The 57671-nt window shown below is 28.6% G+C and carries 55 protein-coding genes and 1 other RNA gene (1 of these 56 only partly in view); 53 read left to right on the top strand and 3 right to left on the bottom strand.

The annotated features are described in order from the left end of the window. The 32 genes from DW911_RS01895 to nth form a co-directional block, all read left to right on the top strand. Positions 1–813, top strand: partial view of a glycosyltransferase family 4 protein gene (locus tag DW911_RS01895; protein ID WP_118431480.1) — the 3' portion only. It extends 348 nt beyond the left edge of the window; the window shows 813 of its 1161 coding nt (coding positions 349–1161); the start codon falls outside the window, past its left edge; the stop codon is at positions 811–813. 753 nt (positions 814–1566) lie between these two features. Next, the gene (locus DW911_RS01890; protein ID WP_158568156.1) at positions 1567–2601 is read left to right on the top strand and encodes a glycosyltransferase; all 1035 of its coding nucleotides are present in this window, start codon (positions 1567–1569) and stop codon (positions 2599–2601) included. Then, complete coding sequence (locus tag DW911_RS01885) at positions 2594–3748, top strand: glycosyltransferase (protein WP_158568155.1); 1155 nt, start codon at positions 2594–2596, stop codon at positions 3746–3748. The genes DW911_RS01890 and DW911_RS01885 overlap by 8 nt, the downstream gene beginning before the upstream one ends. Then, positions 3745–5004 carry a hypothetical protein gene (locus DW911_RS01880; protein ID WP_118431474.1) on the top strand — a complete coding sequence of 420 codons (1260 nt, stop codon included), beginning with the start codon at positions 3745–3747 and terminating at the stop codon, positions 5002–5004. The genes DW911_RS01885 and DW911_RS01880 overlap by 4 nt, the downstream gene beginning before the upstream one ends. Before the next feature lie 302 nt (positions 5005–5306). After that, positions 5307–6737 carry an oligosaccharide flippase family protein gene (locus DW911_RS01875; RefSeq protein ID WP_118431472.1) on the top strand — a complete coding sequence of 477 codons (1431 nt, stop codon included), beginning with the start codon at positions 5307–5309 and terminating at the stop codon, positions 6735–6737. Positions 6738–6754: 17 nt separating this feature from the next. After that, positions 6755–7495, top strand: coding sequence for a glycosyltransferase family 2 protein (locus tag DW911_RS01870; protein ID WP_118431470.1), 741 nt, complete (start codon positions 6755–6757; stop codon positions 7493–7495). A gap of 7 nt (positions 7496–7502) precedes the next feature. Continuing rightward, positions 7503–8741 carry a nucleotide sugar dehydrogenase gene (locus tag DW911_RS01865; RefSeq protein ID WP_118431468.1) on the top strand — a complete coding sequence of 413 codons (1239 nt, stop codon included), beginning with the start codon at positions 7503–7505 and terminating at the stop codon, positions 8739–8741. Beyond that, positions 8728–9729 carry an acyltransferase family protein gene (locus DW911_RS01860; protein ID WP_118431466.1) on the top strand — a complete coding sequence of 334 codons (1002 nt, stop codon included), beginning with the start codon at positions 8728–8730 and terminating at the stop codon, positions 9727–9729. The genes DW911_RS01865 and DW911_RS01860 overlap by 14 nt, the downstream gene beginning before the upstream one ends. Before the next feature lie 808 nt (positions 9730–10537). Beyond that, positions 10538–11131 carry a hypothetical protein gene (locus DW911_RS01855; protein WP_199589031.1) on the top strand — a complete coding sequence of 198 codons (594 nt, stop codon included), beginning with the start codon at positions 10538–10540 and terminating at the stop codon, positions 11129–11131. 72 nt (positions 11132–11203) lie between these two features. Then, on the top strand, positions 11204–12988 hold the full coding sequence (locus tag DW911_RS01850) for a hypothetical protein (RefSeq protein WP_118431462.1): 1785 nt from the start codon (positions 11204–11206) through the stop codon (positions 12986–12988). Next, positions 12972–13544, top strand: a complete 573-nt coding sequence (locus DW911_RS01845; RefSeq protein ID WP_118431460.1) for a hypothetical protein — start codon at positions 12972–12974, stop codon at positions 13542–13544. Before DW911_RS01850 ends, DW911_RS01845 begins: the two co-directional genes overlap by 17 nt. Beyond that, complete coding sequence (locus tag DW911_RS01840; protein ID WP_118607386.1) at positions 13534–13998, top strand: hypothetical protein; 465 nt, start codon at positions 13534–13536, stop codon at positions 13996–13998. The genes DW911_RS01845 and DW911_RS01840 overlap by 11 nt, the downstream gene beginning before the upstream one ends. Positions 13999–14198: 200 nt before the next feature. Continuing rightward, on the top strand, positions 14199–16070 hold the full coding sequence (locus tag DW911_RS01835) for a deoxyguanosinetriphosphate triphosphohydrolase family protein (RefSeq protein ID WP_158568153.1): 1872 nt from the start codon (positions 14199–14201) through the stop codon (positions 16068–16070). A gap of 22 nt (positions 16071–16092) precedes the next feature. After that, entirely contained in the window at positions 16093–16704 is a 612-nt protein-coding gene (locus DW911_RS01830; RefSeq protein ID WP_118431454.1) for a hypothetical protein, read from the top strand. Further along, positions 16689–17582, top strand: a complete 894-nt coding sequence (locus DW911_RS01825; RefSeq protein WP_118607385.1) for an AAA family ATPase — start codon at positions 16689–16691, stop codon at positions 17580–17582. Before DW911_RS01830 ends, DW911_RS01825 begins: the two co-directional genes overlap by 16 nt. A gap of 445 nt (positions 17583–18027) precedes the next feature. Continuing rightward, positions 18028–19500, top strand: a complete 1473-nt coding sequence (locus DW911_RS01815; RefSeq protein ID WP_118607384.1) for an LCP family protein — start codon at positions 18028–18030, stop codon at positions 19498–19500. A gap of 13 nt (positions 19501–19513) precedes the next feature. Beyond that, positions 19514–20176 (top strand): acyltransferase, encoded by a 663-nt coding sequence (locus tag DW911_RS01810; protein WP_118433588.1) that lies wholly within the window; start codon positions 19514–19516, stop codon positions 20174–20176. Positions 20177–20332: 156 nt separating this feature from the next. Continuing rightward, positions 20333–20611 carry a type II toxin-antitoxin system RelE/ParE family toxin gene (locus DW911_RS01805; RefSeq protein WP_199669444.1) on the top strand — a complete coding sequence of 93 codons (279 nt, stop codon included), beginning with the start codon at positions 20333–20335 and terminating at the stop codon, positions 20609–20611. Positions 20612–20684: 73 nt separating this feature from the next. Further along, complete coding sequence (locus DW911_RS01800; protein ID WP_118607383.1) at positions 20685–21791, top strand: HigA family addiction module antitoxin; 1107 nt, start codon at positions 20685–20687, stop codon at positions 21789–21791. Positions 21792–21905: 114 nt separating this feature from the next. Further along, on the top strand, positions 21906–22808 hold the full coding sequence (locus tag DW911_RS01795) for a LysR family transcriptional regulator (protein WP_158568222.1): 903 nt from the start codon (positions 21906–21908) through the stop codon (positions 22806–22808). Between the two features lie 101 nt (positions 22809–22909). After that, positions 22910–24127: an iron-containing alcohol dehydrogenase gene (locus DW911_RS01790; RefSeq protein ID WP_118607382.1), complete on the top strand. Its 1218-nt coding sequence runs from the start codon at positions 22910–22912 to the stop codon at positions 24125–24127. Positions 24128–24233: 106 nt separating this feature from the next. Then, positions 24234–24404, top strand: a complete 171-nt coding sequence (locus tag DW911_RS10940) for a hypothetical protein (RefSeq protein WP_199589170.1) — start codon at positions 24234–24236, stop codon at positions 24402–24404. 136 nt (positions 24405–24540) lie between these two features. After that, positions 24541–25539: a D-alanyl-D-alanine carboxypeptidase family protein gene (locus DW911_RS01785; protein ID WP_118433574.1), complete on the top strand. Its 999-nt coding sequence runs from the start codon at positions 24541–24543 to the stop codon at positions 25537–25539. Beyond that, entirely contained in the window at positions 25532–26101 is a 570-nt protein-coding gene (locus tag DW911_RS01780; protein WP_118607381.1) for a hypothetical protein, read from the top strand. Before DW911_RS01785 ends, DW911_RS01780 begins: the two co-directional genes overlap by 8 nt. Next, on the top strand, positions 26094–26609 hold the full coding sequence (locus tag DW911_RS01775) for a spore maturation protein B (RefSeq protein WP_118433570.1): 516 nt from the start codon (positions 26094–26096) through the stop codon (positions 26607–26609). Before DW911_RS01780 ends, DW911_RS01775 begins: the two co-directional genes overlap by 8 nt. 46 nt (positions 26610–26655) lie before the next feature. Continuing rightward, positions 26656–28086: a pyruvate kinase gene (gene pyk, locus DW911_RS01770; RefSeq protein ID WP_118433568.1), complete on the top strand. Its 1431-nt coding sequence runs from the start codon at positions 26656–26658 to the stop codon at positions 28084–28086. Between the two features lie 80 nt (positions 28087–28166). Then, positions 28167–29639: a stage IV sporulation protein A gene (gene spoIVA, locus DW911_RS01765; RefSeq protein ID WP_118433566.1), complete on the top strand. Its 1473-nt coding sequence runs from the start codon at positions 28167–28169 to the stop codon at positions 29637–29639. A gap of 76 nt (positions 29640–29715) precedes the next feature. Next, positions 29716–29988 carry an HU family DNA-binding protein gene (locus DW911_RS01760; protein ID WP_118433564.1) on the top strand — a complete coding sequence of 91 codons (273 nt, stop codon included), beginning with the start codon at positions 29716–29718 and terminating at the stop codon, positions 29986–29988. A 59-nt stretch (positions 29989–30047) separates the two neighbouring features. After that, positions 30048–30761, top strand: coding sequence for a zinc metallopeptidase (locus DW911_RS01755; RefSeq protein ID WP_118433562.1), 714 nt, complete (start codon positions 30048–30050; stop codon positions 30759–30761). 108 nt (positions 30762–30869) lie between these two features. Continuing rightward, positions 30870–31349, top strand: a complete 480-nt coding sequence (locus DW911_RS01750) for a PepSY domain-containing protein (protein ID WP_118433560.1) — start codon at positions 30870–30872, stop codon at positions 31347–31349. A gap of 8 nt (positions 31350–31357) precedes the next feature. Then, a complete protein-coding gene (locus DW911_RS01745) occupies positions 31358–31942 on the top strand; it encodes a DnaD domain-containing protein (protein ID WP_118433558.1) in 585 nt (194 codons plus the stop codon). Continuing rightward, positions 31935–32588, top strand: coding sequence for an endonuclease III (nth, locus tag DW911_RS01740; RefSeq protein WP_118433556.1), 654 nt, complete (start codon positions 31935–31937; stop codon positions 32586–32588). The genes DW911_RS01745 and nth overlap by 8 nt, the downstream gene beginning before the upstream one ends. A 53-nt stretch (positions 32589–32641) precedes the next feature. Here nth and DW911_RS01735 read toward each other — a convergent pair whose 3' ends face one another. Both DW911_RS01735 and recU read right to left on the bottom strand, forming a co-directional pair. Further along, complete coding sequence (locus tag DW911_RS01735; protein ID WP_118433554.1) at positions 32642–35320, bottom strand: transglycosylase domain-containing protein; 2679 nt, start codon at positions 35318–35320, stop codon at positions 32642–32644. Then, a complete protein-coding gene (gene recU / locus DW911_RS01730; protein ID WP_118433552.1) occupies positions 35321–35908 on the bottom strand; it encodes a Holliday junction resolvase RecU in 588 nt (195 codons plus the stop codon). It lies immediately after the preceding gene. A gap of 148 nt (positions 35909–36056) precedes the next feature. Here recU and gpsB point away from each other — a divergent pair, with 148 nt between their 5' ends. The 20 genes from gpsB (at position 36057) to miaA (ending at position 55767) form a co-directional block, all read left to right on the top strand. Then, entirely contained in the window at positions 36057–36389 is a 333-nt protein-coding gene (gene gpsB, locus DW911_RS01725; protein ID WP_118433550.1) for a cell division regulator GpsB, read from the top strand. Positions 36390–36395: 6 nt separating this feature from the next. Beyond that, an RNA gene (rnpB, locus tag DW911_RS01720) (RNase P RNA component class B) lies at positions 36396–36720 on the top strand. Positions 36721–36805: 85 nt separating this feature from the next. Further along, the gene (locus DW911_RS01715; RefSeq protein ID WP_118433548.1) at positions 36806–37348 is read left to right on the top strand and encodes a TetR/AcrR family transcriptional regulator C-terminal domain-containing protein; all 543 of its coding nucleotides are present in this window, start codon (positions 36806–36808) and stop codon (positions 37346–37348) included. Positions 37349–37467: 119 nt separating this feature from the next. Beyond that, complete coding sequence (locus DW911_RS01710; RefSeq protein ID WP_233541871.1) at positions 37468–38799, top strand: MATE family efflux transporter; 1332 nt, start codon at positions 37468–37470, stop codon at positions 38797–38799. A 108-nt stretch (positions 38800–38907) separates the two neighbouring features. After that, positions 38908–40053 carry a lactaldehyde reductase gene (gene fucO / locus DW911_RS01705; RefSeq protein WP_118433544.1) on the top strand — a complete coding sequence of 382 codons (1146 nt, stop codon included), beginning with the start codon at positions 38908–38910 and terminating at the stop codon, positions 40051–40053. Between the two features lie 183 nt (positions 40054–40236). Next, the gene (locus tag DW911_RS01700) at positions 40237–41214 is read left to right on the top strand and encodes a helix-turn-helix domain-containing protein (protein ID WP_118433542.1); all 978 of its coding nucleotides are present in this window, start codon (positions 40237–40239) and stop codon (positions 41212–41214) included. Then, positions 41214–41807: a CDP-diacylglycerol--glycerol-3-phosphate 3-phosphatidyltransferase gene (gene pgsA / locus DW911_RS01695; RefSeq protein ID WP_118433540.1), complete on the top strand. Its 594-nt coding sequence runs from the start codon at positions 41214–41216 to the stop codon at positions 41805–41807. Before DW911_RS01700 ends, pgsA begins: the two co-directional genes overlap by 1 nt. After that, positions 41807–42262, top strand: coding sequence for a CinA family protein (locus DW911_RS01690; RefSeq protein ID WP_118433538.1), 456 nt, complete (start codon positions 41807–41809; stop codon positions 42260–42262). The genes pgsA and DW911_RS01690 overlap by 1 nt, the downstream gene beginning before the upstream one ends. A gap of 42 nt (positions 42263–42304) precedes the next feature. After that, a complete protein-coding gene (gene recA / locus DW911_RS01685) occupies positions 42305–43327 on the top strand; it encodes a recombinase RecA (RefSeq protein ID WP_118433536.1) in 1023 nt (340 codons plus the stop codon). A gap of 141 nt (positions 43328–43468) precedes the next feature. Next, positions 43469–45025 carry a ribonuclease Y gene (rny, locus tag DW911_RS01680; protein WP_118433534.1) on the top strand — a complete coding sequence of 519 codons (1557 nt, stop codon included), beginning with the start codon at positions 43469–43471 and terminating at the stop codon, positions 45023–45025. A 42-nt stretch (positions 45026–45067) separates the two neighbouring features. Further along, on the top strand, positions 45068–45856 hold the full coding sequence (locus DW911_RS01675; protein ID WP_118433532.1) for a TIGR00282 family metallophosphoesterase: 789 nt from the start codon (positions 45068–45070) through the stop codon (positions 45854–45856). A gap of 59 nt (positions 45857–45915) precedes the next feature. Then, entirely contained in the window at positions 45916–46176 is a 261-nt protein-coding gene (locus DW911_RS01670; protein WP_118433530.1) for a stage V sporulation protein S, read from the top strand. 64 nt (positions 46177–46240) lie between these two features. Continuing rightward, positions 46241–46486 carry a hypothetical protein gene (locus tag DW911_RS01665; RefSeq protein ID WP_118433528.1) on the top strand — a complete coding sequence of 82 codons (246 nt, stop codon included), beginning with the start codon at positions 46241–46243 and terminating at the stop codon, positions 46484–46486. Between the two features lie 84 nt (positions 46487–46570). Further along, on the top strand, positions 46571–48019 hold the full coding sequence (miaB, locus tag DW911_RS01660) for a tRNA (N6-isopentenyl adenosine(37)-C2)-methylthiotransferase MiaB (protein ID WP_118607380.1): 1449 nt from the start codon (positions 46571–46573) through the stop codon (positions 48017–48019). Continuing rightward, on the top strand, positions 47997–48335 hold the full coding sequence (locus DW911_RS01655; protein ID WP_118433524.1) for a YlbF family regulator: 339 nt from the start codon (positions 47997–47999) through the stop codon (positions 48333–48335). Before miaB ends, DW911_RS01655 begins: the two co-directional genes overlap by 23 nt. Before the next feature lie 72 nt (positions 48336–48407). Then, the gene (locus tag DW911_RS01650) at positions 48408–49919 is read left to right on the top strand and encodes an IMP dehydrogenase (protein WP_118433522.1); all 1512 of its coding nucleotides are present in this window, start codon (positions 48408–48410) and stop codon (positions 49917–49919) included. Between the two features lie 56 nt (positions 49920–49975). Further along, positions 49976–50464, top strand: a complete 489-nt coding sequence (cotE, locus tag DW911_RS01645) for an outer spore coat protein CotE (protein ID WP_118433520.1) — start codon at positions 49976–49978, stop codon at positions 50462–50464. 56 nt (positions 50465–50520) lie between these two features. Beyond that, positions 50521–53034: a DNA mismatch repair protein MutS gene (gene mutS, locus DW911_RS01640; RefSeq protein WP_118433518.1), complete on the top strand. Its 2514-nt coding sequence runs from the start codon at positions 50521–50523 to the stop codon at positions 53032–53034. A gap of 4 nt (positions 53035–53038) precedes the next feature. Next, a complete protein-coding gene (gene mutL, locus DW911_RS01635) occupies positions 53039–54847 on the top strand; it encodes a DNA mismatch repair endonuclease MutL (protein WP_118433516.1) in 1809 nt (602 codons plus the stop codon). After that, positions 54847–55767, top strand: coding sequence for a tRNA (adenosine(37)-N6)-dimethylallyltransferase MiaA (gene miaA / locus DW911_RS01630; RefSeq protein WP_118607379.1), 921 nt, complete (start codon positions 54847–54849; stop codon positions 55765–55767). Before mutL ends, miaA begins: the two co-directional genes overlap by 1 nt. Before the next feature lie 4 nt (positions 55768–55771). Here miaA and DW911_RS01625 read toward each other — a convergent pair whose 3' ends face one another. Next, positions 55772–57034, bottom strand: coding sequence for a replication-associated recombination protein A (locus DW911_RS01625; protein ID WP_118607378.1), 1263 nt, complete (start codon positions 57032–57034; stop codon positions 55772–55774). Between the two features lie 78 nt (positions 57035–57112). Between DW911_RS01625 and dtd the strand changes: the two genes are divergently transcribed. Continuing rightward, positions 57113–57562: a D-aminoacyl-tRNA deacylase gene (gene dtd, locus DW911_RS01620; protein WP_118433510.1), complete on the top strand. Its 450-nt coding sequence runs from the start codon at positions 57113–57115 to the stop codon at positions 57560–57562. The last annotated feature ends 109 nt before the right edge of the window (positions 57563–57671 follow it).

The raw sequence follows: 57671 nt of genomic DNA, 5'->3' as shown, positions 1-57671 counted from the left end.
TATCATATAAAAAAAGTTATTTATACTGCTCATGGGTTTCACTTTTTTAAAGGTGCTCCTTTATTTAACAGAACAATACTTAAATGGGCTGAGCAAATTATGGCTCATTGGACAGATGCAATTATTACAATGAATCAGGAAGATTATGAGTCTGCCCAAAAATTCACATTAAAAAAAGGGGGAAAAATATACAAAGTACATGGTGTAGGTATAACATTATCAGATTTTCAAAATACTGGGAATAGAAAAGAAAAAAGAGTAGAACTCAATTTAAATGATGATGATATTGCTCTTATATCTGCAGGAGATTTAGTACCAAGAAAAAATTATACAGTTGCAATTGAAGCAATTGCACAATTAAATACGAAAAATATACATTATTTTATATGTGGTAGAGGACCTGAGTTAGAAAATTTAAAAGAACTTTCAATACAGCTAGGTATTGAAAATCAAATACATTTTCTTGGATTTAGAACTGATATCAAGGAGTTATTATTTGCTTCTGATATTTTTTTATTTTCTACTTTTCAAGAAGGATTGCCTCGTTCAATGATGGAAGCAATGGCATGTGGATTGCCATGCATAGCTTCAAATATTAGAGGAAACAATGATTTGATAATTCCATATGAAAATGGAATATTGTGTGATCCAAATAGTCCAAATGAATTTGCTGATGCTATTAATACTTTAATATATAATTCAAAATTAAGAGAAAAAATGTCACATCAAAATTTGCTTTTAATTAAAGATTATGATGTGGATAGAGTTAAAGAAGAAATAAGAGCGATTTATTCAGAGGTTATTGGAAAATAGTATGAGAAAGAAAAGATTATACAATTGCTTCAGAGTAATAAATATTCTTGAGCAGAAAGTGCTGTATGTCAAATAATTGATTTTGTGAAACTATTTTCAAATGAGCATGAAATGATTTATGTTTCGCCGTGTGCGCTAATTAAAAATGTATTAGAAAAGAAGAAAATTGTTATTTAGATTTAAATTTGTTTATAGAACGAAATGTTGCTACTAAATAATTCAAGTTAGATTTAATTATGTAAAAATTTAATAACTGGAATATGTTATCTGACTAGGAAAGATTACATGAAATTTAATAATACAATCAATATAAAAAAGAAATGTTTTAAAAAAGTTATAAAAATTATTAATTATTATAATTATATCTCATTTTATAGAATCATTTGATTTGTTCATTGATATAGAGAATAGTGGGGATATTTAGTTATATTATTTTAAAACATAATTAATATATGAAGAATTAAGTGAAAATAGTGTAAATGTATCTTTATCAAGATAATTCAAAAGTGATTATTTTTTATTAATCAGATAATTTATAATAAAGTATTGTGTGGGAATACAAATTAATAATTAAAATAAAAGACCTCTTCTAAAATAAGTTAGAATTCTTGCTAATTAAAGAATACATGATGCTTTCAAAACAATTGAAAACCAAAACTATTCTCTAAACAATAATTATGAGAAATGAGGTTTTTTAGTGTAAATAATTAGGATTTAGTAAACGAAAAAAATTATAGGATGGTGTTTTTTTATATGAAAAAAATATTGCATGTTTTACAAAGCAATACATTTTCCGGTGCTGAAAATGTTGTTGTTTATATCATCAATTCTTTAGAAAATGAATATAATTTTGTATATTCATCTGCAAATGGTCAAATTAGAGATGTTTTAGAAGAAAATAAAATACAATATAAATTAATGAATAATTTAACATACCGGGAACTAAAAACAGTCATAGAAAAAGTAAAACCTGATATTATTCATTCACATGACGTTAGAGCTGCTTTACTTTGCTCTATTTTAAAGGGAAAAAGGAAATTAATTGCACATATTCATGTTAATAATAATAATATGAAAAAAATAAATATCAAAACTATTGGATTGCTGTTAGCATCAGTGAAAATTGATTATTTTTTTTGGGTATCTAAATCATGCTATGATGGATTTGTATTTAAAAAATTCATATCAAAAAAGAGTGAGATTTTAGAAAATATTTTATCAAAAAAAAGTATTGAGGAAAAATGTTCTAAAGATAACAATGATTATTCATATGATGTGGTTTATGTTGGGAGACTGACTTATCAAAAAAATCCGGAAAGATTAATTAAAATATGTCAACACATATTAGAAAAAAATTCATCATTAAAAATTGGAATAGTTGGAACAGGAGATTTAGAAGATGTAGTAAAAAGCAAGATTAATCTGATGAATTCAAATAATATAAAATATTTAGGATTTCAAAGCAATCCATTAAAAATAATAAAAGATGCTAAAGTTATGATTATGACTTCACGGTTTGAAGGAACACCTATGGTAGCTTTGGAATCATTAGCATTAGGAACGCCAATAGTTTCTACTCCAGTAGATGGGATGAAACATCTTATTAAAAATGATTTTAATGGGTATTTGTGTTTTGATGATGAAGAACTTACTAAAAGTATTCTAGATATTATCGATGATAACCAACTGTATCAACAAATGAGTCAAAATTGTAAAAAACGATTCGATGATCTTTGTGATGAAAATAAGTATTTGAATAGAATAAGAAAGGAATATGACAATGGCTAAAATAGGATTGTTAATAACGAAACTCAATGGTGGAGGTGCAGAAAGAACAGCTGCTAATTTATCATGTTTATTTGATGAATATGGTGAAGAGGTGTATTTAATTACTTTTGATGGTTCAGATATTACATATCCTTACAAAGGAAATTTAATAGATTTATCATTAGGAATTAATAAAAATATATTTGATGCAATAAAGAAAAATATAAAAAGAATTATAAGTGTAAAGAAAATAAAAAAGAAATACAATTTAGATGTTTGTATTTCTTTTTTAGATACACCAAACTTAGTAAATGTTTTAAGCGGAGGCAAATGTAAAAAAATTGTTTCAATTAGAAATTATTTATCTCTAGAAAAGCCATCTTTTATTAGGAAAAAATTAATTAAGTTTGCATCTATCAAAGCGGATAAAACAGTATGTATATCGAAAAATGTGGAATATGATATGAGAGATTTTTTTAAGATCAAAGAGGAAAAACTATGTACAATATATAACCCAGTTGATATTGAAAAATTATTAGCAATGGAAGAAGATTATATTTTTGATGAAGACTTTCATCATTATTTTAATATAGTTACAATGGGTAGACTCACATATCAAAAAGGACAATGGAATTTGATTTATGCTATGAAAGATATTATTGAGCGACACCATAATGTACGATTATATATACTTGGTGATGGAGAATTAAAGAATGAATTAAAAGAATTAGTAGCAAAATTAAAATTAGATGATCATGTTTTCTTTTTAGGATTTATTTCAAATGCTCACAAATTTTTAAGAGAATGTGATTTATTTGTTCTGACTTCTTTGTTTGAAGGATTAGGTAATGTAATTTTAGAAGCAATGGCATTAGGGTTACCTGTTATTTCTAGTGATTGTAAAAGTGGACCACGTGAAATAATTGCACCAAATTCCAATATTACATCAGTTTGTGAAAGTATGGAAATAGGGGAATACGGAATACTAGTTAATCAGTTTTCTAAGGATAAAAGTAATGTTGATAATAATTTATTTTATTTGAAAGAAGCAATCGAGATGATTTATTTGGATCAAAATTTAAAGGTGAAGTACATAAAAAAATCAAGAATGAGAGCAAATGATTTTTCAAAAGAAAAAGTTTATAATGAATGGATGACATTAATATGATTATTTTATTTCTAATATTTTTTTTATTGATTGTTTCATTTGAGATAGTCAACATAATTAATTCAAATGAGATAAAATGTATAAATTTGATTAGGATAATTTATGCATTTTGTTATGGATTTATACCTTTGATAGTTTATATAAATAAATCAGACATATACAAAATAGATAGTAATTCATTTTTATTTTTTCTATTTTCAATCATTGGATATTTATTTTTAAATATTGGTTATTTATTTAAATCTTCAAAAAAAATTAAAATAAAAAAAGGACATTCTATTTTTTTGACGGCTAATGTTTGTTTGATAATCGTAGTTATTATGATATTAATTTGGACAAAACCATATGGAGGAGTAATAAAAGCTTTAGACTATGCAAATATTATAAGAATGGGTATAAGCAAAATAAATAACCCATACAGCTTTTTGTTAAGATTTTTTTCATTATCATTATTTTGTTCATATTTGTATTTTATAGAATTGTTAAAAAAAGAAAAAAAGTATAAATATATAAAATTAATGTTATTCTTTTTTTCAATTATGATTTCAATTTACACTATGCTAATAAATGACAGTAGAATTATGATTGGATTTTATTTGATGACACTAATGCTTATTAGTATCTTTGATAAGAAAAAAGAAGGAGTGCCATTAAAAATAATAGTGCGTAGAGTTGCTATATACTCTTTTTTCATTTTGGTAATAGTAATAAATGCGGATTATCTCTATAAAATTGTTAAGGGAGTTGCTTTTGAAGTAGAGAGTACGTCATTTATTGAAAAAGTTAGTAGCGAATTTTCATTTATAATTGAGGCAAGTAAAAATAGTATGAATTATGTATTTGCTTCAAATAAACTTCGTATAATTGATGATGTATTTTCAATTCCGTTTGCTGTTTTACCATCTAGCATCATAAAAAATCCTTTTGTATCTGTATGGAATTTTAATAGTAGTATTGCAGGAGGATATGGGCAATCTCCTACCGATATAATTTCTACTTCATTATATGAATTGTCTTTTGTTGGACCGGTTATAGTTCCTTTTTTTTATGGGATGTTTATAAAAATAATTGATAATATAAGTAGAAGTAAAAATGAAATTAATTATCAAGATGTAATATTTATTATTTTAATGATATTTGCAGCAAAATTCATAATTTACTTTGAATATTACAATGCTATTGCCAATTTATTTTTCTTGTTTATTGGACATATAATATTTAAATTGATAAATAGTAAAAAAATAAAAATTTATTAGAAACTTTAATTTACCATGTCTTATTTATAAAATACTAAAGAATTTATATATTTAAATTTTTCTTTTCTAAGCACCTTAAGATTTAAAATTTTGAAAATTAAATAATATTCTTTACTTATTTAATATGGTCAATTAAGTTAATAATTTTAAAATAAAATTATTTTGTGAAATGTAAATATTATAGTTTGTAAATCAAAAATAACCACTTTTTTAAAAAGTCTAACTTTATTCGTTTATGTAATGTTAAAATTGTAATTATCAATTTTTATATTCTATAATATTTAAGAAAGGAAATATCAATTATGAACAATAGAATATCAAATGCAACTAGATGGTCTTTTTTGACACAACTATTTTCTAAAATAGTAGCTCCTATTACAAATATGATTCTCGCGAGAATTTTGGCACCTGAAGTATTTGGAATTATTGCAACTATAACAATGATAACATCTTTTGCTGATCTTCTAACTGAGTCAGGATTTCAACAGTACCTTATTCAAAAAGAGTTTTCAGATAAAAATGCTATAAAAAATTGTGCTAATATTGCTTTTTTTATAAATTTTTGTATATCAAGTTTTTTGCTTCTTTTAATTTTTATAAATCGAGTTCATTTGGCAAAAATATTTGGTGATGTCACAATATATAACGCGCTATTTGTAGCAAGTTTACAACTTCCTATTACTAGCATTTCTTCAGTGCAAATGACACTCTTTAAAAGAAATCTCAATTTTAAACCGATATTTTATAGTCAAACAATAAGCTCTTTAGTACCTCTTATTATTACTGTTCCTTTGGCGTTGTTGGGTTTGGGGTACTGGTCAGTTATAATAGGAAATCTTTTTGGTACAGTCTTACGAGCTGTAATATTATCAGTATTATCATCTTATAAGTTGAAGTTTTATTTTAATTTAAATGAGTTTAAGGATATGATTCAATTTAGTTTTTTTGCTCTTTTAGAATCATTATCTTCTTGGCTTGTTAATTGGGCAGACACATTTTTTATTGGAATTTTATTTACGCCCTATTATTTAGGGCTTTATAAGAATTCAATTTCGATGGTAAATTCATTAATTGCTATTATTACTTCGGCATTTTTACCAGTTTTATACTCTGTATTATCGAGATATCAAAATGATAACTGTAAATATAATGCTTTTCTTATGGATTTTCATAGATTTATTTCATATATGGTATTGCCAATTGGTACAGGAGTTTTAATATTTGATAAATATTGTACCCTGCTTCTATTTGGGTCAAAATGGATAGAAGCATCTTTTATTGTGGGATACTGGGCTTTCTCAACAATAATTAGGACTCTATTTTTTAGTATATTTACAGAAGCATTTAGATCAATTGGTAAGCCTGTTATTTGTTTGCTTTTACAACTTTTAGATTTCTGTATAATGGTATTTATATTTTTAATATTTAGCAATATTGATTTTCATAGTTTTGTTATTTTGAGATGTGTTAGTAGATTAATTGTTATTGGCCCATCGATTATTTTGTTGAACAGATATTATCATATAAGACCTATGCATATAGTTATGAACATTATTGTTCCAATAATTGGGTGTGTTGTTATGGTATTCATTAAAGAAACTTTTGTATTATTACACGTGAGTTTTTTTAATAATATATTTGGAATATTTATATGTGCTTTTGTATATACGATTTTTATTTTTATATTTGCAAGAAAGGATGTATTTAAATTAATTCACGAATTTGTATTATAATTTAATGAGGTATTTTTATGGAAAAAGTAAGTATTGTAATGTTGACCTATAATGCTCCACGTTATATCAAGCATACATTGAATACACTAGCGAAAACAAATGGAAATTATGAGCTAATTGTATTTGATAATGATTCGAAAGAAAAAACAAAAAAGTTATTGAATAAATATAAAAAAATAGGAAAAATTGATAAATTAGTTTTTTCTAATAAAAATTTATTATTTGCAGGTGGGAATAATGAAGCAGTTAAATATGCATCTGAAGACAGTAAATACATATTACTGTTAAATTCAGATGTTGAGATAAGAAATAGAAGTTGGTTAGAGAAAATGATGAATATACATAAATTAGGAGTCACTGCATGTCAAGTTTGTTCATATGATGACAATAGACCAGATGGGTGGTGCTTATTAGTTGATAAAGATTTATATTTGAGATATCAATTAAATTCAAAAAAATTTACTTGGTTTTATTCTATTTCGGATTTTTGCTCAAGATTACAGAATGATGGATACTCTATACAAACAATAGAATATTATAATAACTTTATCTATCATTTTGGAGGGAGTTCGGAAATTAATCCAAAATATATTAGTAATTGTCCATTTAATATAAACAATCTATTTAAACATAAATGTGAAATTGTTAATAAAATTAATGTTTATGAAAATGATAAAATAGCAAGAAATTACTTTTTTTATTTATATAATTTTTTTGAAAAAATAAAAAAGAAATTAAAAAGAATATTAAGGAGTTAAATCGAAAATGAAATTAGCAGTCGCAGGAACAGGATATGTAGGATTAAGCATTGCTACATTATTAGCACAGCATCACGAAGTGATGGCTGTGGATATCATAGAAGATAAAGTAAATAAGATTAATAATAGAATTAGTCCTATTAAAGATGAATATATCGAAAAATATTTAAAAGAAAAAGAATTAAATCTGACAGCAACATTAGATGCTAATGCCGCTTATAAAGATGCAGAGTTCATAGTCATTGCTGCACCAACTAATTATGATTCAAAGAAAAATTTCTTTGATACAAGTGCAGTAGAAAGTGTTATTAAACAAGTTATGGAAATTAACCCCAATGCTATTATGGTGATTAAAAGTACAATTCCTGTGGGATACACACAAAGTATTAGAGAAAAAACAGGAAGTAAAAATATTATTTTTTCTCCTGAATTTTTAAGAGAATCTAAAGCACTATATGATAACCTTTATCCATCAAGAATTATTGTTGGTACAGATATGAATGATGATAGATTAGTAGAAGCTGCTCATACATTTGCTTCTCTATTACAAGAAGGGGCTATTAAAGAGGATATAGATACTTTATTTATGGGATTTACTGAAGCTGAAGCAGTAAAATTATTTGCTAATACATATTTAGCTTTAAGAGTATCTTATTTTAATGAACTTGATACATATGCTGAATTAAAGGGTTTAGACACACAACAAATTATTAATGGTGTATGTTTAGATCCAAGAATTGGATCTCATTACAATAACCCATCGTTTGGTTATGGTGGTTATTGTTTACCAAAAGATACGAAACAATTACTAGCTAACTATGAAGATGTACCACAAAACTTAATCGAAGCTATTGTTGAAAGTAATAGAACTAGAAAAGACTTTATTGCTGATCAAGTATTAGAAAAAGCTAATTATTATAGTTATGATGATAACAATACTTATGATGAATCAAAGGAAAATGAAGTAATTATTGGTATATACAGATTAACAATGAAATCTAATAGTGATAACTTTAGACAATCTTCTATTCAAGGTGTCATGAAAAGAATTAAAGCTAAAGGTGCTAAAGTGATTGTTTATGAACCAACATTAGAAGATGGAACAACATTCTTTGGTAGTGAAGTTGTTAATGATTTAAATAAATTTAAATCATTAAGTCAAGCAATCATAGCTAATCGCTATGATACTTGTTTAGATGATGTAGAAGAGAAAGTATATACAAGAGATTTATATGGAAGAGATTAAAAAATTAAATAGCACGACTAGAATTGAGGAAATAGATTTATTAAAGGCTTTTGGTATTATATTAATGATAATGGGGCATATTGGATTTGGTAATATTTTTGATGTATGGATACATTCATTTCATATGCCTATGTTTTTTATTATTTCGGGTTTTCTTTGGAAAAGAAAACATACAAGTTTTAAATTGTTTTTTGAAAAAAAATTTTTTTCTTTGTTAATTCCATATTTTATTTTTTCGGTATTTCATTTGATGGTGTGGATAATAATTCAATTTTTAACCATTAAATATATAGATTTTACTTCTGTAGTTAGTGCTGTATATCATATTTTTTTATTTAATACAGAAGGAATGCCTATATGTGGAGCATTATGGTTTTTAACAGCATTATTTTTTGTAAATATATTTTATTTCTCTATTGATAAAATAAAGAACAAACATTTAAAATATATAGTAATAATTTTACTGTCCTTAGCAGGTTGTATTATTCCTAGGTATTTTAGATTACCTTTAGGTATAGATATTTCCCTAATGGGTGTGGGGTTATTTCAAATTGGAACAATATTAAAAAAGAATGTTGAAGTTTTTAAAATAGAAACTAATATATATACAGTCTTTTTATGTGTTTTATTAGGCAGTGTAATTTGTTTTTATAATTCTTCAATCAATATTCGAAATGGAGTATATGGAAATATTATATTATATTACATATGTGCATCCTTAATGACGATTGGATGGTATGCGTTTTTTAGATTATTTTTTAGATGGAATACGTTAAGAAGAATTATGACATATATTGGTAAAAACTCTATCGTTTATTTATGTTTAAATCAGTTATTATTACTTCCATTTAACAAAATATGCTTACTTGTATCACATAATTACATTTTGGTAATTGTTAAAATTATAATTCTATTTTTGACTTTAGTCATTTTACGTATTTTTTCTTTTTTAATAAATAAGAATTTCAAATGGATACTAGGAAAATAAATTTGTATATTTTTCCAAGGTTTAAAGAATATAATTAACATTTTTTAAAGAATAAATGCAGATATTGAATTAAAGTACTTTCAAAAAAGATAAAAGACAATTTTTGATGGTATATAAAGTAGGGAAAACTATATTTTTATATAAAAGCTGCTTTTCATTTAAAGTTAAATATTTTGTAAACATGATGTCTATCTACATCTAAATTTTATAATGAAAAAAGTCTATATTATTGGTTAATCTAATCGGAATAGTTGGTCAATTGTTTTGAGATTGAAGATAAGATTAATTGTTTTCTATGTCATAATGATAAAATACGGTTTAAATTTAAGATGTTATGCTTTAATAGTAGATTATTGTTTAAATTATTTCGTAATTTGTATGGTATTTGTGAATAAAATAATGTCATTCATGACAATAAGTAGAAAAAAAGCTAACACTAGATGTATAATTATAGTGTTAGCTTTTAATTTTTTACTACATGAAAGCGCTTAATTTTAAAAATTAACAACATGATTATTTTAATTTTTTATGAGGGGGTATTCATATCATTGTTTTATCTACGAGAGAATGGGCACTCATAACATGGATATTTATTTTGTTTATATATGTTCTATATAATAAATCAACTAGAGAATCATTTTTTGTATTAATAAAGTTGTTTTTCACAAGTAAAATTAGAATACTTTGGTTTACAAGTCTTATGTATGTTTTTTTCATTACTTTTTTGTTTTATCAGTTACCTTGTTGGGATAGTTCATACATAAAAGATATTGTTGAATGGTTTCTTTTTACAGGTTTAATATGCTGCATGAATTCAGTAGCAGGCGATACAGATGAGACATATATTAAGAAAATTTTAAAGGATAACTTCAAATTAATTGTTATTATTGAGTTTCTTATGAGCACATTTACATTTAATATATGTATTGAATTAATAAGTATTCCAATTGTCATAATTATTATGACAATGAGTCTTATTTTAGAACATAAGAATGAATATAGGAGTGCTCAGACATTTTTAAATTTTGTTTTGTCTTTAATCGGATTTTTGATAATAATAGGCACAATAAAAGTTGGAATTCATGAGTATAAAAATTTAAATATTCTAAACACCTTTATAAGTTTTATGATACCTCTAATATATTTAATATTATTTATACCCGTTATGTATTTATTTGAACTATGGTCAAAATATGAAAACCTATTTGTTAAAATGTCATTTGTTGGTGAAAAGGAAAAAAATATTCAAAGAAGGAGACAATGGCTTGTATTTAAAGAATGTAAACTCTCTATTCATAAAGTTTTACTTTTTCAAAAAAGATTTTGTATGAAAATTTTAACAGATGAATTTGAAACAATATTAGATGATTTTAAAACTGAATTGAGTAATGAAAATAAATAGTTCTAATATGTCTTTTAATATAAAGAATTTGATTACAAAGTTTAATATTAAAATTTTTTAAGGAAGGAAAAGATGATGAAAATAGCAACAAAAGAGTTTATAAGAGATTATATGAATATTAATGATATAAGTACAGAATTAAGAGAAATTGTATCTATATATAGTACAATAGATATGACGGATTATTTGGTTGCGATAAAAAAATTTTATAACTTGCTTGATTATACTTATTTAAAAGATGGTATTATGTTGTATATCTATAATGATTATATACTCACATTTGATTTTAAATTTAAAGAAATAAAAGATATATATGATTACGCAAAAGAAAATCAACTTTTCCATGTGTGCAATTATCTTGCGGATTTTTTAACATCATATCATTATTCGTTAGAATCAAATACATATAAACAATCTCAAAATTACGATTGTATAAAAAAAGAATTTTATAAGTTCTTTGATAGAAAAGAATTTTATGGAGATGGCATGTATTTAGAGCATAGTTATGATTATTATAAGGATTTTATTGCTTGTAAAAATTTTGAATATGATCACAATTTTTTTTGTGATAGATTATATAAATTATATAATAAAAATAATATTCATCCTAGGTACAATGAATTATTTGAATATATTTTAAATAATGATAATTTATTACTTAAAATAATTGAATTTGATCCAAATTGTAAACAGAATGCATCTATTTACAATACTAATATTATAGATGGATTTAAAGAGACTAATATTAATGGTTATCATTATGATGCTATTATAAATCTAACTTTAAAAATGTATTATAAAGATATTTTGGATGAGAATTCTTTTATTACGGTGTGTAATAACTTGATTAAGTCAGTCAATAAAATAACTGAAATGATGAATAATGAGATTAAAAATACTGTTTTATTTATCTCTGATGTAGATCAAATATTAAATTATTTAAATCAAATAAAAAGATGTCAAAGATATTACGATATATATAAATTGACAATAGAAAAATGTATAAAAACTTTATTATATTGTAAAAGAAGATATTTAAAAAGTGATAGCGTTAATTGCGGATTGGAAAAATTTCAATATGAATTTAATCCAAATAGTGATGAGATAGAAAGGATAAAGGAAGATTTATCTAACAATTTACAAACTATTTTTTTGTATTTGAAGGTCGATTTTGATCAAATGCTTACAATTGCAATTAAGACATTTTCTGAATCTCCAGTTCCTATGTTGGTTCAATATGTATGTTTAGATTCTGAACAAGGAACATATATGAATTGGGATAATGATTTTGATTCATCCTTTTCAAAATATTATCACGAAAAAGGGATACAAATAGTAGAATCATTATCCGATGAACTAGATAATGTATATCATGGTAATTATTATTATTTAATGTTACGTCATTTAAGTACAACATTTACTTTTAGTGGAAGTATTATAGCAACAACATTTAAGAAGTTTTTAGATGATAATTTAGAAGAATATATTTGCAAAAACTTTTTAGAGGAAACAGATTTGGTTTTTCAAAATGACTACGTTTTATGTTGCTATTTGATTATATGCATAGAGCAGTTAATTTGCGAACAAATAGAAAATATACAATTAAAATGTAATTTTCAAAATATGTCGGCTAATATAGAAAATTTATTTGATTATTGCAAAGATAATAAATTATCTAGAGATATCTACATGTTTGTCTATTATGTTTTATATGAAAGATATGGCTTGAATTATAGAAATAATTTTATGCATGGAAATTTTATTCATAAAAAGAATCTAACAGTTGAGCTACTCTATCTCTTTTCTTGCTTAATTGGATTATTTGTAGTAGGTGATAAAGATGAAAAGAAAAATTAAAATTGATCCAAATATGATTGAAAATTTTTCTTCTTTGTCAGACAAAATAATAGAAAATGAAATAAATAAAACTAATGAAATCTATGAAGTATTTCGTCAGCAATACTTAGATTGGAAAAAAACTTTAACAAATACTATTAAATGTACCAATAATAAATCAATATTATTATATATAATGTTTGTTACTGTTGAAATATACATAAAGTCTGAAGTGATAAGATGTTGCAATATAAATCATTTTAAAGATGTGATAAAAGATGTACATTACAAAAATGAAAATTCTTTCTTTAAACTTAGTTTTATTGGTCATGATTTATATGAATTTTTTCGATTTCTAGAAAAAAATCAGGATAAACGTTTTTTAAAAATAAAAAAACTTTTAGAATTAGAGAAAAGAATTATGTTAATAGATGTTTATAAAAATATAAATAATAACTATACATCATTACGGTATAATTGTGATAATAATGGAAACTATTTATTAAAAAATGAAGCAAATCTTGCAAGTAATGTGGATAAAGAAAGAATAGAAGAGGTAATTAAATATGTTTTATGATGATTTTTTTCAAAAATGCCATACTAAAGAACTAGATAATTTTATTCATGAAGATGATATTTTACTTTTTAAATCTAATAACATTGCAGTGTTGTATTATTTTTTTCCGTTGATTGAAAGATTAGTTATTGAATTATTAGATCTAACCTCTTTGGTAAATATAGAGCATAAAGATCAAGGTACAATTAGAACAGTTAATTCATTATTGCATCAAGAAAAGACGAAAGAAATATTAGGTAATAGTTTAATAAAAAAACTGGAAAAATATTTTAAAGATGATGGGATTAGGAATAAAATAATGCATTATAATAATGACATTAATAAAATTCAAATTGATAAAGAGGATATGCAAATTATAAAATATATAACAATACAATTAGCTAGTTTGTATGAAGAAGAGTTAAAGAAAATTGATAGTATCAAAATAGAACGAATAGATTTAATAAAAAAATAGCAGATACATGTACAAAATAACTTGTTAGTTTTGAATAATTCAATAGTCATTTTAATAAATAGAACATTAATTAGTTAAATGTCGTTCATGCAGTAAATATGTGCATATACGCATAATAATGGAAAATAAAAAGTTCTAATTTTATTATTTTAATGACAGTTCTTATCATATTATGAAGATTTTAAAGGATGATGAATATAATGGGTAAAGTATTTATTATAAAAAATAATAATGATAACAATGATATATATAAGTTTGCAAAAGAAAGTTATGACAAAAAAATTGAACGTTATTACAATATAAAAATGAAAGACAATGTAGAAGACAGTACAAATTTAGAAAGGAATAATGTAATTTTATTTATTACATATAAAAATGCAAAAGACAGAGATATTAATGATATATTTATTGGAAAATTGATACGCTTTAATGAACAACATAATATTGTTTATAAAAATATGATACATCTAGAAAGTAAATATCATGATAGAGTTATTAAAAGTCTGATAGATAAAATTGATTTAGATTTAGAGGCGGATTTTGATGATGGATGCTATGTTTTAGCAAATGAAATGAAAACTTTATATGAAGAATTAAGAGAAAGAATTTATGTTGTTGAGAATAAGGACAATGAATGTTTGCTTTCTAATATAGAGAATAATTTATATGTTGAAAATAACAATTTACATAAATTGGCTCAGAATGATAATCAGGCTATACGATTATATTTTAATAATGATATAGATAAAAGAAAAACAAATTTCCAAAATGATAGAGAAAGTATTGTTAGTTGTATGTCCTTTAGAAGATTAGTAGACAAAACACAAGTTTTTACTACAAAAAAAGGAGATTATTATAGAACAAGAATGACACATACATTAGAGGTTAACCAAATAGCTAAAGCTATAGCTTATGCGTTAGATTTAAATTTAGATTTAACAGAAGCAATTGCAGTAGCACATGATTTAGGACATACGCCGTTTGGTCATCAAGGTGAAAGAACTCTTGATAGAATTTTGTGTGGAAAGATTGATGTTGGAATACCAGCAACACAAAATATGTTTAAAAATAGATGGTTTGGAGGATTTAAACATAATTATCAAAGTGCTAAAATTTTAACGAAAATTGAAGAAAAATCAGTAAAATATCCAGGACTAAATGTATGTGCTCAAGTTGTTGAAGGTGTTTTAAAACATACTAAATTGAAATCAAATATCAATATAAATGATTTTGTATCCAAAGAATATATTGATAAAATATTTATTGATGATCCTATTTGTTCTTCATTAGAGGGACAGGTTGTAGCTATTGCTGATGAAATTGCACAAAGAGGCCATGATGTAGATGATGCGCTCACATCCGGAGTAATGACCATAAATGAATTAAAAGACAGATTAAAAATAAATAAATGTAATGATTTATTACATAAGATTACAAAAGAATGTCAATTAATAGAAAAAAGTTGCTTAATAGTTGATAAAAATAAATTAAAAATTTCAAAAATTGTTTCTATAATTGTTAATTATTTTACTCAACATGTTATAGATTCATCTTTAGAAAATTTAAGTCAAAATGACAGTGAATTATATAGTCAAAAATTGCCTGCAATTAGATTTTCTGATGATGATGAAAAAATTAATAAGTATTTAGAAAAAGTAGTACAAAAAAAAGTTATTTGTAATACAACTGTTGCAAGTGCTGATTATAATGCAAGTGTTATTATAACCAAATTATTTTCTTGCTATTATAATAATCCTAGATTATTGCATGAGGGAACACAGCGTAAGATTTTTTTAGAAATGTTAAGACATGAGAATGTTGGCGTTTCTAATAGTGCAGTTTTTTTGGGAGATGGTGATATAGATTTAATAAATGATGAGATTGAAATAATTACAAAGCAAGAAATCAATGAAAAAATTATAGACAGATATCTTAATGATTGTAATGAAAATCTTAATGAAAATGATGTTATAGTTTATGAAAAAAGAAGAATATTAATTCGATCAATAACTGATTATATTGCGGGGATGACAGATGGGTATGCATTAAATGAGTATGAAAAATTAAAATGATTTAATATAAGAGGATATATATATGAGAGCAATTAATATAGTTACACATTGTGCAACTTGTGAAGATTTAGACGAAAGGGATTTAAAAAGATATAACGTATGTGAATCTCATAAGGAAAAGAGTAATGTTAGAAGTAGTGAAGAAGATGATTTAAGGAAGTTCGTTTTGAATTCAAAATTTAATAATTATACACTATATGACCATTATTTTTGGAATTATACTATACCACAAATATCAAAAGAATTTGATCTATTAAGGATAGGAGAAAATAGTGTTATTAATATAGAACTAAAACGAGAGGCAAATGAGGATAAAATAAAGAAACAACTAAAGCAAAATAATTACTATTTAAAAGCATTAAATAAACAGGTATATACATTTTGCTATATAACTTGTAATAATATATTATATGAATATCATTCAGAAGATGATAGTTTGCAAATTATAAAATTTGATGATCTAAATATAAATTTACAAAATCAAGAAATGTTAATAGATAAAGGCATTGATGACATGTTTGAACCATCAAAATTTTTAGTATCGCCATTTAATAAGATGAATGAATTTTTAAATGACGAATATTTTTTAACTGATCAACAAGTAAATATAAAAAAGATATTTTACAAATATTAGAAGGTAAAGAAGAAAAATCAGTAAGTATTACAGGACCCGCAGGCTGTGGTAAGACTTTATTAATTTACGACATAGCAAAAGAATATATGAGGGATAATCAAGTGGTTGTTATACATTGTGGAATGTTAAATGAAGGACACAATGCATTGAATGAAAAAAATTGGCAGATATTTCCAATTAAAAATTATGAAAATATTCCTTACGATAAAACAGATATTATTGTATTAGATGAGGTACAGAGAATAGATGAAGGACAGCTAAATTTTATTTTTGAAAAAATGAAAGAAAATAAAATTTGTGGAATCTTTTCATATGATCCTTTGCAAACAATGAATGCTAAAGAAAAAAATTCTAATTCAATAGAACTGATTAAAGATTATGTCATTAAAGAATATAAAATTAAAGGGAGAATACGAGCAAATAAGGAAATTTATTTTTTTGTTGATAATTTGTTTGATAAAAGTCATAAACATATGGAGATGAATTATGAAAATGTTTATTTAACAAAATTTAAAACATACAAAGATACCGAAACTTTTTTGAAATATTTAAAAAGGCAAGGATGGAATTTTATTAATTACACCCCAAGTATATATCGTGATTCTATTTTTACACGTTTGAATAGTGTTTCTCTTGGTAATTCTCATCAGGTTATTGGTCAAGAATTTGAAAAGGTGGCAGTTATAATTGATGCCAAATTTAATTATATAGGAGATCGATTAGATGCAGGAATATGGGATTCTGGGAATTACGGTGCTCAAATGCTTTATCAAGCTATAACAAGAGCAAAAACATCATTATTTGTTATAATTATAAATAATGATATTTTGTTTGATCAATGTATGGATATAATTAATAATTATAAAAATGATGTATAGTATAACTAAAATCAAATTTTAATTAGAAAGTTTTTATTAAAAAATAAATCGTTATTTTTTAAAGTATGGTGTTAAAATAAAATCACCAGGTGTTTATCAGGGAGTAAAAAAAGATTTTGGTACATTTGTTAAAGCACAATGTCAATTACCTGATACAAACTGGTTTTTAAAAGTTGTTGATCAATGGTATATAAGTTATTTTGGAGATACACCAGATAGTCCAGAATATAGAGAAGATGCTTTAAAGATTTATTACAAAGTAGAAAAACGTAATAATGCCTATTTTAGAAAAGAATGTAATTAATATTCACTGTTTATCTAAATAATATGTCATGATATTGTATTAATTTGTCAAACACTGCTACTTGCAATGTTTTTTCATACATTCATGTAGAAAAACACCTATAAAAGTTATATAATTTGAAGCAAGAAAGTAGAGGTATTTATGGATAAAGTAAAGAAAGTGATATCTTGGCCTGTAATCCTTGGTTTACAAGTCATTTCAACATGTGTATTCTTATTTTTTATTGTTAAGTTAAATGTGATACCAACAGTTTATACAGCTATTCTTGTCATGCTTTTAGCTTTATTATGTTTAGTTACATTTGCTTTAATGAAAACAAAGAAAAGACGTCATCATGATGGAGAGGGACATCACCATCATGTACATCGTACTAAACCAAGAGAGATTGTAGGAAAGATTATAAGTTTATTATTAAGTATTTTAATGATCTTTGGATCAGTCATGGTAAGTAAAGGTAATTCGGCTTTAGATGATATTACTGGTGCGAATACAAAATCAACTCATTATGCAATTGTTGTTTTAAAAAGCAGTAAGATTAATAGTTTAAAAGATTTACAAAATGAATCAATTGAATATTGCTTACAAAATGATAATAAAGATGATATGAATAAAGTTATTAAACAAGCACAAGAAAAAGAATCAAGTATTTCTTATGATTCAGTGATTTCTTATGCTAATTTAGGTGATGATTTATATAATCATACTGTTAATGCTATTTTAGTGAATACAGCATTAAATGGAATGTTTGAAGAAAATCATCCTGACTTTGAAAATGAAACTAAAGAAATCTGGACAGCCGATGTTAAAGTTAAAGTTAAAGATTTCTCTAATCGTGTATCAGTAACCAATACCCCATTTACAGTTTATATTTCTGGTATTGATACTTATGGAGCTATTTCAACTGTAGCAAGATCAGATGTTAATATGATCATGACAGTAAATCCAAATACTAAGAAAATATTATTAAGTTCTATTCCAAGAGATTATTATGTTCCTTTAGCTAATATGGGTGCTAGTGATAAGTTAACACACTCAGGTATTGCTGGACCTGAAAATACAGTGAAAACAATTCAAAATTATTTAGGTGTTGATATTAACTACTATGCTCGTGTTAACTTTACTTCACTTACAACCATGGTTGATGCTTTAGGTGGGATTACTGTTGATGTAGATCGTAATTTTAGTGCTGGTGGTTATACTTATACTATTGGTCAACAAAATATGAATGGGGATCAAGCACTAGCTTATTCTCGAGAAAGACATTCATTTGTTGAAGGTGATAACATGCGTGTAAAACATCAACAAGATGTTTTAATGGCGATGTTAAATAAAATGATGTCACCTGCTATTATTAAAAATTATTCTAGTGTGTTAAATGCGATTACGGGATGTTTTGAAACAAACATGGAATCTAATGACATTACTGATTTAATTAAAATGCAAATCAATGATAATGCTGCTTGGACTTTCACTCAAAAACAATTTACTGGAAAAGGTGTAACTCAAACAGGTGGAGCTTATATGCCATCAAGTAATCTCTATTACATGATTCCAGATGCAATAAGTGTAAGTGAAAATACAAAAGCAATTAAAGATGTATTAAATGGTAAATAAGAAGGTAATAAAAATGTATAAAATAGAAGATTTATATGATTTAAATCATAGCCAAGCTCGTCCTTTATTAGAAAAATATGAATACCCTTGGCAAGCTTTAAAAGATATTAAAGACTTTATTATAGAATTAGGTAAATCATTAGGTGATGATTATCAAGAAGTAAGTGAACATGTATGGGTTCATAAAGATGCTAAAGTGTTTGATAGTGCTTATTTAGGAGCACCATGTATTATTGGTGCTAGAACAGAAGTAAGACATGGTGCTTTTGTTAGAGGAAGTGCTTTAGTCGGTCAAGATTGTGTTATTGGTAATTCGGTAGAATTAAAGAATGTCATTATCTTTGATAGTGTACAAGTACCTCATTATAACTATGTAGGTGATTCTATTTTAGGATATAAATCACATATGGGTGCAGGATCAATAACAAGTAATGTTAAAAGTGATAAAACTTTGGTTGTTGTTAAAGATCGATTCAATCAAGAATCAATCGAAACAGGATTAAAGAAGATGGGAGCTATGTTAGGAGACTATGTAGAAGTAGGATGTAATAGTGTATTAAATCCTGGTACAGTCATTGGTAGACATACTAACATTTATCCTCTTTCTAGAGTAAGAGGTGTCATTCCTGATCATTCTATCTTTAAAGATTTAAATGATATTGTTAAAAAGAAATAATTATTTATAAGTGCAACTAGGTTGCACTTATTTTTTTATTCAATGATAAATATTTTTAATAAATTGTAATAAAGAAAATGATTGAATTATTGGTTTAGTAATGGTATTATAAAGAAAAAAATTACCTTTTTGGTAATTTTTTACAGAAAGGAGGATGTGACTATAAAGATTCAATATCATGATAATAATGTGAAGAAACTTTGCACTAATTTTAAAAAGGCAAAAAAAGACTTACCTGCAAAGATTGCAGAAAAACTTCATGCATTAGTAAATTTGATTGAAAGTTCAGATAATTTACAAGATATAGCAGAAATGAAAATTTATCATTTACATCCTCTAAAAGGAAAAAGAAAAGGACAATATGCTTTAGATATTGCAGGACGTAGTACAGGGTATCGTTTAATAATTATTCCTGTAGATAAAAATGGAAATTAATACAAAGACGAGGATATGAATAAAATTTATAAATCTACAGAAATAATAATAGCATGGGAGGTGTCTAATCATTATGAATAAGATTGAATATGAAGAATTAATAACATTTCATCCAGGTTACTATATAAAAGATTATATTGATGATCAAGGTATTACACAGGAAGAGTTGGCTAAACGACTTCAAATAACGCCAAAATATATGAGTGAGTTAGTGAATGGAAAGATAAATCTTACTGAAGAATTAGTACAAAAATTAGCTACTGTTTTTGGAACTTCGACTACAATGTGGCTTAATCTTAATCAAAGATATATTGAAAAGAAGATTGAAATCGAAAATAGAAAAGCTATTGAAGAAGAATGTCATCTTGTTAAACAACTTGATTATAAATTTTGGGTTGATCTAGGATTAGTTAAATCAACACGAGATACCACTGAAAAAGTGAGAGAATTACGTTGTTATTTTAAGGTTGCTTCATTACATGTTTTAAGTCAAAGAGATTTTTTGGTACAATATAGAACAAGTGTATCAGAGGTTAAAGATATTAATATAATTAATGCAAATGCGTGGGTTCAAACTGCTATAAATATTGGATCAATTATGGATGTTGAACCATATGATGAATCAAAATTATCTTCGTCAATTGCTGAAATAAGAAGTATGACTAACGATAACCCAAAAGATTTTTATCCTAGATTGAAGGAATTACTTTCAAAATGTGGTGTTGCTCTTGTTTTGCTTCCAAATCTTAAAAATTGTGGTGTTAACGGTGCAGTCAAATGGCTTAATAAAGAGAAAGTAGTTTTAGCATTAAATGATAGGAGAAAATATGCAGATACTTTTTGGTTTGCATTATTTCATGAATTAGGTCACGTGTTACAAAAAAGAATAAAAGTGACCCTTGTAAGTGACAAATATAAAGAAGAATTAGAAACAAATGATTTAATTCAAAAGTTGGAAAAAGAAGCAGACTTATTTTCAAGAAATACACTGATTCCAGAAAATGAATATCTTGAATTTGTTAAAGAGAATAAAGGAAAATTTACTGCAAATTCCATTAATGAATTTGCTAAAAAAATCGATATTCTTCCTGGTATTGTTGTTGGTAGATTACAACAGGATCATTACTTAAACTATCAAACAACTCTAAATAATTTAAAAATAAAATATGTGATTTCATAAATGTATTAATTTATATTTTAAGATTATAAAAATCTAAACTCTTCTTTGTAATAAATTTACAAATCATATCTTTACCTTACAATAATGTGATAGAATAAAGATTAGGTGATGATCATGAATTTACTACATTTAAAATATATGATAGAAGTAGATAAATATGGTTCGATATCGAAAGCAGCTACTCATTTATATTTAAATCAGCCTCGTCTATCAAAGATTATTAAAGAAATAGAAGCAGAAATGAATATTAAAATCTTTGAAAGAAATAGTAAGGGGGTAACCCCTACTAAAAAAGGAAGACAGTTTTTAGATCGAGCGATTAGTATTGTCAGTGAGGTAGAAGCTTTAGAAAATATGTATCATGAAGATTCTTTAAAAACAGTTTCTTTAAATATTTCTGTACCACGAGTGAGTTATATCTCAGAAGCTTTTATACGCTTCTTACGAAGCGAAAGAATCAAGGATAAGGATATTGATATTAATTATAGAGAAACGAATACAGAACAGGCTATTTCTAATATCAATGAAGGTGAAGATCATTTAGGAATTATTAGAATACCTGTTGATCAAATGAATTATTATGAAAATATCTTAGCTTTAAAAGGCATTAAATGGGAAGAGTTATTTCGCTTTCATTATTTAGTATTGATGTCTAAAGATAATGTTCTAGCAAACAAGAATATATATTTGGCGGATTTATATGATCAAATTGAACTTATTCATGGCGATAGCCGCATTCAAGACCAAGATAATCCTTATCAACAAGCTAATAAAACCATTAAAATATATGAACGTGCTAGTCAATATGAAATCTTAAGATATGTCAAGGATACCTATATTTGGGCTTCTCCTTTATCAAAAGAAATGTTAGATGCTTATGGTTTGATTTTAAAAGAATGTTTAGATCAAAAAAATGAGTATATTGACTTAGTGATATATAGAAAAGGATATAATCCTACGAGTGAAGAAGGGGATTTTATTCGATATTTACATCAATTAACGGAACAATTTAAATAAGGTATATCAAAAAAGGAATATAACTATTCCTTTTTATGTTCTTTTTTTCACGTGATGTAAGTGCTATCATTAATGTATAAGGAAAGAAGGAGACGTGACCTATGCAAAGATTTACATTACCAAGAGATTTATATCATGGAAAAGGAGCCTTAGAAGCTCTTAAAAACTTAGAAGGAAAAAAAGCTATCGTGTGTGTTGGTGGTGGCAGCATGAAAAGAAATGGATTCTTAGATCGTGCTGTTAACTATTTAAAAGAAGCTGGAATGGAAGTAAAATTATTTGAAGGTATTGAACCAGATCCATCAGTAACAACTGTTATGAAAGGTGCTGCTGTAATGGAAGAATTTGGACCAGACTGGATTGTTGCTATGGGTGGAGGTTCACCTATTGATGCTGCTAAAGCAATGTGGATCAAATATGAATATCCAGATATTACTTTCGAAGAAATGTGTAAAGTATTCGGAATTCCTAAATTACGTAAAAAAGCTCATTTCTGTGCTATTCCATCAACAAGTGGTACTGCTACAGAAGTAACAGCATTTTCAATTATTACTGATTATGATAAAGGTATTAAATATCCTATCGCAGACTTTGAAATTACACCAGATGTGGCTATCGTAGATCCAGATTTAGCTGAAACAATGCCAGTTAAATTGGTTGCTCATACAGGTATGGATGCTATGACTCATGCGATTGAAGCCTATGTATCTACGGCTAATTGTAACTATACTGATCCATTAGCTATTCATGCTATTGAAATGATTCAAGCTAACTTAATTGATTCTTATAATGGTGATATGAAAGCCAGAGATGATATGCATGATGCTCAATGTTTAGCAGGACAAGCATTCTCAAATGCCTTATTAGGTATTGTTCACTCAATGGCTCATAAAACTGGTGCTGCATTCGTAGATCAAGGTGGACATATTATCCATGGTGCAGCTAATGCTATGTATTTACCTAAAGTTATTAAATTTAATGCAAAAGATCCTACTGCTAAAAAACGTTATGGTGTGATTGCTGATTATATGCATTTAGGTGGAAGTAACGATGATGAAAAAGTAGATTTATTAATTGCTCATTTACGTAAAATGAATGATGAATTAAATATTCCTCATTGTATTGCTCATTATGGTGCTGATGGTTTACCAGCAGATAAAGGATTTGTACCTGAAGATGTCTTCTTAGATCGTGTAGAAGATATTGCTAGAAATGCAATTTTAGATGCATGTACAGGAAGCAACCCACGTATTCCAACACAAGAAGAAATGGTTAAATTATTAAAAGCTTGCTACTACGACACAGAAGTTGATTTCTAATAGATAATATTAATGAAAACCGGTAATCCGGTTTTCATTTTTTATATACGTCCTCATTTATTTTCTTCTTTTTCTATAATAAAGGTAGAAAAGGAGGAAGTATACAATGAAATTTGCAATCATAAAAGGACAATTAACTCATATATCAAAAGTTGAAAAAGGAACAATTGGTAGAGAATTTGGCTACAATAATCAATTAGTCATTGCCTGTGGTGGCAAAGTTCGTCAATACTTTAAACCATTAAAGGCTAAAACTTTGATTCGTTATGCACGTTAGGTATAAAATCATCATGATAACATATAATAAATGGGTGATATGATGATTTCATTATGTGTTTATTTTATGATAAAAGTGTATGAACTTTCATTATCATAAAACATGAATAGATTCATAAAATGATACTGGTGATAAAATGAAAATTTTACTCAGTATCCTTTTTATTTTTCAAGTATCTTTAAGTCAAGTTCAATTTTGTGGCAAGAGTTATGTTGTCTATGATCGTTTTTCTAAAAGTGTCATTGAAGGAAAAAGAGAAAATGAAAGTCAAAGTGTAGCATCTATTTCTAAAATCATGACGGCGATTTTGGCGATAGAAAATAATAAATTAGATAAAGAAGTCATTGTTGATCATACAATAGATAAAGCTTATGGTAGTTGTGTTTATATACATATAAAGGATAAAATAACGATTCAAGATCTTTTATATGGCTTATTGCTTAGAAGTGGAAATGACTGTGGATTGATGCTAGCCAAAGCAACATTTGGTTCAGTAGATAAGTTTGTTGAAAAAATGAATGATTTAGCGATGAAATTAGAACTTTCTAACAGTCATTTTTCTAATCCTACCGGTTTAGATGAGGAAGATGACGGAAATATATCTTGTCCTAAAGATATGGCTATCTTGATGGATTATTGTTGTCAAAATCCAATCTTTAATAAAATTGTTAAAACTCAGGTTTATCAAAGATTGGATGGTAAAGGTTCCTGGAATAATAAAAATCGTTTATTAAAAGAATATTCATATTGTCTAGGAGGAAAGACAGGCTTTACTAAAAAAGCCAGAAGAACTTTAGTAACCAGAGCTAAAAAAAGAGGGATGGACTTAATTATTGTGACTTTTAATTGTGGTAATGATTTTGCTTTTCATAAAGATAAATATGAAGAAGTTTTTAAAAAGTTTCAGTCAGTGAAGATATATGATGAAGGGTTAAATTGGATAGACCAGGAAGTTTATATTTTTGATCGTGATTTACAGTTAGAATTACAGCCTCAAGATCAAGTCACCTGTCAAGTTATTCAAAATCAACTTTATCTTCAAGTTAATCAAAAAACAGTTGTTTGTAAACAACTATCACATTATCAGTTTAAATATGCACTTTATTATATTTTAAAGGATCTTATTTATGGCTAAAGTTTTTAAATATGGGATGATTATTTTCTTGACAGTGGCATTTTTAATGCAACGTCAAGAAAAGCTATTTTTTGAAGTATTAAAAAGTCCTTTTCAAGTCTTTGATTTAGTTAAAACATTAGTTTTAAGTGCTTGTTTATGGAATGGAATTTTAAATGTGATTGAAGCTTCAGGAATGATTAAGTATTTATCTTTTTTATTTAAACCAGTATTACGTTTTATTTATGGAAATGTCATTGATCATCAAAATATTTTTTTATATCTTTCTTCAAATATGATGGCTAATTTACTAGGAGTCGGCTCACTAGCTACTATGAGTGGATTAAAAGCGATGCAAGCACTAAATCAACTTACGCCAAGTCATCACCCTACTCGAGAAATGCTCACTTTAGTTGTCATCAATACAGCAGGTTTATCTTTAGTTCCTTCTTCAATGATGACTTTAAGACAAAGCTATCATGCTAGAGATGTAGCCGGCTTTTTTCGTTACAGTATGGTGATAGGTTTTATCATTACCATTGTTGGTATCATGATTATTAAGGTTAAAGAACGTCATGATTAATCTTGTGGTTGGTTTTATTTTAGTGAGTTTTATTTTAGGAATGATCAATGGAGTAGATGTTTTTGATGAGTTTGTAAAGGGAGTGAAAGAGGGGTTAGGGTTAGTGGTTGTTTTAGCACCGACTTTAATGGCTTTTACTTTATGGTGCCAATGTTTTCAAACTTGTGGTTTATTAGAACTTTTACAACAGGGATTAAAGCCGATGATGAAATCAATGCATTTACCGATACAGATATTGATGATGATGTTGATTCGCCCTTTTTCTAGCCAAGGTTCTTTAGTTATTTTAAATCAAATATTTCAAACTTATGGCATTAATCATCTTTATAGTACGTTAGGCTCAATTATTCAAACTGGAAGTGATACGACTTTTTATGTAGTTACTCTCTATTTTGCCAGTGTTAAATTGAAACAATATCGCTATGCTTTGAAACTTGGTTTATTTTTGGATTTTTTAGCATGCCTTCTTGCATTATTTTGCTATTTCATATTCATTGTTAAAAGTTAAAAATAGGTTTATACTAAACATATAAAGTAAAAGGAAGGCGACTTATATGATGAAAAACGAGATTATGTCAAAAACAAAAATTGTATGTACAATTGGACCAGCTTCTGAAAGCAAAGAAATGCTTACTAAGCTTGTAAAAGCGGGAATGAATGTCATGAGATTAAACTTCTCTCATGGAACTCATGAAGAACATGAACAAAAGATCAATACATTACTTGAAATTAATGAAGAATTATCAACTCAAGTAGCAATTCTTCTAGATACGAAAGGTCCTGAAATTCGTACAGGTGATTTTGTTGATGGAAAGACAACATTTAAAAAAGGACAAACTTGTGTAATTTGTAATGAAGATATTGTGGGAACCAGTGATCGTTTTACCATTACTTATAAAGATTTATATAAGGATGTTAAACCAGGTGGTTATATTTTAGTTAATGATGGTCAAGTGGAATTATTAGTTGATCATGTTGAAGGTAGTGATATTGTTTGTGTGGCAGCAAATGATGGGGAAGTTAAAAATAAACGTGGTATTAATGTTCCTGGTATTAAATTAGGATTTGATTATTTATCTCCTAAAGATATTTCAGATTTAACATTTGGAGCGCAACATCCATTTGATTTTGTTGCTGCTTCATTCTGTCGAAGAGCTCAAGATATTATTGATATTAAAAAATTATTAATTGAAAATGGTCGTAATGATATTCAAATTTTAGCTAAGATTGAAAATCAAGAAGGGGTTGAAAATGTTGATGAAATTCTTGATGTAGCTGATGGTATCATGGTAGCCCGTGGTGATTTAGGAGTAGAAGTTCCTGCAGAAGATGTGCCACTTATTCAAAAATCAATTATTAGAAAATGTAAAGAAAGAGGAAAACTTGTTATTACAGCAACCCAAATGTTAGATAGTATGCAAGAAAATCCAAGACCAACACGTGCTGAAGTTTCCGATGTAGCCAATGCGATTTATGATGGTACAGATGCTATCATGTTATCTGGTGAATCGGCTAGTGGTCTTTATCCTCAAGAAGCGGTTTTAATGATGTCTAAGATTGCTCGTAAGATAGAAGATAGTTTAGATTATCAAAGCTTACAAAGAGAAGCAATTCGTACTGCGCCTAATGATGCAAGTGAAGCTATTTGTATGTCAGTAGCTGAAATTGCTTATAAGTTCAATGTAGCAGCCATCATTGCCTTTACTGAATCAGGATTTACAGCTCGTAAAATGGCTCGTTATCGTACAAAATCTCGTATTATCGCACCAACGCCTTCTTTAAAAACAACAAAAGCATTAGCTTTAAACTGGGGTGTTAAAGCTGTTCCATGCAAACCATTAAGTTCACGTATTTCTATGATTGATTATGCAAGTATTATTGCTAGAGAAAATGGTGTTAAACCAGGAGAACAAATTTTAGTCACTGGAGGAACACCAGGTGTTGTAGGCGCAACAAGTTATTTAGAATTAGTAAAAGTAAAATAATGAAAAGGAGGGGTACCTCCTTTTTTCTTTGTTCTAATCTTTTAATCAAGACATATAGTGGTATAAAGGAGTCATGATAAATGGAAACAAAGAATATATTAAAAGACATAGGACAAAGATGTGGCGGTGATATTTATTTAGGTGTTGTGGGACCGGTAAGAAGTGGTAAATCATCTTTTATTAAAAGATTTATGGAGATTGCGGTTATTCCTTATATCGAAAATCAAGATGTTAAATTAAGAACAATCGATGAATTACCACAATCTGGTAAAGGTAAAATGATTATGACGGTTGAACCTAAATTTATTCCCAATCAAGCTGTAGATATGGTTGTTGATGATGATTTTCATGTTAAAGTCAGATTAGTTGATTGTGTGGGTTATGTGATTGATGGTGCCAGTGGTTATCAGGATGATAGTGGTATTCGCTTAGTGAAGACACCTTGGTATAATGATAGTATTCCTTTTGATGAAGCTGCTAAAATTGGCACAAAAAAAGTCATACAAGATCATTCTACGATTGGTATTGTATTAACCAGTGATGGCAGTATTGTTGATTTAGAAGCTAAAAATTATCAACAGGCAACCCGTGATATTATTGATGAACTAGAACATATTGGTAAACCATTTATAGTGGTTGTTAACAGTAAAGATCCTCAAAGTCAAAGATGTCAAGATGTTGTCAGTGATTATCAAAGTCAATATGATGTTCCTGTCATGGCAATAGATGTGACGAATATGATGGAATCACAAGTTGTTTCTTTATTAAAAGAAGCATTGAATGAATTTCCTATTCGTGAAGTAGCAGTAGAAGTACCTAAATGGTTAGCTTTGTTGGATCATGATCATTGGTTAAAACAAACATTAGATCAATCATTAAAAGAATCATTAATTAAAATAAAGAAGCTCAAAGATGTAAATCAAATTGTTGATAGTATTAATGATTATGATTTTGTGAGTAAAGCTTATATTCGTGGGGTAGATACTGCCAATGCATCTACGCAGTTAAAAATAGAAGAAAGAGATGGTTTATATCAAGATTTATTAAAAGAAGTGATTGGTGAAGATATTGATCAGGCTTCATTATTAAGTTATATTGCTTCTTTAGTAAAGATTAAAAAGGAATATGAAGGGGTTGCCAGTGCTTTAAAAATGGTTAAACAAACCGGTTACGGTTATGCAGTACCACGTTTAGATGATATTGAATTAAGTGAACCAGAAATTATTAAACAGGGTCCTCGTTATGGAATGAAACTTAAAAGTAATGCAGCAACAACATATATGATTAGAGTGAACATTGAAAGCACATTTGAACCGATTATCGGTTCAAAACAACAAGCAGAAAGTTTTGTTTCTTATTTAAAAAATAATGGGGATGATAAACAGGCTGTTTTTGATTGTGATGTCTTTGGTAGAAAACTGGGTGATTTAATAGAAGAGGGCATGTATTTTAAGCTTAATGCGATTCCTGAAAATGCTAGTATTCGTCTTCATGATATCTTAAGTAAAATTGTTAATAAGGGGAAAAGTAATGTCATAGCGATTGTGTTATAAAGCTAATAAAAGTGCTTGAAAGCGATGTTTTTTAATGTTATACTAAATCTCGGATTTTAATTTTGGAGGTTGTATAATGAATAAAAAAGAGTTAATTGAATCGGTTTCAATTGAAAGAAATATGACAAAAAAAGAAGCAGAAATGTTAGTTGATACTGTGTTTAATACAATTACAAGAAGTGTTGTTGAAGGAGATAAAGTTTTAATTTCTGGATTTGGTACTTTTAAAGTAAATGATCGTAAAGCAAGAAAAGGAATTTCACCAAAAACTCAAAAAGAAATGATTATACCTGCTAGTAAAACAGTGACATTTAAACCTAGTAATCGTTTAAAAGATGCAATGAATTAATTGCATCTTTTCATTTTAAGTTCATAATTATGTGTATAATAAATGAAGAGGTGATATAAATGTATTATGGTTATTATGGTTGGGGGTTATATAACCAAGTAGGATTTTTCCTGATTTTAATTGGAACGGTATTAATGCTTCTTGCTCAAGGTAAAGTGACACGTTCTTATCGTAAGTATTCAAAGATTTATAATTCAAGAGGAATGACAGGCTATCAGGTAGCTCGTGAAATCCTTGATCAAAATGGTTTACAAGATGTAAGAATTGAACATATCTCTGGTGAATTAAGTGATCATTATGATCCAAGAAATAAAGTATTAAGACTATCGAATGGTATTTATGATCAAACAACAGTTGCTGCTTTAGCAGTCGCTGCTCATGAATGTGGGCATGCCATTCAACATAAAGAGGGTTATTTACCACTTACTTTTAGAAATGCTATTATTCCTTTTTGTAATGTAGGTCAAAGAGTAGGCTGGTTTGTTTTATTTTTAGGTTTAGCTATAGCTAATACTAAAATAGCATGGATAGGTGTGTTTTTAATGTGTGGTATTTTATTATTTCAAATTATGACTTTACCAGTAGAGTTTGATGCCTCATCTAGAGCACTTACGATTTTAAATGATCGTTATTTATCTGATGGTGAGTATAGTGGTGCTAAAAAGATGTTGACGGCAGCAGCTCTTACTTATGTGGCTTCTGTTATTTCTACGCTTTTATCATTGCTTAGAATTGTTTTAATGGTTATCGGAAGTAGTAGAAGGGATGATTAGTAGAGAACGCTTGTTCTCTTTTTTAATTTTTAAAGGATAAAGGACTTTACATAAGTCTTTTTATTTTATATAAAAAAGAGTATAATGAACTAACAAAGGAGAATGTCAATGAAGGCTTTTTTAAAAAAACATCGATTTAAAATAGTATTTATATTACTTGCGATTATTTTTATATATGTTTGCTTTTATATGCTATGGATCCATGTTCCTTATGCTACAAAACAAAATGAAATGACAAGTATTCGTAATGAAATATGCCAAGAACATCATTACCAATATAAGAATGTTTTTTATGAATATAATAGTGATCAAACTTATTATATTTTAAAGGTAAAAAAGAAAAAGGTTAAATATGTGGTTTATGATGAAAAACTAAAATATGTAGAATCTTTTGATAAGAAGATTATTTCTAAAAATCAAATTAAAGCATCATTTAATCAAAAGTATCAACAAAATCCTCAACGTATAGAATTAGGTTATGAAAATGGGATGCTTGTTTATGTTGCTACATATAGGCAAGATAATGTTTTAATATATGCTTATTATAGTGCAAATAATGGAGAATTTATTAAAGCGTATAAATTGTAGGTGAAAGAATGTTAAAGTATTTAAAAGATAATGGTTGTATTCAAGTAGAAAGATTACTTATTTTAAAGGGAAAAGAATTAGGATTAGTTGATCAAGAGATTTATATTTTATTATTGATATATGTATTAAAAGATGTACATGTTAAAATGATTTCTCCTTCATTGTTAGTACAGTACTCTTCTTTATCACATAAAGAATTAGATCATGTTTTATCTTCTTTACTTAAAAAGAAGTTTATTTTTAATCGTAATGGAACGATACAATTAAATAGACTAGTAGAAAGACTGCTAGAGTCAAAACAAGAAGAAGTACCAGAAGTGAATTTGTTGGATGAATTTGAAAAGCAATTTGCTCGTGCTCTTTCACCGATGGAAATGGATATTTTAAAAGAATGGAAAGAACAAGGATATAGTGATGAAAGAATCTTATTAGCGTTAAAAGAAGCTGTAAAAAGTCAAATTCTTAATTTTAGATATATTGAAGGTATCTTGAATAATTGGGCTAAAAATGGCGTTAAACAGCGTTATGTAGAGCAAGAACCAGAACCAAGAAAAGTTGCTGTCAGTCACTATAAATGGTGGGAAGATGAATAAAGAAAAAACACAGAGAGTCCTTGATTACTTAGATGAACTTTACCCAGATGCATACTGTGAACTGATTCATGATGATGTCTATCAGTTACTTGTTGCTGTGATGTTATCAGCGCAAACAACAGATAAAAAAGTGAACCTTGTAACCAAAGATTTATTTAAACGTTTTCCTGATGTGGAAAGCATGGCACAGGCTGATATTAAAGAACTAGAAACTTATATTAAAACAATCGGTTTATATCGTAATAAAGCTAAAAACCTAAAACGGATGTCTGAAGTGTTGGTTGAACAATATCATGGTGAAGTTCCTTGTAGTAGAAAAGCTTTAGAGAGTTTACCAGGAGTAGGAAGAAAAACAACGAATGTGGTTTTATCAGTAGGTTTTCATATTCCTGCTTTTGCAGTAGATACCCACGTTGAAAGAATTGCTAAAAGATTAGGATTTGCTAAAAATGATGCGAGTGTAGAAACAGTAGAAAGAAATATGAAGCGTTATATTGATCGAAGTCGTTGGACCAAAACGCACCATCAATTTATCTTCTTTGGTCGTTATTTTTGTAAAGCAATCAATCCATCTTGTAAACAATGTAAGCTTATTGATATGTGTAAAGATAAAGAAAAACAACAACAAATGTTAAATCGAAAATAGTCCTTATCAAGGACTATTTTTTTAAAACAAAAAGGCAACAATCGTTGCCTTTTCTATTTAACTGTAAAGTTAATTTTCTTTGTTACTGTTTTAGAACCATCAGATTCACTCATAACAATTGAATAAGATGATCCAGAAACAAGAGAATTAATCGTTGCTGATTTACTACTAGAACTTGTAATTTCTTCACCAGTACTTGAATATAAAGTAATCTTAAAAGTATGCGAATTATCTTGAGGAGTAATGGCTACATAGACGGATGTAGCAGAAATCGTACTTCCCTCACTTACAGTAGAACCATCTGCAGTCACTGTACCTTGTAATTCTGATAATTGACTTTCTGTTTTACCTAATGTTTTTTCAATTTTATTTGATGTTTTTCCTGGAGCATTACTATAACTATAGTAACCAATCACTTTAACTTGTCCATTTACTGTATAATTAATTGTTCCAGTATTACTGCTTAAATTTTCAGTATGTAATGTGGCACCGCTATTACTATCTACGATTTGAACAGTATAGACAACCTTTCCATACATCTTTGTTCCTTCATTAGCTTGATCATTTGTTGTTGCTTCTATTGGACTATACGGAGCAAACTTAACAGCAATCTTATTAGAACTATCTAAACTTGCTTCAAATGAACTTAATTGAGATAAGTTCAATGAAGAACTGTCATGAGTTGACTTAGGTGTTGTTCCTTTTTTAAACCAAGCAGTAAGAATCATATCACTAGGTGTATCACTTGAAGGTGATACATAAGGATAAACACCTTTAACGATTTGTGCTTGAACAACATCATCTGGTTTACTTGGATATGATTTTTTATAACCACCACTAGCAAGATGTCTCATAATTGCAGAAACAACTTTATTTGGATAAGCTTTATAATCACTGGTATTCTTTCCTTTTTTAATACCATCAGGAGTAAATCCCATCCATACAGATACGACATAATCAGGAGAGAAAGCAGTCATCCATGCATCTCTATCTTTACCATCACGAACATATGAACTTCCACTAAAGTTAGAAGTACCTGTTTTAGATCCGACATTTTTTAATCCAGCTAGTGAAGCATAACTTCCTGAACCTCTACTAGTATAATCAATCATTGTTTGACGAATCATAAATGAAGAAGCAGCGCTATAAGAACTTTGTTTTTTAGCGTCTTGAATTTCCTCATCAATCATGTATTTTTTACCAGTTTGGACATCTTCAGCATAATTAACAGTATGACTTTCTACATACATACCACCATTAGTAATTGTAGCATAAGTACTTGCCATTTCTATTGGTGAAATACCAGTAGCCCATCCACCAATACCATAAGCAGTATTAAATTCTTCTTTAGACATATCAATTCCAACTGATTCTAATGCTTTAACAATATCTGATTTTTTAACTTCTTTTTGAACGGCATCTAATGCTTTTAAGGCTGGAATATTCCAAGAATTATATAAAGCATCTGGAATCGTAACATCACCATGATATTGACCATCCCAGTTTTTAACTGATTTATTTGTACCAGCATAAGTATAGGCTTCATCACTGATTGTATGTTGAGTACACCAATTTAAGTATTCAAAGGCTAATCCATAGTCTAAGAAAGGTTTTACTGATGAACCTGGCTGTTGTTTAGTCATTGCATAATTTGTTCCCGTTTGAACAAAGTTACGACCACCTAATACGGCAACGACACGACCATCTTGGCTGGATTGAACAGCACCACCCATATTTAAGTCTTCATCACTGTAGTTATAAGTAACCCCAGTATTTAAGTCATAACATAATTTTTGTGTTTCTGGATCACAATAAGTATAAATATTCATTTGTGTTGAACGAGGATCAAGTCCTGTTTTTTCAATAACTTCTCTTGTAACCATATCTACATAAGCAGATAAATAAGAATCATTTTGAATATTGCTGGCACATAACATATTTTCTACTTTGACAGCTTTTGCTTCAGTAGCTTCTTCTTGAGAGATATAGCCATGTTTGACCATTAAATTTAAAATTCTATTTCTTCTTTCTGTTGCTTTATCTAGATTATAATAAGGATCATAGTTATAAGGTGAATTTAAACTTCCAGCAAGCAATGCTGCCTCTGGTAAAGTTAATTCAGAAACATCTTTATTAAAGTAATAAAGGCTGGCAGCCCCCACACCAATTGAGCTTGTACTACGACCAAAATAAATCTTATTTAAATAAAGAGTAATGATTTCTTCTTTACTTAAAGCTTTATCAGCACGAATCGCTAAGATGATTTCACTAAATTTACGTGAGTAAGTTCTTTGGGCATCAGGGAAGTATGACTTTTTAACAACCTGTTGCGTAATTGTTGAACCACCACTTGTAATCCCACCGGATGCTAAGTTACCAATGGCTGCTTTAACAATACGTGGTAAGTCAAATCCATTATGTTCAAAGAAACGTGAATCTTCGGCAGCCACAACGGCATCGATTAAGACTTGTGGTAAGTCATTATATGTGACGTTCTTTCTTTTTCCGTTTTCAGCAGAGCCATAGGTGTACATGACATCACCGTTATTATCAATCAATTGACTAGCACCGCTAGAAGCTAATTTTTCTGCTGAAAAGGCTTCTGTGTCTTTATAGACACTAAATGCTAATACGCCAACAACACCTACTGCTAAAACGACAACAGCAATAATGATGGATTGAATGACTCTTTTTTTATTTAATTTTGGTTTACCTTTCATTTTATACTTCATTTATTGTTTACCTCCTAAATAAATACGATCAACAATGTCTAAATAATCTAATCTTGGTAAATAGCCTTGTTTTATTAAATGTCCTTTTTCTTTAATTGCCTCATATTTCATTGATTGTCTTTTACCATAACGATAAGCTTCAATGATATATGATGCATCAATTAAGTATACCTCATTTACTCTAGTAAATGCAATAATGACAAAAGCAATTCCTTGATGTCTGATAATCGCATCTAAATGATTAATCTGATGAGTAGAAATATTGACAAAGGGAAAGGACATTGTCTTTGTTTCCTTTGCTTCAAAATCAATATACTTTCCTTTGTACAAACCATTATAGTCAGTTGTTGAAGGGGTTTTAAAATAAGCTTCAACAATCTTAGCTGCTGTTCTAGCAGGATATTGAACTTTAACGATTTGGATAGGGGTAGGTTTTTTATGAATAACAGCAATATCATGTGATAAATAATATTCATTGCTTAGATTAATATCTTCCTCTAAATGCATACCACGTCTTGCTGTATCATGTTTGCCTTCAATTGTTCTTGTTGTATATTGACCTTTCTTTTTATTTGGATAATTAACCATAGTTGTTCTCTTTCTATAAAATTACATACTGATTATATCATATAATAATAAAGATACCTAATTTCTATGATATTATTTTTAAGACATGTTTTAAAACTCTTGCAAAAACTTAATAAATTTGTAAAATGATAATAGGGAGTGAATAAAGATGGAATATAAAATTGCATTAAGTCCTAAGAAAATTGTAAATAAGGAATTTAAAGTCGATTTTAAAGGATATAACGCTGATGAAGTTGATCATTACTTAGATCAAATTGTTAAAGATTATGAATCTTTTGCTAAATTATTAAATGAATCTTATGATAAAATTGATCAATTAGAATCACAAGTAAGAAAATTAAAAGAAGAAAACACTCGTTTAGAAAGAGAAAAAGCATTGCAGGAAGATAATATTCATGCATTAGAAGAAAATGTTTCATCTAATGTTGATATTTTAAAAAGATTATCTTTATTAGAAAAAGCTGTTTTTTCTAATAAATAATAATACTCATGATAGGTAATCGCTACTTGATAGTAGAGGAAAGTCCAGGCTGCCACAATCTGCGATGATTGTAGTGTTTGTGCCTCACGAATCAATAAGTGAGGGTAGTGTAAACTAACGACAGAAGCAAGACCTAAGGGTAACTATGGTTGAAATTCATAAATGGCTCCACAGAGACAATGCTATAGGAAACTATAGGTGAAAAGAGGAAAGCTCCGCAAGGCAGAAACCCAAATTTGGTAGGGGAATCGATTGATTTGGAATTGAACGAATCATCGGACGTGAAAACGTAGATAAATGATTATCTGAAATACAGAACTTGGCTTATTTAATGAGTATGACAAGCACTAGTTTCTAGTGCTTTTCTTTTTGGTTTAGAATGTATATAATATAGAATGAACTTAAAGGGGATAATTATGGATAAACATGATGAAACACGTTATTTGTTTGCAAGTGCAATAAAGGAATTAATAAAAGAAAATCCATTAGATAAAATTACAGTCACGGATATTGTATTAAAAGCCGGGATGACCAGACAAACATTTTATCGCTATTTTAAAGATAAGTATGATTTAGTTAACTGGTATTTTGAAAAACTCGTTTTACAGTCTTTTAGACAAATGGGAAATGGTTGCACTTTAGATGAGGCGTTGCATTTTAAATTTAAATTTATAGAAAAAGAGCATGCTTTTTTTAAAGAAGCTTTTAAATCTAATGATTATAATAATTTAATTCATTATGATTATTGTTGTATCTATGATTTTTATAAAAAAATGATTGAGAAGAAACTTAATCAGGATTTAGATCCACATCTCAATTTTTTATTAGAAATGTATTGTCGAGGTTCTATTGATATGACAGTAGAATGGGTCTTAAAAGATATGCATTTAACAATTGATGATTTAGTTGTTTTACTCATAGAAGCTTTACCTGCTAAGTTAAAACCTTATTTAAATTAGTTACTTGACATTTAAATAAGAACCCTTTAATATAAGAAAAAAATAATTGCCAAAGGCTATAGATTTCTCTATTTCTGATATTAAATAGACATCTATAGCTTTTTTATATGGAGGAAACTATGGAAAAGAACCCGATGGGATATAAACCGGTATTCCCTTTGTTATTACAAATGGCTTTACCACCAATGATTTCAATGTTAATTGAATCATTATACAATATTGTTGATAGTATCTTTGTAGCAAGAGTATCAAATGAAGCCTTAACTGCTGTTTCATTAATTTATCCTTTACAAAATCTATCATTAGCGATTTCTTGTGGAATAGGAATTGCTTTAAATGCATTTGTAGCACGTTATTTAGGAGCCAATGATAAAAAAAGAGCCTCTTATTATGCTAGTCAAGGTGTCATCATGAGTCTGCTGCATTCATTGATTTTTGTTTTGATTGGTTTGTTTTTAATTCGTCCGTTTTTATTATTATTTACGCATAATCCTCAAGTGATTAAAGATGGAGTCAGCTATGGAATGATTGTCGTGACTTTTGTATTTGGACAATTTATTCATTTGGCTATAGAAAAATTATTTCAGGCTACTGGAAACATGATGTTGCCGATGATAATGCAAATTTTTGGTTGTTTAGTTAATGTTTGTTTGGATCCTATTTTAATATTTGGTTATTTTGGTATGCCGGCTTTAGGAATTATAGGGGCTGCCCTTGCAACCGTTATTGGTCAAACGTCAGCTGCGATTTTATCTATTTGTTTATTTAAAAAATATAATCAAGGCATACATTTGTCTTTTAAAAAGATTGATTTACATATTTTTAAACAATTATATAGTATTGCCTTTCCTTCAAGTGTCATGATGTGTTTACCTTCATTGTTGGTTTCTTTATTAAACGGGATTCTAGCAACAATAGGACAAAATGCAGTTGCTTTCTTTGGCATTTATTATAAATTACAAACCTTTGTTTACATGCCGGCAAATGGTGTTGTTCAAGGAATGCGTCCGATTATGAGTTTTAATTATGGAGCAGGATTAAAAGATAGAATGAATCAGCTTTTAAAAGCAGCAGGTATGATGATTGGTTTGATTTTAAGTTTAGGAACGCTTTTATTTATGTTTTTCCCACATTTTCTATTATCATTATTTGATGCAAGTCAAGCAATGTATGATATTGGTATGACCGGATTACGTATCTTATCATTAAGCTTTGTCATCTCTATTTTTGGAATCTTGATGTCAGGGGTTTTTGAATCTTTAGGAATGGGAAAACAATCTTTAATTATTACACTTTTAAGACAACTTATTGTGAGTGTTCCTTTAGCTTATTTACTTGTACATATTATGGGGATTACTGGAGTTTGGATTGCTCTTGTTTTAGGTGAAGCTTTAGCTGGTATCGTTTCTTTTGTTTTTTATCAACGCTATTATTGTCAATTGAAAAAATAAATGATAGCGGTTATAAAAAATGTGACACTTGCCTTTATTTGTAACTTGTTTTTTATTTCACATGACAGTAGAATGAAGATAGATAAAGAGCAAAGGAGATAATAAAAAATGGCTAACAGATTTGTATTAAATGAAACAAGTTATCATGGAAAAGGAGCAATTGAATCTATTCCTGTAGAAGCAAAAGCAAGAGGATTTAAAAAAGCAATGGTTTGTTCTGATCCTGATTTAATTAAATTTGGAGTAACAAAAAAAGTGACTGATTTATTAGATCAAGCAGGTCTTGATTATGAAGTATATAGTGATATTAAACCAAATCCAACTATTGAAAATGTACAACATGGTGTTAAAGCATTACATGATGCTGGTGCTGATTATATGATCGCTATTGGTGGTGGTTCTTCAATGGATACTGCTAAAGCTGTAGGAATCATTGATCGTAACCCAGAATTCAGCGATGTAAGAAGTCTTGAAGGTGTCGCTGAAACTAAAAATCCATGTACTCCAATTTTTGCAGTACCTACTACTGCTGGAACTGCTGCAGAAGTTACAATTAACTACGTTATTACAGATGTAGAAAAAGATCGTAAAATGGTTTGTGTTGATGTACATGATATTCCAGTTGTGGCTTTCGTTGATCCTGATATGATGTCATCAATGCCTAAAGGATTAACTGCAGCAACAGGTATGGATGCTTTAACTCATGCTATTGAAGGATATATTACTAAAGGAGCATGGGAATTATCTGATATGTTCCATATTAAAGCAATTGAAATTATTGCTAAATCATTAAGAGGTGCAGTTGATAATACACCTGAAGGTAGAGAAGGTATGGCTTTAGGTCAATATGTTGCTGGTATGGGATTCTCTAACGTTGGTTTAGGACTTGTTCACTCAATGGCTCATCCACTTGGAGCTTTATATGATACTCCTCATGGTGTTGCTAATGCTATTATTTTACCAACAGTTATGGCATACAATGCTCCATATACTGGAACTAAATATAAAGATATTGCTGAAGCAATGGGTGTTGATACAACTGGTATGTCTCAAGAAGAATATCGTCAAGCAGCTGTAGATGCAGTAAAACAATTATCAAAAGATGTTGGTATTCCTGCTAACTTAAAAGAAATTGTTAAAGAAGAAGATTTACAATTCTTAAGTGAATCAGCATTAGCTGATGCTTGCTGTCCAGGTAATCCAAGAGATACTTCAGTTGAAGAAATCAAAGAATTATACCAATCATTATTATAATAATAGTTCGTTTTAAGGTGACTTGTAAAAAGCAAGTCACCTTTTTTATTTTATAAATTAAAAAGATGCATATAATCTATTGATAATAGGTAAAAATATATTATAATTAGTGATTGTTTAATGACACTTTTATGATATAATTTAATGTGTTTATGAAGTTGATATGAAAAGGAGGATGTCTTTGTGGAAAAGGTTAGCGAAAAAATTAAAGCAGGCCGCCAAGCCAAAGGCGTTACAATTGAAGAATTATCGCAAGCTACTTTAATTTCAACCACAATTATTAAAGATATAGAAGCAGGTGCTTTTGATAAGTTCACTGGTGATGAACAATATGTAAAAATGTATCTTAAAAAAATTGCGCGTTATTTAGATATTGATGCTAGTATTGCTGATGAATATATTGCTTTAACTCAAGAATTAAAATTAGAAGATTTACAAAAACAAAAAGAGAAGGAAAAAGAAGAACAAGATAAAAAAGGTGGTACGACATTTGTTGATAAAATGTCTGATACTTTTAAAAATATGCAAGCACCAAAACCAGAACCTGTTCATCGCAAAAAAGGTGTATATGAAGATCATTACATTTTGCGTTTTGTTAAATATGGTATTGTAGCTATTTTAGTTGTAGCGATTATTGCTGTGATTTGGTTTGCTGTTTTATCAACAAAACAAAATGATACGTCTACATTTAATAAATCAAACGATACAACTGTAGAAGGCAATGTGACAACGAAAAAAGCAAAGAAGAAAACAACTAAAAAAGATACTCAAACAAAACAAAAAACAGATACAACTGATCAAACTGTTCAAATTACAAAAACAGCATCTATGAATTATGATTTTAAATTACCTGAAGGTGCTCAAACATTTAAAGTTAAATTTGAATTTGTAGGACGTTCATGGGCAAGTTTACAAGTCAATGGTGCAGATTATTCAGAGTTTGAATCACGTATTTATAATTCAAATAATACAAGTAATTCAATGAATGCTGATCCAGAAACTGTTGAATTAACATTTAATGTTGCAGATTTTCAAAATTTGAATTTAAAACTTGGATTTAATAGGGGACATCGATTCTATATTAATGATCAACAAATCCCATTAGAAGATAGTGATTATACTTCTAATAATGCACAGTTGAAACTTAACTTGGTTAAATAATGAATCTACCTAATAAATTAACGGTAACAAGAGTATTACTGATTCCTTTACTCGTGATTATATATATGTTCCCATATAATACACTAGGAATTCATATTCCTGTTTATCATCTTGCTAATACTTCAATTTCATTAATTAATATTATTATTTTAGTTATTTTTATTGTTGCTTCAATTACTGACTATTTTGATGGTCAGATAGCTCGTCGTGAAAAAATGATTACGACTTTTGGACAGTTTGCTGATCCAATTGCTGATAAGTTATTAGTTAATACTATTTTCTTGCTTTTAGCGAGTGATCAAAGAGTATCGATTATTGTACCGATTATTATGATTTCTAGAGATACGATTGTTGATGCGATTCGTTTAGTCGCGGCTAATAAACAAATCGTTATAGCAGCAAGAAAGTTAGGAAAGTTAAAAACAGCTACACAAATGGTTTCTTTATGTGCTGTATTGTTATGTAATTTTCCATTTTCATATTTTTCAATTCCTGTTGATCAAATTTTAGTTTGGATAGCTTGTGCTATTTCAATTATTAGTGGAATTGATTATTTTATTCAAAATAGAGAAATGTTAACGGAGTCAATGTGATGGATGAATTAGCACAAATTTTAATACAAAAGAATATTTCGATTGGATCAGTAGAAAGTTTTACTGTCGGTCGATTTGCATCAATGCTAGGAAGTATTCCTGGCATTTCTAAGGTTTATAAGGGTTCTTTAGTTACTTATCAAAGTGTGACTAAAGAACGTCTTTTAGGTATTGAACATGAAGTTATTGAACGATATGGAGTCGTTTCAAAAGAAATTGCCTCTTTAATGGCTATTAATGGTCAAGCTATATTAAATAGTGATGTTTGTGTATCTTTTACTGGAAATGCTGGACCTGATGCGATGGAAAATAAACCGGTTGGGGAAGTTTATGTTGGTTTAAGAGTGAAAGATGAATTATTTGTATATGGTTTAAATTTAAAAGGAAGTCGAAGTGATATTGCTAATCAGGCAATTGACTTTGCAATTAAAAAAATTATTGAAAAATTAAAGTAATTTTCATTTTTTTTATGTATATAAAGATAGGAGGGAATTTATATGGCAGAAAAAATAGATAAAGCAGAAGAAAAAAAACAACAGGCTTTAGATGCAGCAATTAAACAAATTGAAAAACAATTTGGTAAAGGTTCTGTTATGAAACTTGGTGATCGTAGTGCAATTGATGTAGACGTTATTCCAACTGGTTCTTTAACTTTAGATTTAGCCCTTGGAATAGGTGGATATCCTAAAGGTAGAATTATTGAAATTTATGGACCTGAATCAAGTGGGAAAACAACACTTACATTACACGCTATTGCTGAAGTACAAAAACAAGGAGGTCGTGCTGCTTTCATTGATGCAGAGCATGCAATAGATCCTGTATATGCTAAAAATTTAGGAGTTAATATTGATGAATTAATTTTGTCACAACCAGATAGTGGTGAACAAGGTTTAGAAATTGCTGAAACTTTAGTTCGTTCGGGAGCGATTGATTTAGTTGTTGTCGATTCAGTTGCGGCTCTTGTTCCTCAAGTTGAATTAGATGGGGAAATGTCAGATAATCAAATGGGATTACAGGCAAGATTAATGTCTAAAGCGTTACGTAAGTTATCAGGGGTGATGAATAAAACAGATTGTACCATTATCTTTATTAACCAATTAAGAGAAAAGATTGGTATTATGTTTGGTAATCCTGAAACAACAACAGGTGGACGAGCATTAAAATTCTATTCTTCGGTAAGAGTAGAAATTAGACGTAGTGAACAAATCAAAAATGGTACAGAAGTAGTCGGTAATAAAGTGAATATTAAAGTTGTTAAAAATAAAGTAGCGCCACCATTTAAAACAACACAAGTGGATATCATTTATGGTAAAGGAATTTCTCGTGATGGTGAAGTTCTTGATTTAGCAGTTGATAAAGATATTGTTGATAAATCTGGTGCTTGGTATGCTTATAAGGGTGAAAAGATTGGTCAAGGTCGTGAAAATGCGAAAAACTTCCTATCTACACATCCAGAAATAATGGAAGAAATAACAGAAGCGATTAAAGCTTCAATTAATCAAACAGAAGAAAATGATTAGAATTGATGTTCTAATCATTTTTTCATCTTGTTAGAAAATAGTTTTCATTGTAAATAATGGTAAAATATTATACAATATTATTGTGCCTTGCACACAGATTCAAATGATTGAATAAACATATTTGAAAATGGAGGGTTAAAAATGCCAAATATGTCGTTACCCACTATTTTATCTTATGTTTCAGCTGTGATCGCTGGATTTTTAATTTATTTTGCTTATACAAAATTGAAAATATCAAAAGCAAATGTATCAGCAGCAAAAATTGTTGATGATGCAAATTCAAAGGCAGATAATATTGTTAAAGAAGCAATACTTGATGCTAAGACACAGGCTTATGAATTAAAGTTAGAAGCAGAAAAAGAAGTTAAAGAACAAAGACATGAAATTACAGAACTAGAAAACAAATTATTAGAACGCGAAAAAGGTATTGAGCGTAGAGATATTGCAGTTCAAGGTAAGGAAGATGTTTTAGAACAAAAAGTTAAACAATTAAATAATCGAGAAGCTGGAATAGATAAATTAGAGGCTGAATTAAAGGAAAAAATAGACTCTAAAGTATCAGAGTTAGAAAAGGTTGCTGCTATGTCAGCAAGTGAAGCCAAAGATGAGTTATTTAAACAGGTTGAACAACAAATTAGTTTAGAAATGGCAGCCTATGTTAAAGAACAAGAAGAAGAAGCAAAAAGTAAAGCTTCAATGATTTCAAGGGACATTATCGCTAATGCGATTAATCGTTATGCCCAAGAAGAGGTAGTGGAAAAAACTGTATGTGTTGTTGCATTACCTAGTGAAGAAATGAAAGGGCGTATTATTGGTCGTGAAGGCCGTAATATTAAAGCGATTGAACAATCTACTGGTGCTGATTTAATTATTGATGATACACCTGAAGCAATTACAATCTCTTGTTTTGATCCAATTCGTCGTGAGATTGCTCGTTTGTCATTAGAAACATTAATTCGTGACGGACGTATTCAACCAGGAAGAATTGAAGAAGTTGTTGAAAAAACAAGAAAAGAATTAAATGAACATATTCGTAAAACAGGAGAAGATGCTGTTTTTGAATTAGGAATTTCTAAAATTGATAAAGATATTATTATGCAAATTGGTAAACTTAAATATCGTACAAGTTTTGGTCAAAATGCATTACAACATTCTTTAGAAGTTGCTCATTTAGCAGGAATTATGGCAGCAGAGTTAGGTTTAAACCAACAAATGGCTAAACGTGCCGGATTATTACACGATATTGGTAAAGCTATGGATCGTGAAATGGAAGGAAGCCACGTTGAATTAGGTGCTAAATTTGCTAAAAAACACGGTGAACATCCAACTATTGTTAATGCGATTGAATCGCATCATGGTGATGTTCCAGCAACAAGTGTGATTTCTATTTTAGTAGCGGCAGCTGATACGCTTTCAGCAGCAAGACCAGGAAGTCGTCGTGAAACAATTGAAAATTATATTCAACGTCTTGAAAAACTTGAAGCTATGGCTAAAAGTTTTGATGGTGTTGATAAAGTCTTTGCTATTCAAGCAGGTCGTGAAGTGCGTATCGTTGTTAAACCAGATAAAGTGGATGATATTGCAAGTCATAAGATTGCCCGTGATATTAAGACAAAGATAGAAGAAGAATTAACTTATCCAGGACATATTAAAGTGACTGTGATTCGTGAAGTTCGTGCAAGTGAAATAGCTAAATAGGATTAACAATTTTGTTAATCCTATTTTTATGGGAGGTTTAAAATGGTTAGAGTATTATTTATAGGTGATGTCGTTGGTTCTATTGGTCGTGAAATGATTGAAGATTACTTGTATCGTATAAAAAAAGACTATCGTATAGATTTTACAATTGCTAATGTGGAAAATGCCAGTCATGGCAAAGGACTTATCAAAAAACATTATGATTTCTTTACTTTTCAAGGAATTGATTGTATGACAATGGGAAATCATACGTTTGATAAAAAAGAATTATTAGATTATATTGATGAAGCTGATCGTTTAATTGTCCCTTATAATAAATCTGCTGTTTTACCTGGTATAAGCAGTAGGGTATTTGATGTTTCAGGTAAAAAGATAAGAGTGACGAATTTAGTAGGTTGTGTTTTTATGGATAATCGTTATCAAAATCCTTTTGATCGTTTTGATGAGTTTTTAAATATGGAACAAGATATTCATATTATTGATGCTCATTGTGAAGCAACAAGTGAAAAGATTGCTTTAGCTTATTATGCTAAAGATAAAGCGAGTGCTTTACTGGGAACACATACACATGTTCAAACTGCAGATGAAAGAATTATTGATCAAAAAATAGCCTTTATTTCTGATGTTGGCATGACAGGTGCGTATTTAAGTAGTTTAGGTTGTGATTTAGATAGTGTTATTTTAAAGATGAGAGGGTATCATGCTCCTTTTAAAATGTCTGATAATTCAGGACAATTTGCTGGTGTAGTTATAGAATTTAATGATGATAACCGTCCAGTTTCTATAGAACGTATCTTAATTAATGATGATCATCATTACTGTGCATCTTAAAGATGCACTTTTTTCATATTTAACATCTCGTTTCATATACTGTGATAGGAGGAAAAAATATGGAAATAATAAAAGTATCATCTTCATCTATACCTAATCATGTAGCCGGAGCTATTGCCTCTTTAATGAGAGAACAAGAATCATTAATGATTCAAACTATCGGTGCAGCAGCATTAAATCAAGCTGTTAAGGCCATTGCTATAGCAAGGGGATATATCGTACCAACAGGAAAAGAACTTATTTGTATTCCTTCATTTCATGATTTAATGGTTGATGACAAGCAAATCACAGCAATTCGTTTATTATTAGAAAGAAAATGAATGAAAACGGTTTATTTTTTTGATTAATAAAGGTATAATGTAATTGCTAGATGGAGGTTATATTATGGCAAAATGTAAATTATTAATGCAAACAGCACAAACACAAAAATTAATCGACTTTTTCGATGGATATGAAGATGATAAAGTAAAATGTAAATTCATCAAAAAAACAGGAATTAAAGCAGAAATCGAATGTGAAACTGAATTAACACCTGATGAAGCTGCAAGTTATTGCAAAGGTTTATTCAAAAAAACACCTGATGGTGCAGTTTTATATTTCTCAATTCAACCAGACGGATTCTTTGGTTAATCAACAATAAGGACTTAAGTCCTTATTTTTTTATGGAAATTAAATTTAAATATGTATATAATAGTCTAGAAAAGTGGTGAAAAAATGAAAGATTATAGTCAATATTTTAAAGGGCCTAATTTAAAAGAGGCTAAAAAAAGAAGAGGAGAAGATGTTCATCATATACATGATGCTTTTTTTATCCCTCAAGAAATGGTAAATGTAGGTAAAGGAAAGAAATACTACATTCATACTTATGGTTGTCAGGCTAATGAAAGAGATAGTGAAACATTATCAGGTATTTTAGAAATGATGGCTTATCAGCCAACAACAGAAATTAAAGAAGCTGATGTTATTTTATTAAATACATGTGCAATCAGAGAAAACGCAGAAGAAAAGGTATTTGGTAAAGTAGGATATGTAAAAAATTTAAAAAAGAAAAATCCTAATTTGATCTTTGGGTTATGTGGTTGTATGGCACAAGAAGAAGTTGTCATTCAACGTATCTTACAAAAACATCCCCATATTGATTTAATATTTGGAACTCATAACATTCATCGATTACCAGAATTATTAAAAGAAGCAATGTTTAATAAAGAAATGGTCGTTGAAGTATGGTCTAAAGAAGGTGATGTGATCGAAGATACACCAGTAACAAGAGCAAGCAAACATAAAGCTTGGGTTAATATTATGTATGGATGTAATAAGTTTTGTACATATTGTATTGTTCCTTATACACGTGGGAAAGAACGTTCACGTTTAATGGATGACATTATTGAAGAGGTCAACCAATTAGTTAAAGATGGTTATCAAGAAGTGACTTTACTTGGTCAAAATGTGAATAGTTATGGAAAAGACTTAGACGATGGTTCATCTTTTGCTTCATTACTAGAAGCAGTAGCTAAAACAGGTATTCCTCGCATTCGTTTTACAACAAGTCATCCTTGGGATTTTTCAAAGGATATGATTCATATGATAGCTTCATATGATAATATTATGCCTGCTATCCATTTACCTGTTCAATCAGGAAATGATGAGGTATTAAAATTAATGGGGCGTCGTTATAGTCGTGAACAATATTTAGAATTATTCCATGCAATTAAAGAAGAAATTCCTGATTGTACAATTACAACTGATATCATTGTGGGATTCCCAAATGAAACAGAAGAACAATTTGAAGATACGTTATCTTTATATCAAGAGTGTGAATATGATTTAGCCTATACTTTTATTTATTCACCTCGTGCTGGAACACCAGCAGCCAAAATGGCAGATAATGTTCCATTAGAAGAAAAAGAACAACGCTTATATCGTTTAAATGAAGTTGTTAATGAAAAAGCATTGAAACAAAATCAAAGATTCTTAAATCAAGAAGTCGAAGTTTTAGTTGATGGACCATCTAAACGTGATCCACAAATGCTTACAGGATATACAAAACATCAAAAATTAATTAACTTTAAAGGAAATCCAGATTGTATTGGTAAAAGAGTCATGGTTAAAGTAACTGAAGCTAAAACATGGGCTTTAAAAGGTGAACAAATTGAACAAGATTGATACTTTGGCTCAAGCACTTAATCAAGAAATATTAAATTTGGATTTAGTCAAAGAATATCAAAAAATTGAAAAAGAACTTGCTTGTCATCAAGAACTACAAGAGTTAGAAAAACAAATTAAAGTATTACAAAAAAAGATTGTTAATCAAAAAGCAAAGCAAGATGATTCTGTCTATCAAACAATTGAAGAATATCAAGAATTAAGATCATCATTTGAAAATCATCCTTTAGTTGTCAATAGTCTATATTTAAAAGAAGAATTAAATGAATTATTACAAACAATAAATACATCAATAAATGGGCAATTAATGAAATAAACTATTGACATATGAAATAACTAAAATTATAATTTATAGAAATTTACAAAATATAAGAAAAGGAGAACAAAAATGGCATTTTATTTTGATGAACCATCACACACATTTAATGAATACTTATTAGTACCAGGATACTCTTCAGCAGAGTGTCAACCAAAAAATGTAAGTTTAAAAACACCATTAGTTAAGTTCAAAAAAGGGGAAGAACCAACATTATCATTAAATATTCCATTAGTTTCTGCAATTATGCAAGCTGTATCTGATGATAATATGGCAGTGGCTTTAGCTAAAGAAGGTGGGGTTTCTTTTATCTATGGATCACAAAGCGTAGAAAGTCAAGCAGCAATGGTAAGACGTGCTAAAAATTATAAAGCAGGTTTTGTACCAAGTGATTCTAATTTATCAGCAACATCTACATTAGCTGATGTTATTGCTTTAAAAGAAAAAACAGGTCATTCTACAATGGCTGTTACTGAAGACGGAAGTGCAAATGGTAAATTAATTGGTGTTGTTACAGGAAGAGACTATCGTGTATCACGTCTTTCAATGGATACAAAAGTTGTTGATTTTATGACACCTTTTGATAAATTAATTTGTGGTCATATCGGGGTATCATTAAAAGAATGTAATGATATCATCTGGGATAACAAATTAAATGCATTACCAATTATAGATGATGAACAAAGATTACATTACTTTGTGTTTAGAAAAGATTATGAAACAAGAAAATCTAATCCAAACCAATTATTAGATGAAAATAAACGTTATATTGTTGGTGCTGGAATTAATACTCGTGACTATGAAACACGTGTTCCTGCATTAGTAGAAGCGGGTGCTGATGTATTATGTATTGACTCATCAGAAGGTTTCTCTGAATGGCAAAAAATGACTATTGATTGGATTAGAGAAAACTATGGGGATACAGTTAAAGTGGGAGCTGGTAACGTAGTTGATGCTGATGGATTTAGATTTTTAGCTGAAGCTGGTGCTGATTTCGTTAAAATTGGTATTGGTGGAGGATCTATTTGTATCACTCGTGAACAAAAAGGAATTGGACGTGGTCAAGCAACTGCAACTATTGAAGTAGCTAAAGCTCGTGATGAATATTTTAAAGAAACAGGAATTTATGTACCTATCTGTAGTGATGGTGGTATTGTTCATGATTATCATATGACTCTTGCACTTGCAATGGGTTCTGATTTCATCATGTTAGGACGATATTTCTCAAGATTTGATGAATCTCCAACAAATAAAGTAAGTATTAATGGTCAATATATGAAAGAATACTGGGGAGAAGGATCTGCTCGTGCTCGTAACTGGCAACGTTATGATATGGGTGGAGATCAAAAACTTTCTTTTGAAGAAGGTGTTGATTCATATGTACCATATGCTGGAAGTTTAAAAGATAACGTAGGATTAACTTTATCTAAGATTAAACATACAATGTGTAACTGTGGTGCTCTTACAATTCCAGAATTACAAGAAAAAGCAAAAATTACACTTGTTTCTTCAACGAGTATTGTTGAAGGTGGAGCTCATGATGTTGTCTTAAAAGACTCATCAAACAATCAACATAAAAATTAAGACTTCTTAGAAGTCTTTTTTTTATTTTAAGACATAAAGTTATAAAGGGTGATGATATGTCGAATCAAATATTTGAAATTATGACTAAAGCAACGATTGCTAAGGGACATAAAAGATCAGTAGATAAATATCATTTTGAAGTAGAACATATTGACAAAATATTAGGATGCTGGATTTGTAATCATTGTTTTGAAGCTAAAATTGAAAAAGGGAAACCAATTATTTATGGTAGCTTAGAAATGCATGTCTGGTATAGTTATTTAAATGATAGCCATTTATTAAAGAAAGTAGTTCAGTACCAAGAAATGATAGACTTAAATTGTTCAGGGCATATATTAAATAATCAAGATGAATTAAAAGTAAGCTGTCAAAAAATACCTAAGTGTATTCATGCTAACTTAAATAAACAAATCATTGAATTAGAGATAGAAAAAGAATTAGCTTTAAAAATCATAGGAGAAACGACGATTATGGTAGAAAATAAGCAGAATATAGTCAATGATTCAGATCAAGAAATCAAAGTGAATACCGATTTTATAACATAGAAAGATATGTCTTTCTATGTTATAATGTTGGCAGTATTGAAAGAAGAGGTAGTAAAATGAAACCAAAATATAGTCCAATGATGATGCAATATTTAAAAATAAAAGAAGAACATGTTCATGATATTGTGATGTTCCGTTTAGGAGACTTTTATGAGATGTTTTTTGATGATGCAATTACGGTTTCAAAAGAATTAGAATTAGCTTTAACTGGTAAAAATGCAGGTGCTAAAGAAAGGGTACCAATGTGTGGGGTTCCTTTTCATTCAGCTAGTGGTTATATTCAAAAATTGGTTGATAATGGTCATCGTGTGGCTATTGTTGAACAGTTAAGTGATCCAAGTAAAAAAGGATTGGTTGAACGTGGTGTTGTACAAATTATTACACCAGGTACGATTTTTGATGAATCGATGACAAAGAATAAAAATAATTACATAGCAAGTATGATGACTTTTGATTTTCAATACGTGATCGCTTTTTGTGATATTACAACGGGTGAATTTTTAGTTGTGAATATTGAAAAAAATGAACATGCTCTTAAAAATCAATTAACATCAATGGATGTTAAAGAAATTGTTGTTTTACCTAGTGAAAGTTTACAGTTTGATAATATGATGGTTTCTTATTATGAAAATGATCAGTTTAATGATCGTTATGAAAATATGTTTAAAAATATTCATGATCTAAAACAAATCAAAGTGTCTTCTCTATTGCTTAATTATCTTTTAGAAACACAAAAAAGAGATTTGGAACACTTACAAATGATCCAAGAAGTTAAAAATGAAGATTATATGACCATGGATTTATATACTAAAAAATCACTAGAATTGACTGCTAATGCACGTGATCATGATAAATATGGTTCTTTGTTTTGGTTATTAGATCAAACGAAGTGTGCTATGGGTTCCCGTTTATTAAAAAACTATTTGGATCGTCCTTTACTTAATTTACAAACTATAGAACAAAGATTAGATATTGTAGAGATTTTTACTCAACAATTTATTCAAAGAGAAAGCATTAAAGAAATTTTAAAAGATGTTTATGATCTAGAAAGATTATCAAGTCGTATTGCTTTTGGTAATGTTAATGCTCGTGATTTAAAATGGATTAGTGCTTCTTTAAAAGTTGTTCCAGAATTGAAAAACCAGTTATTATCTTTAGATGAACCTCTAACAAATCGATTAGCTGAACAATTGGTTGATTTATCACATATTACTCAATTAATAGATCAAGCTATTATTGATAATCCACCTTTAGTTGTAAAAGAAGGAGGAATTATTAAAGAAGGTTTTTCAAATGAATTAGATGAATTAAGATATTTAAGAGATCATGGTAAACAATGGCTCGTTGAATTTGAACAAAAGGAACGTGAAAAGACAGGTATTAAAGGATTAAAAGTTGGTTATAATCGTGTTTTTGGTTATTATATTGAAGTAACAAAAGGAAACTTATCTTTAATTAAAGATGAATTTGCTTATACAAGAAAACAAAGCTTATCAAATGCTGAAAGATTTATTACACCTGAATTAAAAGATATGGAAAATAAAATTTTATCAGCTCAAGATAAAATCCAAAAATTAGAATATGTTATCTTTAATGATGTAAGAAATCAAATAAAAAAAGATGTTCATATGATACAAGATGTCGCTAAAGTTATTGCTCAAATCGATGTTTATCAATCTTTAGCCATGCTTGCTAGTGAAAATAATTATGTTCGTCCTGTTTTCAATCAAAATAAAAAATTGGAAGTTAAACAAGGAAGACATGGTGTTATAGAAAAAGTAATGAGTCATGGAAGTTATGTGGCTAATGATGTTTTTATTGATAAAGATCATCCAGTTATGTTGATTACAGGACCTAATATGGGTGGTAAATCAACTTATATGCGTCAGGTTGCCTTAATAGTCGTGATGGCACAAATTGGTAGTTTTGTTCCTGCAGATTATGCAACTTTACCTATTTTTGATCAAATCTTTACCCGTATTGGCGCAAGTGATGATTTAATTAGTGGACAATCTACTTTCATGGTAGAAATGTTAGAAGCCAATAATGCTTTACGTTTTGCTAGTGAAAATTCTTTAATTCTATTTGATGAAATTGGTAGAGGAACTGCTACTTTTGATGGAATGGCTATTGCTCAGTCAATGGTTGAATATATTGCCACACATATTAAATGTATGACATTATTTTCTACTCATTATCATGAATTGACTTTCTTAGAAGATAAGAACTTGGGTATTCAAAATGTTCATGCTAGTGCGAGTGTTGATCATGATAAACTGGTGTTTCATTATCAAATCAAACCAGGACGTTCTAATAAATCTTATGGGATTAATGTTGCTCGCTTAGCGCATTTACCTGAAAATGTGTTAGAACGTGCAGATCATTTATTAGATGCATTAGAGGAAAATAATATTGAACATCATTTAAGTCAACCAGAGGTTGTTAAAACAGTTGTTAAAGAAAGTGAAGTGGAAAAATATTTAGATAATATTGATCCTATGGCTTTATCACCTCTTGATGCCCTATCAACTTTAATTGAATTAAAAAAATTGAATGATCAAAAGAGGTAAATAAATGAAAATAAAACAATTAGATGAAGTTCTAGCTAATAAGATTGCAGCTGGAGAGGTTATTGAAAGACCTGCTAATGTTGTTAAAGAATTAGTAGAGAATAGTATTGATGCAAAAAGTAGTAAAATAGATATTCAAATAGAAGATGGTGGTTTACAGCTTATTCAAATAAGTGATAATGGTTTAGGAATGGATCAGGAAGATGCTAAGTTATGCTTTTTGCGCCATGCAACAAGTAAAATTAAAGATGATCAGGATTTATTTTGTATTCAAACATTAGGCTTTAGAGGAGAAGCTATTCCTTCTATTGCATCGATTAGTCATTTTGAATTAAAAACAAGTGATGGTCATCAAGGGACAATTGTCACTTATGAATTTGGAAAATATATTTCTTTACAAGAAAGTGATTTAAAACAAGGAACTACTATTAAAGTTGAAAAGTTGTTTCAAAATGTTCCTGCAAGATTAAAATATGTTAAATCTATGCAAGCAGAGTTTGCTCATATTCAAAATTATGTTGAAAAATTAGCATTATCTTATCCTCATATCGCTTTTAGTTTATTACATAATAAAAAAATGATTTTTAAGACAAATGGCAATGGTCAATTGTTGGAAGTTATTAATCAAATATATGGTTTATCAGTAACAAAAAATATGATACCTGTAAAATTTGAAGATCAAGAATTTTCTATTAGTGGATATATTGGCAAAATTGAAGTCAATCGAGCAAATAAAAATCATATTGTAACAATGGTTAATCATCGTGTCGTAAAAAATCAAATTACGATAGATAGTGTTAATAAAGCATATCGAAAATATTTGGCTGATAATCGTTATCCCATAGCTGTTATTGATATTGAAATTGATCCCTATTTGGTAGACGTTAATGTTCATCCATCTAAACTAGAAGTCAAATTTTCTAAAGAGTATCAACTTAGAGATTTGATATATCAAGGAATCTGTAGAGCTTTGGAAAATGTGAATCAGACATATCAAGTAGAAGAAAAACCGGTGTATAAGCCTCAAAGTGAACAATTAGATCTCAATATTAATTATCTTCAAGAAGATCTTGTTGAACCTGTTTCTATAAAAGAAAAAGAGGAATTTATTTCGCAAGTCGAATATGTTCAACCTCCTGTAATTCATGAAGCTAAAGAAACTTATCATGAAGATCAGGAAGAAATAAAAGAAGAAAAGGTAATTGAAAAACCAATTCATCAACCATTAAAACAGATGAAAAAGAAAATTTTTGTGAAGGCTCAAATTCACGGAACTTATATTGTTGGTGAAGATGAAAGTGGTATGTATCTCATTGACCAACATGCTGCTCAAGAAAGAGTAAACTATGAATATTTCTTAGCTAAATATAAAAATTTAGATTTAACAATGAGAGACTTATTAGTTCCTATTACAGTTGAATACCCATTGAGTGAATGTATGATTATAGAAGAAAGAAAAGATTTGTTAAAACAAGTAGGAATTGATGTCGAACCATATGGTGGAGGCTTCATTGTTAGAAAATTACCAATGTGGATGAATAATATAGATGAATATGTATTTATTGAAGATTTAATGAATCAGGTCATTCATCATAATCAAATAGATGTTATTGCTCTTCAAGAACATGCGATTGCAACATTGAGCTGTAAAGCTTCATTAAAGGGGAATAGTCATCTTTCTATTGAGGCAATGCAAACTATTGTTGATAACTTAATGCGATGTGATAATCCTTATGTTTGTCCTCATGGAAGACCAACAATTATTCATTATTCTGCTTATGAATTAGAAAAATTATTTAAGAGGGTTGTATAATGGAAAAAGTCATTGTAATTGTAGGACCAACTGCGGTTGGAAAAACAAAAATGTCTGTAGAATTAGCTAAAAGAATCAATGGTGAAATTATTAGTGGCGATTCTATGCAAATTTATAAATCAATGGATATTGGTACAGCTAAAGTTACTTCACAAGAAATGGACGGTATTCCTCATTATCTAATAGATATTAAAGAACCAGATGAAAATTATAGTGTTAAGGATTTTCAAGATGAAGTAAGAAAATGTATTCATGATATTTCTAGTCGTGGCAAAGTTCCTATTATTGTTGGTGGAACAGGACTTTATATTAAAGCAGCACTTTATGATTATGAATTTAGTGAAAGTCCCCTTGATCAAAGTTATTATATTGAAAAATATCAACACTATAGTGATGATCAACTTTATCAGTATTTAAAAAAAATAGATCAAGAAAGTGCAGAGCAACTACATCCCCATAACCGTCAGCGAGTGTTACGTGCTATAGCAATCTATGAAAGTACGGGAACTAAAAAGAGTGAAATGATTGCTAGACAAGAACATTGCTTACTCTATGATGCTTATTTTGTTGGATTAACACTAGATCGAGAAGTGCTTTATCAAAGAATTAATCATCGCGTTGATTTGATGGTGGAACAAGGACTCTTGGGTGAAATTGATAATCTCATGAAAAAAGGTTATTCTCAAGATCTTCAGAGTATGAAGGCAATAGGATATAAGGAGTGGTTTGCTTATTATCAAGGGCATCAATCAAAAGAAGAAACGATAGAATTAATAAAAAAACATTCACGACAATATGCTAAAAGACAATATACTTGGTTTAAAAACCAAGTACCTGTTCATTGGTTTGATGTTAACCTCAAAAGTTTTGAAGAAACAATAGATAATGTTTATAAAAAAATAATGTCCTTTTATTTATAGGACATTATTTTTTTGAATGAATTAATTTTTTTATTTCATTTGTTCTACCATGTTGTAAAATACGACGATAATTTTGCGCAAGAGCTTTTTCATATTGACTTGTCATCCATGGCACATAAAATTGTTGGTGGGCAATTTGATCTGGTAAATATTGAATGTATTCCCACAGCTCAGGACGATCATAAGGGTAAGTTTCATCTTCTTGTAAACCTACAGGTGTGAGTCTTAAATATTGAGGTGCTTTTAATGGCTGTGATTTAAGATTTGCTAGAGCATTATCAATAGCGTTTTCGCTTGATTTTGATTTAGGCGATAAACATAAATCTATAATAGCACTTGCAATAGGAATACGAGCTTCAGGAAAACCTATAACTTTAGCGGCTTGAAAAGCCATGACTGTACGCATACATGCATTTGGGTTAGCAAGTCCAATATCTTCGTAGGCACAAGTGATGACACGTCTTTCTAATGAGTCAATATCATCATATTCAATTAACTTAGCTAAGTAATACATTGCACCATTAGGATCACTTCCACGAATAGATTTTTGTAACCCACTTAAAGTATCATAATACTGGTCTTCATCTTTATCAAATTGACCATTTGCATTTGGTATGGCGTTTTTAACATCTTCACTTTTAATGTGCTGATCTTGACATATAATTGTGCATAATTCTAAACAATTATAAGCAAAGCGAATATCTCCTGAAGAAATTCTTGCGATATAGTCCAACACTTCTTGATCACAGGAAAATTCATTTTTAAGTCCTTTGTCACTAATAAGGGCATTTTTAAGTCCTGTAATAATGTCTTTGTTTGTGAGTGGTTTGACTTCAACAATTTGACAACGAGAACGAATGGCTGGATTAATTGAATGATAAGGGTTAGCAGTTGTACACCCAGCAATAATTAATAAACCACTTTCAACATAAGGAAGTAAATTATCTTGTTTCATTTTATTAAGACGGTGTACTTCATCTATAATAACAAACAGTGTTCCTGATAATTTAGCTTCTGCAACAATAGCATCCATTTCTTTTTTATTACCCGTTGAAGCATTAAATATGCGATAGGGAATATTTAAATCATGAGCTAATGCCATAGCAAGTGTTGTCTTACCACATCCTGGTGGACCATATAATATCACTGATAGAGGATGTTTCTTTTCAACGAAACGTGTAAAAATTCCATTTTCACCAACAATATGAGATTGACCAATAATATCATTTAAAGATGTTGGTCTCATTTTATAAGCTAGAGTAGACATAAAAAATTCCTTTCTCTTATATAAAAAATTAGATATAATAATTATATCATTTTTAAAAAATAAAAGGTAGGATGGATTATGAGATTAGTCGTTCAAAGAGTATTAAATAGTAAAGTAGAGATTGACAATAAGATTAATGGGCAAATTAATAATGGATTTATGGTACTGGTAGGAATTACTCAAGATGATAATAAAGAAATCGTGAAAAAAATGGTTGATAAGTTAGTTAATTTAAGAATATTTGAAGATGAAAATCAAAAACTTAATTTATCTTTAAAAGATGTTAACGGTGAAATTTTATCAATTTCGCAATTTACTTTATATGCTAATTGTAAAAAAGGGAGAAGACCTAGTTTTTTAAGAGCAGCCAAACCAGATATTTCAAAACCTCTTTATGATTATTTTAATGAAGAAGTCAAAAATCATGGTATTCATGTAGAAACAGGTGTTTTTGGTGCTATGATGAACGTAACTTTGGTCAATGCAGGACCTACAACAATTATTTTAGATAGTGATGAAATATTATAATTGATAGATTGTTTTTATTAAGTAAAATAAATATAGAAAAATATTAAAAAACACTTTACAAAGGCAAGAAAAGATGGTAGTATAAACGAGCACTCGAAAGAGAGGTAGT

It is taken from the genome of Erysipelatoclostridium sp. AM42-17, from assembly GCF_003480255.1.
Lineage (GTDB): Bacteria > Bacillota_I > Bacilli_A > Erysipelotrichales > Coprobacillaceae > Faecalibacillus.
Note: the sequence above shows the minus strand (reverse complement) of the source record. Positions and strands in the feature narration are given on the sequence as shown.

Excerpts from the sequence above, each read along its gene's own strand:
- DW911_RS01735 (WP_118433554.1), bottom strand. The coding sequence starts at position 35,320 with ATGAAGTATAAAATGAAAGGTAAACCAAAATTAAATAAAAAAAGAGTC.
- DW911_RS01830 (WP_118431454.1), top strand. The coding sequence starts at position 16,093 with ATGAGAGCAATTAATATAGTTACACATTGTGCAACTTGTGAAGATTTA.
- gpsB (WP_118433550.1), top strand. The coding sequence starts at position 36,057 with ATGGAATATAAAATTGCATTAAGTCCTAAGAAAATTGTAAATAAGGAA.
- DW911_RS10940 (WP_199589170.1), top strand. The coding sequence starts at position 24,234 with ATGAAATTTGCAATCATAAAAGGACAATTAACTCATATATCAAAAGTT.
- DW911_RS01845 (WP_118431460.1), top strand. The coding sequence starts at position 12,972 with ATGAAAAGAAAAATTAAAATTGATCCAAATATGATTGAAAATTTTTCT.
- recA (WP_118433536.1), top strand. The coding sequence starts at position 42,305 with ATGGCAGAAAAAATAGATAAAGCAGAAGAAAAAAAACAACAGGCTTTA.
- DW911_RS01650 (WP_118433522.1), top strand. The coding sequence starts at position 48,408 with ATGGCATTTTATTTTGATGAACCATCACACACATTTAATGAATACTTA.
- DW911_RS01890 (WP_158568156.1), top strand. The coding sequence starts at position 1,567 with ATGAAAAAAATATTGCATGTTTTACAAAGCAATACATTTTCCGGTGCT.
- DW911_RS01800 (WP_118607383.1), top strand. The coding sequence starts at position 20,685 with ATGAATAAGATTGAATATGAAGAATTAATAACATTTCATCCAGGTTAC.
- cotE (WP_118433520.1), top strand. The coding sequence starts at position 49,976 with ATGTCGAATCAAATATTTGAAATTATGACTAAAGCAACGATTGCTAAG.
- DW911_RS01785 (WP_118433574.1), top strand. The coding sequence starts at position 24,541 with ATGAAAATTTTACTCAGTATCCTTTTTATTTTTCAAGTATCTTTAAGT.
- DW911_RS01760 (WP_118433564.1), top strand. The coding sequence starts at position 29,716 with ATGAATAAAAAAGAGTTAATTGAATCGGTTTCAATTGAAAGAAATATG.
- DW911_RS01870 (WP_118431470.1), top strand. The coding sequence starts at position 6,755 with ATGGAAAAAGTAAGTATTGTAATGTTGACCTATAATGCTCCACGTTAT.
- recU (WP_118433552.1), bottom strand. The coding sequence starts at position 35,908 with ATGGTTAATTATCCAAATAAAAAGAAAGGTCAATATACAACAAGAACA.
- DW911_RS01795 (WP_158568222.1), top strand. The coding sequence starts at position 21,906 with ATGAATTTACTACATTTAAAATATATGATAGAAGTAGATAAATATGGT.
- rny (WP_118433534.1), top strand. The coding sequence starts at position 43,469 with ATGCCAAATATGTCGTTACCCACTATTTTATCTTATGTTTCAGCTGTG.
- miaB (WP_118607380.1), top strand. The coding sequence starts at position 46,571 with ATGAAAGATTATAGTCAATATTTTAAAGGGCCTAATTTAAAAGAGGCT.
- DW911_RS01790 (WP_118607382.1), top strand. The coding sequence starts at position 22,910 with ATGCAAAGATTTACATTACCAAGAGATTTATATCATGGAAAAGGAGCC.
- DW911_RS01665 (WP_118433528.1), top strand. The coding sequence starts at position 46,241 with ATGGCAAAATGTAAATTATTAATGCAAACAGCACAAACACAAAAATTA.
- DW911_RS01840 (WP_118607386.1), top strand. The coding sequence starts at position 13,534 with ATGTTTTATGATGATTTTTTTCAAAAATGCCATACTAAAGAACTAGAT.
- DW911_RS01885 (WP_158568155.1), top strand. The coding sequence starts at position 2,594 with ATGGCTAAAATAGGATTGTTAATAACGAAACTCAATGGTGGAGGTGCA.
- nth (WP_118433556.1), top strand. The coding sequence starts at position 31,935 with ATGAATAAAGAAAAAACACAGAGAGTCCTTGATTACTTAGATGAACTT.
- DW911_RS01775 (WP_118433570.1), top strand. The coding sequence starts at position 26,094 with ATGATTAATCTTGTGGTTGGTTTTATTTTAGTGAGTTTTATTTTAGGA.
- mutL (WP_118433516.1), top strand. The coding sequence starts at position 53,039 with ATGAAAATAAAACAATTAGATGAAGTTCTAGCTAATAAGATTGCAGCT.
- DW911_RS01865 (WP_118431468.1), top strand. The coding sequence starts at position 7,503 with ATGAAATTAGCAGTCGCAGGAACAGGATATGTAGGATTAAGCATTGCT.
- spoIVA (WP_118433566.1), top strand. The coding sequence starts at position 28,167 with ATGGAAACAAAGAATATATTAAAAGACATAGGACAAAGATGTGGCGGT.
- DW911_RS01745 (WP_118433558.1), top strand. The coding sequence starts at position 31,358 with ATGTTAAAGTATTTAAAAGATAATGGTTGTATTCAAGTAGAAAGATTA.
- DW911_RS01625 (WP_118607378.1), bottom strand. The coding sequence starts at position 57,034 with ATGTCTACTCTAGCTTATAAAATGAGACCAACATCTTTAAATGATATT.
- DW911_RS01715 (WP_118433548.1), top strand. The coding sequence starts at position 36,806 with ATGGATAAACATGATGAAACACGTTATTTGTTTGCAAGTGCAATAAAG.
- DW911_RS01815 (WP_118607384.1), top strand. The coding sequence starts at position 18,028 with ATGGATAAAGTAAAGAAAGTGATATCTTGGCCTGTAATCCTTGGTTTA.
- DW911_RS01860 (WP_118431466.1), top strand. The coding sequence starts at position 8,728 with ATGGAAGAGATTAAAAAATTAAATAGCACGACTAGAATTGAGGAAATA.
- DW911_RS01835 (WP_158568153.1), top strand. The coding sequence starts at position 14,199 with ATGGGTAAAGTATTTATTATAAAAAATAATAATGATAACAATGATATA.
- DW911_RS01855 (WP_199589031.1), top strand. The coding sequence starts at position 10,538 with ATGAATTCAGTAGCAGGCGATACAGATGAGACATATATTAAGAAAATT.
- DW911_RS01710 (WP_233541871.1), top strand. The coding sequence starts at position 37,468 with ATGGAAAAGAACCCGATGGGATATAAACCGGTATTCCCTTTGTTATTA.
- fucO (WP_118433544.1), top strand. The coding sequence starts at position 38,908 with ATGGCTAACAGATTTGTATTAAATGAAACAAGTTATCATGGAAAAGGA.
- DW911_RS01750 (WP_118433560.1), top strand. The coding sequence starts at position 30,870 with ATGAAGGCTTTTTTAAAAAAACATCGATTTAAAATAGTATTTATATTA.
- DW911_RS01880 (WP_118431474.1), top strand. The coding sequence starts at position 3,745 with ATGATTATTTTATTTCTAATATTTTTTTTATTGATTGTTTCATTTGAG.
- dtd (WP_118433510.1), top strand. The coding sequence starts at position 57,113 with ATGAGATTAGTCGTTCAAAGAGTATTAAATAGTAAAGTAGAGATTGAC.
- DW911_RS01875 (WP_118431472.1), top strand. The coding sequence starts at position 5,307 with ATGAACAATAGAATATCAAATGCAACTAGATGGTCTTTTTTGACACAA.
- DW911_RS01690 (WP_118433538.1), top strand. The coding sequence starts at position 41,807 with ATGGATGAATTAGCACAAATTTTAATACAAAAGAATATTTCGATTGGA.
- DW911_RS01780 (WP_118607381.1), top strand. The coding sequence starts at position 25,532 with ATGGCTAAAGTTTTTAAATATGGGATGATTATTTTCTTGACAGTGGCA.
- DW911_RS01850 (WP_118431462.1), top strand. The coding sequence starts at position 11,204 with ATGATGAAAATAGCAACAAAAGAGTTTATAAGAGATTATATGAATATT.
- miaA (WP_118607379.1), top strand. The coding sequence starts at position 54,847 with ATGGAAAAAGTCATTGTAATTGTAGGACCAACTGCGGTTGGAAAAACA.
- DW911_RS01810 (WP_118433588.1), top strand. The coding sequence starts at position 19,514 with ATGTATAAAATAGAAGATTTATATGATTTAAATCATAGCCAAGCTCGT.
- pgsA (WP_118433540.1), top strand. The coding sequence starts at position 41,214 with ATGAATCTACCTAATAAATTAACGGTAACAAGAGTATTACTGATTCCT.
- DW911_RS01755 (WP_118433562.1), top strand. The coding sequence starts at position 30,048 with ATGTATTATGGTTATTATGGTTGGGGGTTATATAACCAAGTAGGATTT.
- pyk (WP_118433568.1), top strand. The coding sequence starts at position 26,656 with ATGATGAAAAACGAGATTATGTCAAAAACAAAAATTGTATGTACAATT.
- DW911_RS01675 (WP_118433532.1), top strand. The coding sequence starts at position 45,068 with ATGGTTAGAGTATTATTTATAGGTGATGTCGTTGGTTCTATTGGTCGT.
- DW911_RS01670 (WP_118433530.1), top strand. The coding sequence starts at position 45,916 with ATGGAAATAATAAAAGTATCATCTTCATCTATACCTAATCATGTAGCC.
- mutS (WP_118433518.1), top strand. The coding sequence starts at position 50,521 with ATGAAACCAAAATATAGTCCAATGATGATGCAATATTTAAAAATAAAA.